Annotated in this window: 55 protein-coding genes and 1 pseudogene (2 of these 56 only partly in view); 19 read left to right on the forward strand and 37 right to left on the reverse strand. The window is 61.6% G+C overall.

What is annotated here, in order from left to right; genetic code table 11:
* The 6 genes from AC1L6K_RS12405 to AC1L6K_RS12430 form a co-directional block, all read right to left on the reverse strand.
* On the reverse strand, positions 1–472 hold the 5' portion of the coding sequence (locus AC1L6K_RS12405) for a sigma-70 family RNA polymerase sigma factor (RefSeq protein WP_480949177.1). Its footprint begins 38 nt before the window's first position; the window shows 472 of its 510 coding nt (coding positions 1–472); it begins with the start codon at positions 470–472; its stop codon lies beyond the left edge, outside the window.
* A 64-nt stretch (positions 473–536) separates the two neighbouring features.
* Positions 537–941 (reverse strand): hypothetical protein, encoded by a 405-nt coding sequence (locus AC1L6K_RS12410; protein ID WP_480949178.1) that lies wholly within the window; start codon positions 939–941, stop codon positions 537–539.
* Positions 942–1,139: 198 nt separating this feature from the next.
* Complete coding sequence (locus AC1L6K_RS12415; RefSeq protein ID WP_480949179.1) at positions 1,140–1,574, reverse strand: protein-tyrosine phosphatase family protein; 435 nt, start codon at positions 1,572–1,574, stop codon at positions 1,140–1,142.
* A 46-nt stretch (positions 1,575–1,620) separates the two neighbouring features.
* A complete protein-coding gene (locus AC1L6K_RS12420) occupies positions 1,621–2,235 on the reverse strand; it encodes an RraA family protein (RefSeq protein WP_480949180.1) in 615 nt (204 codons plus the stop codon).
* A 266-nt stretch (positions 2,236–2,501) separates the two neighbouring features.
* Complete coding sequence (locus tag AC1L6K_RS12425; protein ID WP_480949181.1) at positions 2,502–3,932, reverse strand: DUF6297 family protein; 1,431 nt, start codon at positions 3,930–3,932, stop codon at positions 2,502–2,504.
* Positions 3,929–4,573, reverse strand: a complete 645-nt coding sequence (locus AC1L6K_RS12430; RefSeq protein WP_480952761.1) for an ABC transporter ATP-binding protein — start codon at positions 4,571–4,573, stop codon at positions 3,929–3,931. The genes AC1L6K_RS12425 and AC1L6K_RS12430 overlap by 4 nt, the downstream gene beginning before the upstream one ends.
* A 213-nt stretch (positions 4,574–4,786) precedes the next feature.
* Between AC1L6K_RS12430 and AC1L6K_RS12435 the strand changes: the two genes are divergently transcribed.
* Both AC1L6K_RS12435 and AC1L6K_RS12440 read left to right on the forward strand, forming a co-directional pair.
* Complete coding sequence (locus AC1L6K_RS12435) at positions 4,787–5,296, forward strand: GNAT family N-acetyltransferase (RefSeq protein WP_480949182.1); 510 nt, start codon at positions 4,787–4,789, stop codon at positions 5,294–5,296.
* Positions 5,297–5,519: 223 nt separating this feature from the next.
* Positions 5,520–6,227 carry an ASCH domain-containing protein gene (locus tag AC1L6K_RS12440; RefSeq protein WP_480949183.1) on the forward strand — a complete coding sequence of 236 codons (708 nt, stop codon included), beginning with the start codon at positions 5,520–5,522 and terminating at the stop codon, positions 6,225–6,227.
* Positions 6,228–6,540: 313 nt separating this feature from the next.
* On the opposite strand, the gene AC1L6K_RS12445 is transcribed toward AC1L6K_RS12440, so the two are convergent.
* The 8 genes from AC1L6K_RS12445 to AC1L6K_RS12480 form a co-directional block, all read right to left on the reverse strand.
* On the reverse strand, positions 6,541–7,650 hold the full coding sequence (locus AC1L6K_RS12445; protein ID WP_480949184.1) for a serine hydrolase domain-containing protein: 1,110 nt from the start codon (positions 7,648–7,650) through the stop codon (positions 6,541–6,543).
* An 856-nt stretch (positions 7,651–8,506) separates the two neighbouring features.
* Positions 8,507–8,701 (reverse strand): helix-turn-helix domain-containing protein, encoded by a 195-nt coding sequence (locus tag AC1L6K_RS12450; RefSeq protein ID WP_480952762.1) that lies wholly within the window; start codon positions 8,699–8,701, stop codon positions 8,507–8,509.
* Positions 8,702–9,489: 788 nt separating this feature from the next.
* A complete protein-coding gene (locus tag AC1L6K_RS12455; RefSeq protein WP_480952763.1) occupies positions 9,490–10,116 on the reverse strand; it encodes an aminoglycoside phosphotransferase family protein in 627 nt (208 codons plus the stop codon).
* Positions 10,117–10,501: 385 nt separating this feature from the next.
* The gene (locus AC1L6K_RS12460) at positions 10,502–11,386 is read right to left on the reverse strand and encodes a PhzF family phenazine biosynthesis protein (RefSeq protein WP_480949185.1); all 885 of its coding nucleotides are present in this window, start codon (positions 11,384–11,386) and stop codon (positions 10,502–10,504) included.
* Between the two features lie 183 nt (positions 11,387–11,569).
* Positions 11,570–12,046 (reverse strand): GNAT family N-acetyltransferase, encoded by a 477-nt coding sequence (locus AC1L6K_RS12465; protein ID WP_480949186.1) that lies wholly within the window; start codon positions 12,044–12,046, stop codon positions 11,570–11,572.
* 347 nt (positions 12,047–12,393) lie between these two features.
* Complete coding sequence (locus AC1L6K_RS12470) at positions 12,394–12,903, reverse strand: hypothetical protein (protein ID WP_480949187.1); 510 nt, start codon at positions 12,901–12,903, stop codon at positions 12,394–12,396.
* Positions 12,904–13,122: 219 nt separating this feature from the next.
* The gene (locus tag AC1L6K_RS12475) at positions 13,123–13,359 is read right to left on the reverse strand and encodes a hypothetical protein (protein WP_480949188.1); all 237 of its coding nucleotides are present in this window, start codon (positions 13,357–13,359) and stop codon (positions 13,123–13,125) included.
* 125 nt (positions 13,360–13,484) lie between these two features.
* Positions 13,485–13,649, reverse strand: coding sequence for an ATP-binding protein (locus tag AC1L6K_RS12480; RefSeq protein ID WP_480949189.1), 165 nt, complete (start codon positions 13,647–13,649; stop codon positions 13,485–13,487).
* Positions 13,650–13,943: 294 nt separating this feature from the next.
* Here AC1L6K_RS12480 and AC1L6K_RS12485 point away from each other — a divergent pair, with 294 nt between their 5' ends.
* A complete protein-coding gene (locus AC1L6K_RS12485; protein WP_480949190.1) occupies positions 13,944–14,588 on the forward strand; it encodes a hypothetical protein in 645 nt (214 codons plus the stop codon).
* Between the two features lie 116 nt (positions 14,589–14,704).
* Here the strand turns inward: AC1L6K_RS12485 and AC1L6K_RS12490 are convergent, their stop codons facing one another.
* The 3 genes from AC1L6K_RS12490 to AC1L6K_RS12500 form a co-directional block, all read right to left on the reverse strand.
* Positions 14,705–15,013 carry a hypothetical protein gene (locus AC1L6K_RS12490; protein WP_480949191.1) on the reverse strand — a complete coding sequence of 103 codons (309 nt, stop codon included), beginning with the start codon at positions 15,011–15,013 and terminating at the stop codon, positions 14,705–14,707.
* 772 nt (positions 15,014–15,785) lie between these two features.
* A complete protein-coding gene (locus AC1L6K_RS12495; protein ID WP_480949192.1) occupies positions 15,786–16,100 on the reverse strand; it encodes a PASTA domain-containing protein in 315 nt (104 codons plus the stop codon).
* Between the two features lie 174 nt (positions 16,101–16,274).
* Positions 16,275–16,523, reverse strand: a complete 249-nt coding sequence (locus AC1L6K_RS12500; RefSeq protein WP_480949193.1) for a hypothetical protein — start codon at positions 16,521–16,523, stop codon at positions 16,275–16,277.
* 329 nt (positions 16,524–16,852) lie between these two features.
* On the opposite strand from AC1L6K_RS12500, the gene AC1L6K_RS12505 reads away from it, so the two are divergent.
* Entirely contained in the window at positions 16,853–17,308 is a 456-nt protein-coding gene (locus AC1L6K_RS12505; RefSeq protein ID WP_480949194.1) for a Clp protease N-terminal domain-containing protein, read from the forward strand.
* Positions 17,309–17,416: 108 nt separating this feature from the next.
* Here the strand turns inward: AC1L6K_RS12505 and AC1L6K_RS12510 are convergent, their stop codons facing one another.
* Entirely contained in the window at positions 17,417–18,223 is an 807-nt protein-coding gene (locus AC1L6K_RS12510) for a DUF2785 domain-containing protein (RefSeq protein WP_480949195.1), read from the reverse strand.
* A 312-nt stretch (positions 18,224–18,535) separates the two neighbouring features.
* On the opposite strand from AC1L6K_RS12510, the gene AC1L6K_RS12515 reads away from it, so the two are divergent.
* The 5 genes from AC1L6K_RS12515 (at position 18,536) to AC1L6K_RS12535 (ending at position 24,186) form a co-directional block, all read left to right on the forward strand.
* Entirely contained in the window at positions 18,536–19,036 is a 501-nt protein-coding gene (locus AC1L6K_RS12515) for a Clp protease N-terminal domain-containing protein (protein WP_480949196.1), read from the forward strand.
* 305 nt (positions 19,037–19,341) lie between these two features.
* The gene (locus AC1L6K_RS12520; RefSeq protein ID WP_480949197.1) at positions 19,342–19,956 is read left to right on the forward strand and encodes a hypothetical protein; all 615 of its coding nucleotides are present in this window, start codon (positions 19,342–19,344) and stop codon (positions 19,954–19,956) included.
* A gap of 295 nt (positions 19,957–20,251) precedes the next feature.
* Complete coding sequence (locus AC1L6K_RS12525; protein WP_480949198.1) at positions 20,252–20,518, forward strand: hypothetical protein; 267 nt, start codon at positions 20,252–20,254, stop codon at positions 20,516–20,518.
* 2,394 nt (positions 20,519–22,912) lie between these two features.
* Entirely contained in the window at positions 22,913–23,518 is a 606-nt protein-coding gene (locus AC1L6K_RS12530; RefSeq protein WP_480949199.1) for a DUF1214 domain-containing protein, read from the forward strand.
* Positions 23,515–24,186: a DUF1254 domain-containing protein gene (locus tag AC1L6K_RS12535; RefSeq protein ID WP_480949200.1), complete on the forward strand. Its 672-nt coding sequence runs from the start codon at positions 23,515–23,517 to the stop codon at positions 24,184–24,186. Before AC1L6K_RS12530 ends, AC1L6K_RS12535 begins: the two co-directional genes overlap by 4 nt.
* 325 nt (positions 24,187–24,511) lie before the next feature.
* Here the strand turns inward: AC1L6K_RS12535 and AC1L6K_RS12540 are convergent, their stop codons facing one another.
* From AC1L6K_RS12540 to AC1L6K_RS12550, 3 genes are all read right to left on the reverse strand, one after another.
* A complete protein-coding gene (locus tag AC1L6K_RS12540; protein WP_480952764.1) occupies positions 24,512–25,192 on the reverse strand; it encodes an IS30 family transposase in 681 nt (226 codons plus the stop codon).
* Positions 25,193–25,207: 15 nt separating this feature from the next.
* Positions 25,208–26,272, reverse strand: coding sequence for a transposase (locus tag AC1L6K_RS12545; RefSeq protein WP_480949201.1), 1,065 nt, complete (start codon positions 26,270–26,272; stop codon positions 25,208–25,210).
* A gap of 736 nt (positions 26,273–27,008) precedes the next feature.
* Positions 27,009–28,466 (reverse strand): GntR family transcriptional regulator, encoded by a 1,458-nt coding sequence (locus tag AC1L6K_RS12550; protein ID WP_480949202.1) that lies wholly within the window; start codon positions 28,464–28,466, stop codon positions 27,009–27,011.
* 362 nt (positions 28,467–28,828) lie between these two features.
* Here AC1L6K_RS12550 and AC1L6K_RS12555 point away from each other — a divergent pair, with 362 nt between their 5' ends.
* The 3 genes and pseudogenes from AC1L6K_RS12555 to AC1L6K_RS12565 form a co-directional block, all read left to right on the forward strand.
* Positions 28,829–29,821 carry a Gfo/Idh/MocA family protein gene (locus tag AC1L6K_RS12555; protein WP_480949203.1) on the forward strand — a complete coding sequence of 331 codons (993 nt, stop codon included), beginning with the start codon at positions 28,829–28,831 and terminating at the stop codon, positions 29,819–29,821.
* Positions 29,822–30,101: 280 nt separating this feature from the next.
* Complete coding sequence (locus tag AC1L6K_RS12560; protein ID WP_480949204.1) at positions 30,102–30,734, forward strand: HAD-IA family hydrolase; 633 nt, start codon at positions 30,102–30,104, stop codon at positions 30,732–30,734.
* Positions 30,735–30,810: 76 nt separating this feature from the next.
* Positions 30,811–31,078 (forward strand): annotated as a pseudogene (locus tag AC1L6K_RS12565) (recombinase family protein); the annotation flags it as partial.
* Between the two features lie 93 nt (positions 31,079–31,171).
* On the opposite strand, the gene AC1L6K_RS12570 reads toward AC1L6K_RS12565, so the two are convergent.
* From AC1L6K_RS12570 to acnA, 5 genes are all read right to left on the reverse strand, one after another.
* Positions 31,172–33,562 (reverse strand): ATP-binding cassette domain-containing protein, encoded by a 2,391-nt coding sequence (locus AC1L6K_RS12570; protein ID WP_480952765.1) that lies wholly within the window; start codon positions 33,560–33,562, stop codon positions 31,172–31,174.
* 177 nt (positions 33,563–33,739) lie between these two features.
* Positions 33,740–34,180 carry a GNAT family N-acetyltransferase gene (locus tag AC1L6K_RS12575; RefSeq protein WP_480949205.1) on the reverse strand — a complete coding sequence of 147 codons (441 nt, stop codon included), beginning with the start codon at positions 34,178–34,180 and terminating at the stop codon, positions 33,740–33,742.
* The gene (locus AC1L6K_RS12580; RefSeq protein WP_480949206.1) at positions 34,173–34,922 is read right to left on the reverse strand and encodes a phosphotransferase; all 750 of its coding nucleotides are present in this window, start codon (positions 34,920–34,922) and stop codon (positions 34,173–34,175) included. Before AC1L6K_RS12580 ends, AC1L6K_RS12575 begins: the two co-directional genes overlap by 8 nt.
* Positions 34,923–34,980: 58 nt before the next feature.
* Positions 34,981–35,535: a GNAT family N-acetyltransferase gene (locus AC1L6K_RS12585; protein ID WP_480949207.1), complete on the reverse strand. Its 555-nt coding sequence runs from the start codon at positions 35,533–35,535 to the stop codon at positions 34,981–34,983.
* 165 nt (positions 35,536–35,700) lie between these two features.
* Complete coding sequence (acnA, locus tag AC1L6K_RS12590; RefSeq protein ID WP_480949208.1) at positions 35,701–38,502, reverse strand: aconitate hydratase AcnA; 2,802 nt, start codon at positions 38,500–38,502, stop codon at positions 35,701–35,703.
* Positions 38,503–38,632: 130 nt separating this feature from the next.
* Between acnA and AC1L6K_RS12595 the strand changes: the two genes are divergently transcribed.
* The 3 genes from AC1L6K_RS12595 to AC1L6K_RS12605 all read left to right on the forward strand — a co-directional run bounded on the left by AC1L6K_RS12595 (position 38,633) and on the right by AC1L6K_RS12605 (position 40,654).
* Complete coding sequence (locus tag AC1L6K_RS12595; RefSeq protein WP_480949209.1) at positions 38,633–38,821, forward strand: hypothetical protein; 189 nt, start codon at positions 38,633–38,635, stop codon at positions 38,819–38,821.
* Positions 38,814–39,491: a peptide deformylase gene (locus AC1L6K_RS12600; RefSeq protein WP_480949210.1), complete on the forward strand. Its 678-nt coding sequence runs from the start codon at positions 38,814–38,816 to the stop codon at positions 39,489–39,491. Before AC1L6K_RS12595 ends, AC1L6K_RS12600 begins: the two co-directional genes overlap by 8 nt.
* A gap of 197 nt (positions 39,492–39,688) precedes the next feature.
* A complete protein-coding gene (locus AC1L6K_RS12605) occupies positions 39,689–40,654 on the forward strand; it encodes a putative RNA methyltransferase (protein WP_480949211.1) in 966 nt (321 codons plus the stop codon).
* A gap of 44 nt (positions 40,655–40,698) precedes the next feature.
* On the opposite strand, the gene yczE is transcribed toward AC1L6K_RS12605, so the two are convergent.
* A complete protein-coding gene (gene yczE / locus AC1L6K_RS12610; RefSeq protein ID WP_480949212.1) occupies positions 40,699–41,370 on the reverse strand; it encodes a membrane protein YczE in 672 nt (223 codons plus the stop codon).
* A gap of 59 nt (positions 41,371–41,429) precedes the next feature.
* On the opposite strand from yczE, the gene yczR reads away from it, so the two are divergent.
* From yczR to AC1L6K_RS12630, 4 genes are all read left to right on the forward strand, one after another.
* Complete coding sequence (gene yczR / locus AC1L6K_RS12615; RefSeq protein ID WP_480949213.1) at positions 41,430–42,839, forward strand: MocR-like transcription factor YczR; 1,410 nt, start codon at positions 41,430–41,432, stop codon at positions 42,837–42,839.
* Between the two features lie 65 nt (positions 42,840–42,904).
* The gene (locus AC1L6K_RS12620; RefSeq protein ID WP_480949214.1) at positions 42,905–43,390 is read left to right on the forward strand and encodes an NfeD family protein; all 486 of its coding nucleotides are present in this window, start codon (positions 42,905–42,907) and stop codon (positions 43,388–43,390) included.
* An 83-nt stretch (positions 43,391–43,473) separates the two neighbouring features.
* Complete coding sequence (locus AC1L6K_RS12625; RefSeq protein WP_480949215.1) at positions 43,474–44,409, forward strand: SPFH domain-containing protein; 936 nt, start codon at positions 43,474–43,476, stop codon at positions 44,407–44,409.
* 270 nt (positions 44,410–44,679) lie between these two features.
* Positions 44,680–45,021 (forward strand): RNA polymerase-binding protein RbpA, encoded by a 342-nt coding sequence (locus AC1L6K_RS12630; protein WP_444530114.1) that lies wholly within the window; start codon positions 44,680–44,682, stop codon positions 45,019–45,021.
* A 151-nt stretch (positions 45,022–45,172) separates the two neighbouring features.
* Here AC1L6K_RS12630 and AC1L6K_RS12635 read toward each other — a convergent pair whose 3' ends face one another.
* From AC1L6K_RS12635 to pafA, 10 genes are all read right to left on the reverse strand, one after another.
* Positions 45,173–45,904, reverse strand: coding sequence for a polyprenol monophosphomannose synthase (locus AC1L6K_RS12635; RefSeq protein ID WP_480949216.1), 732 nt, complete (start codon positions 45,902–45,904; stop codon positions 45,173–45,175).
* Positions 45,905–46,348: 444 nt separating this feature from the next.
* Positions 46,349–48,013 carry an amidohydrolase gene (locus AC1L6K_RS12640; RefSeq protein ID WP_480949217.1) on the reverse strand — a complete coding sequence of 555 codons (1,665 nt, stop codon included), beginning with the start codon at positions 48,011–48,013 and terminating at the stop codon, positions 46,349–46,351.
* Between the two features lie 85 nt (positions 48,014–48,098).
* A complete protein-coding gene (locus tag AC1L6K_RS12645; protein ID WP_480949218.1) occupies positions 48,099–51,047 on the reverse strand; it encodes a DEAD/DEAH box helicase in 2,949 nt (982 codons plus the stop codon).
* A gap of 67 nt (positions 51,048–51,114) precedes the next feature.
* Positions 51,115–51,909 carry a twin-arginine translocase subunit TatC gene (gene tatC, locus AC1L6K_RS12650; protein WP_480949219.1) on the reverse strand — a complete coding sequence of 265 codons (795 nt, stop codon included), beginning with the start codon at positions 51,907–51,909 and terminating at the stop codon, positions 51,115–51,117.
* Positions 51,910–51,968: 59 nt separating this feature from the next.
* Positions 51,969–52,289 (reverse strand): Sec-independent protein translocase subunit TatA, encoded by a 321-nt coding sequence (gene tatA / locus AC1L6K_RS12655; RefSeq protein WP_480949220.1) that lies wholly within the window; start codon positions 52,287–52,289, stop codon positions 51,969–51,971.
* 21 nt (positions 52,290–52,310) lie between these two features.
* Positions 52,311–52,682, reverse strand: a complete 372-nt coding sequence (locus AC1L6K_RS12660; protein WP_480949221.1) for a hypothetical protein — start codon at positions 52,680–52,682, stop codon at positions 52,311–52,313.
* A gap of 9 nt (positions 52,683–52,691) precedes the next feature.
* Entirely contained in the window at positions 52,692–54,821 is a 2,130-nt protein-coding gene (locus AC1L6K_RS12665) for a helix-turn-helix transcriptional regulator (RefSeq protein ID WP_480949222.1), read from the reverse strand.
* A gap of 167 nt (positions 54,822–54,988) precedes the next feature.
* On the reverse strand, positions 54,989–55,384 hold the full coding sequence (locus AC1L6K_RS12670; protein ID WP_480949223.1) for an FKBP-type peptidyl-prolyl cis-trans isomerase: 396 nt from the start codon (positions 55,382–55,384) through the stop codon (positions 54,989–54,991).
* Positions 55,385–55,413: 29 nt separating this feature from the next.
* Positions 55,414–56,385 carry an FKBP-type peptidyl-prolyl cis-trans isomerase gene (locus AC1L6K_RS12675; protein WP_480949224.1) on the reverse strand — a complete coding sequence of 324 codons (972 nt, stop codon included), beginning with the start codon at positions 56,383–56,385 and terminating at the stop codon, positions 55,414–55,416.
* Positions 56,386–56,616: 231 nt separating this feature from the next.
* Positions 56,617–56,822 carry the final stretch of a Pup--protein ligase gene (pafA, locus tag AC1L6K_RS12680; protein ID WP_480949225.1) on the reverse strand. 1,168 nt of this gene lie beyond the right edge of the window, so the window shows 206 of its 1,374 coding nt (coding positions 1,169–1,374); its start codon lies off the right edge, out of view; the stop codon is at positions 56,617–56,619.

Raw genomic sequence — 56,822 nt, forward strand, 5'->3', positions numbered from 1 at the left:
GCAGCGCCCGCAGGCCATAATGCAGCCGGGATTTGACCGTTCCCTCCGGGATGTCCAGCTCCGTCGCGATCGACGCCGTGTCCCGGCCCCCGTAATAGGCCTGCCGAATCACCTCGCGGTGCTCCGGGCTGAGTGTCTCCAGGGCATCGCCCACCAGCCAGGCATCAAGGACCCTCTCGGTCTGGTCGTCGCCGGGAACCTCGGGCAGCTGGTCCATGCCGAACTCGTGCCGGTGCCGGGCGCTGCGCCAATCATCGATGACCAAGTTCCGGGCCACCGTGAACAGCCAGGCACGCAGCGCTGACGGTTCCCGAGCCAAAACCTCGGGGTGCTGCCACGCCCGCAGCAGGGTCTCCTGCACCACGTCCTGCGCCTGCGCCCGGTCATGGACCAGCCGCATCACGAACCGCCAGAGCAGCTGGGCATAGTCGCCGTGCAACTCCCGCAATGCCTGCTGCTCGTCCTGACGCATTCCCACCTCCTGACGCTTATACGCAGTATGGGCCCGGTTGGTTCACTCTGGCTAGGGCTTGCTATCAGTGGCGGGGCCTGAAAAGTCCGACGGAGGCCAACACCGCGCCTGCGCCCTCCGCAACTGCACTGAGAGACTTTTGAAAGAACCACACGGGCTCGTACATGGCAGGGAACGGGCCAAACGCGGGAACGTTGATGTAGCGGTAGAGAAGGACTGCCGCGAGCCCGCCGGCGGCAACGATGAAGGCGGCGGCGTAGGCCGGCCGGCTGCCACGGATCAGCACGTACAGGCCGGCAAGGATGGCGGCGCCGGCCTCAATCCGAAAGAGGTTGCCCTGGCCGATGCCGCCCGGGGCCGCGATTTGGTAGTAGGAAGCGAGCTGCAGGTGAACGATTGCATCGATAGCCAGGGCGGCCGCCACCAGGAGGCGCAATGCGACGTCCAAAAAGCCTCGGGGGATGGTCATGCCCGCCCTCACCTGATTCCCTGCTGCGCTGCCCGTCCCGGCGGCCGCGGATGTGACTGCCGAGCCCTTCGTCCGGTAAACGAGGTGGGGCCGCGGTTGGTTCAATGCCTCCGATTGGCATTCACCGTGGCTTGGAGGTCATGCACCCCGGAATGGCCTCCACCCCACTGAAACAATCCGCCAAGTCAATCCGCCAAGTCAATCTGCGGTGAAGCGTTCGACATACCGTCGTTGCCATGGCGTCTCCACCGCGCGGGGATGGTAGTGCTCGCGAACGAGCGTCACTGCCAGGTCAGCCGGCACGCCGTCGAGCACGGCGATGCACGCCAGTGCGGTTCCTGTTCGCCCGAGTCCTCCGCGGCAGGCGACCTCCACCCGCTCCGTCTCCGAGCGCAGCCAGGCTTCACGCAGGGCGTCCCTTGCATCGCCGCGGTCCTCGGGCAGGCGAAAATCGGGCCAGCGCACCCAGCGGGATTCCCCTTCGACCGGGGCAGGTCTGCGTCCCAGAAGGTGGACCGTGAAGGTGGGGACAGCGCCCGGCGGCATCGGTTGGCGGAGGCTGCGGCCGCGCAGCAATCTGCCGGAGGGCAGACGCAGCACACCGACCCCGCCGGACTCCCACGTAGTGTTCACAAGTCAAATATAGTGGCGGCCCTGGATCGTGGACGGTGCCGAATGGTTACGAATCCACTTCGGCCGCCCGAAGAATCGAGTCGATCTTCTGCTCGTGTTCGGCTTCCCAGTCGTCGAGCGATTGGGCCTGCTCCGCCATGGACTTCTTCGCCACTGCCGCCATCACGGCATCGACGTCCTGTGCCGGAACGGCAACGATGCCTTCCTCGTCCGCGACGATGAAGTCACCGGGATTAACCAGCACGCCGCCGCAATGCACAGGCTGCTGGAGGGGGAGGGGAACAGCTTTCAGCCCCGGTTTGGGCACCACGGCACGGGCAAAGACGGGGAAGCCCAGCTCACGTATCTCGGCGACATCGCGGATGGCACCGTCAACCACAAACCCGGCAATTCCGCGCCGGTGCGCTACTGCACAGACGTTTCCGCCGGCGACAGCGTGGGAGGCGTCTCCGCCGTCGACCACGATGACGGACCCGGCTGGTGCCCGGTGGATGGCCGAATGGAGCATCAAGTTGTCGCCGGGGGCACACCGGACAGTGTAGGCGGGCCCGCTGAGTTTGGCCCCGGTCCATAGCGGACGAATGTCGGGGGAGAAGACCTGCGATCGGGCGACTTGGTCGGCGACGTCGGTGGGTGAAGCAAATTCTGGCAACGCGTTCATGGGGCTCCCTTGCTCTATTCTTGAACGTTCCATTCAGATATTACGGGCACTGGGTGGTGAGTTCTGCTGTGCGGTCGTGTGGCGGGGTCGGTCAGGGCCTCCTGGTGCCAAACCAGAGACAAAACACGGAAGTCACAATTTGCAGCACCAGCAGCCACACGGTGAGGGTGCCTGTCAGTAGTGCCAGCAAGGTCGGCAGCATGGCCAGGAAGACGAAGTCAGGCCCTCTCGTGCAGCTTTCAATGGTTCCCTCAACACTTGCCCAATCAGGTGCCGGACGGTATGCCATTCGCATCGCTGCCCCTGCAAGACCGACGCCTGAGAGCATCCCCATCCCCAGAAGTGCAGATGTGCTGAAACCTTCGCTGCCTGCGCCCAAAAGTGCCAACAAGCCAAAGCCGAGAGCACTCCAGGCAATGGTTGCGAGAACGGGCACCACTGCATGCAGGCGAAGCTGAGCCGAGGCACCCATAGGGAAGCAAGCGGTCCAATGCCGGCCGGTCGGCGTATTGCTGGGCAATGGTGGAGGACGTAACGGAAGCTCCCCAGCCGGTTAAGAACAACACTGCGACAACGATGATGGCGCTGCCAAGGCCCTCGATGAGGGTGGCTGCGCCGGGAAGCATACCCAGTCCAACAAGCGTTCCCACGGTCTGGGATTTACGCATGAAGGCCAACACGTCGGCGAAGATGAGGACACCGGCAGCAGATTTAGGCACCGGGGTGGTGATACTGCGTCTCTTTCGCCCGCCGGAGTCGATCCGCAGGGCCTGGCCAAGCTCGCGAAAATCAGCAAAGTACAAGGCACTGCTGGCATGCCCTGTAATCCCGCCGGCAGCCACCAGATCTGCCCGATACAACCTGCCCAGGCCCGCATAGGCCCAGCCGCATCCAAGAACTGCCATTCCGAACGTGGCAAGCAACGGCCAAATGCTCCCGTGGGCGACGAGCAGCGGCCAACTTGAAGGAAGCACCAGCAGGACGGATGAGAGGGCAGCCAAGAACTCATCACTTCGTGGCATCACCGCAGGCAGGAGCAATGTCAGCAAAATGATGCCGGATAGTGCCCGTGCACAGCCCTCGACGATGCGTTGTCTGCCGGAAATTTGTATTGCGACGGCCGAAGCAATGATCAGCGCACCCAAGAAAACGGCTGTAAGGCAGGCCAGGATTACGGATGCAACGCCATGGGCCGGGCTGGACAGCGCAGCCAACGGAGCCACGCAAAGCCCGGCCACAGTGCCGGTCCAAAGCAGCTTTTTGGTGATTGGTCCAAGCGCAAGTTTTCGGCGGTCTGTTGGCAGGCTGAGCCACCAATATCCCTGGGCCCGGCTGGCTGCCACAGGTCCTGTCCGGCAGGCGAGAACTAATCCGTAGGCGGATCCCAAAAGGAGAAGGAGGCTCATGGCCACTGGCGCCGGCAACTGCCAGTGGTGTGCCGAGGCGATGGGGCGGGTCAAGAACCAGCCGGAGTCGACCACCAGATCTTGCTGTATGCCGTAGAGCAGGGAGCCCGCGTACATCAGAATAACTGCGGCGCCAAAAAGACTCCGGTAAACATCGCCAACGGTGCCCCAGCGGCTGGTGGTGCGATGTTTGTTGAAGGCGTTCCTAATGAACACAACAGGATCGAAGGCGTTTTTCCTGCCGGTGAGTGTGGGGGTCGGGGTTGCGGAGGTTGGTGCTGCAGGTGTCAAGCTGAAATTACTGCTGCAGCTTCATCCGGAGACAGGAAGCGCACTTGTTCGTCAACGACAATGCACTGTTCCGCGACATCTGTCAGCAGGGCAGGATCATGGGTGATCAAGAGCAATGTGGTGCCTTGGTCGGTGGCGGTGTTTAGGCGGGTTGTGAGTTCCCGTCGCATGCGGACATCGAGTCTCTGCTCGGGTTCGTCCAGGACCAGCAGGGTGGCTGGTCGGATGAGCGCCGAAGCCAACAAGAACCGTCGGCGCTGCCCCGAAGACAGTTCATCAGGCATGCTCCCGCCATGGTTGCCCAGTTCAAAAAACTCCAGCTCTGCCTCAACCGCCGTCGCGGGCCTGGGCACCTGATGGCCGTGGGCCGTCATCAACAGATGCTCAGCAACTGTGAGGCCGGGGAAAAAGGCGTCTTCATCAAAGATTGTGGCGACATTGCGTCTGTAAGAAGCAGTCCGCTCGTCCACGCGGACACCTTGAAAGAACGACCTTCCTGACAGGGGCATCTGTTGCCCGCACAGGGTTCTTGCAACAGTGGATTTTCCTGCTCCATTGGGGCCGACGATGGCCATCGAGGCACCGGCACTGAGCTGGAATGAAACCGCCGCACATACCGGTGTTCTGCCGAAACCAGCCACCAAGCCGTCGGCCGCAAGCGTGGCCGTCCCGACAGACGCAGCACTATCCAACTTCCCCTATTTTCCCCCAAACAATCCGTGTAACGCTGTGACGAGACTCAGCTCGTACTTCGTAACAGCCTACTTGCATCCGTAATGGCGGTGGTGGTTGGTGCTGGTGGTGAAAACGGCACCTGTCGGTGATGGGCACTGGCATGAAATAGGATTCTGTGGATGATCACCCAGGAGTTTTCGATACGACGTACGACGGCGTCTGACTGGCGCCAGATCCGCGACATCCGTGTGGAGATGATCCGCGATACGCCCACTGCGTATGCAGAAACGCTGGCAACAGCGGTGGGCGTCGATGAGACGGAATGGAGACAGCGAGGCGAGCGCGGCACTACCACCCATGGGATCCAGGTAGCTGCCATATCAGGTTCCGGCGAATGGGTGGGAACCATGGGCGGATACGTGCCCGATCCTCTGACGGGGCCGCTTTTGGTGGGCGTGTTTGTCGCTCCGGAGTGGCGCGGTCGGAACACGGGTCTCACCGATGCACTCTTGGGAACCATCGAGGACTGGGCGAGCACCGAGGGTGGCCGGCTCACCCTCCATGTTCACGACGACAACACCCCCGCACGCAGGTATTACGAACGCCAGGGTTTTGCCGCGACCGGCCACCGCGTCCCATATAACTGGGACACAACGAAGGACGAACTCGAAATGGTCAAGCAACTTTGAGGTTGTGCCGCGCCCGGGGAGGGGTGGTCCGTGCCTCCCGATCGAACTGTCCCGTCGATTCATCTCGCGAGATCCACAGGTTCACCGACGGTGAATCCAGCCCACTAAGAGCCAGATCGGAGATGCCCGCGACCGGAAACCATAGGTGTGGACGGGTGTTGCTACTCAAACGGCCGGCGTGTGGGGGAGCGGTCAACACCGACTGGTGAGGCAGAATACAGCCATGGACCCACTTGAATCAGAGTTGCGAGTTATCCAGGCTGCAGAAGAGCTGGCGGCAACACTCGGTGCCGATGAGAACCATACGGTTGCAGCAGCGGCGATGGATACGAACGGGATCATTCATCGAGCCGTCAACGTCTTCCACTTCACTGGTGGGCCATGTTCAGAGTTCGTGGTCATGGGGCTCGCGGCGACGGCGGGTGCCGGCCCTTTGATGACCATGGCTGCCGCTGGCGACGGCGGGCGGGGCCTCATTCCGCCTTGCGGCAGGTGCCGGCAGGCGATGCTTGACATTCACCCGGACATCATGGTCGCCGTACCGGGAGACAATGGCCCACGGATGCAGCCGATCCGAAAGCTTCTGCCCTACTCGTATTTCCAGCCCGACGCAGATTCCCGGAGAATCCTGAGGTTCAACAAGAGGTACTACGATGCCGTGGCGAATGGCACCAAGGTGTCCACGGTTCGTTTTGACGAGGATGTGGTTCCCGGGGCGCACATCTTCGTTTTTGAGGACGACGCCGGGCACCGCATCTTGGAGGGCATGGTGACGAATGTTCAGCAGTACCGGCTGGACAAGATGACGGCGAAGCAGGCTCGTCTCGCCCGGGGAACGTCCATGGAGGAGTTCCGCGGCGGGTTGCGCAACCACTACCCAGAGTTGTCCGACCAAAATGTAGTCAGCGTGGTGGAGTTCGAACTCGCCTGATGCAGGGGGATGTCGGATGGCTGGACGGTGACGCCGGCACCAAGATCACGGCGGGTGTGGCCGAATAGTTTCACGCTGATGACTCAGTCAAGCGAAAGAGCGAGGGTAACTCGTGGCACGAAGCCTCCCTGGCACTGATGGTGCTCAGGCAGGCAATCTTTTGAATTCTGCACGGATTCTGAGTGTTCTGGAAGATATTGGCCACCGTCTGCATTAGCTCCAAAAGAATCGGGAACTGCATCTACCGGTCATATTGACGGAGGTGGCAGCTCAGGGGAGTGGTGGCGTGTACCTGCCCGGCCGTGCTCCGAGGTCAGGATTCCAGGGGCATGTCGTCAAGGTCCCAGGAGTAAACTTTGGCAATTCGTTTCTGGATCTCCGCCATCACTGATCCACCATTGTCGCCGTTGGTCATGATCACGGCACCGTAGCCTTTGGCGACGTGCGCAATGGCTTGGGCCTTGAAGCCCCAGTTGTCACCGTCGTGTTCGAAGTACCAACCATCGCCCTTTTGCGACACCATGAAACCGACCGCGAACGGGCCCACCCCGATGGGGGTGACCATGTTGCGCATCGTGGTTCTGTCCAGAACAAGCGAGGATCGTCCCGCCAGTGTCTTTTGCACTTCGATGAGGAGCCGGGCCAAGTCACGTGGAGTTGTCCACAAGCCGGCAGCAGCCTGCTCCGGGTGCACATGCCATCGTGCGTCCATCGCCGCGCCCGAGCCGTCGTGTGCCTGGGCGGCCCGGCATTCGAGTTCTGCCGGCAAGGGCTGCTCGAAGGTGCTCATGGTCATGCCGATCGGTTGAAGGACCCAGTCATGCATGATTTGTGCGAAGGGTGCTCCGACTGAGTCGGTGAGTGCGAGCTGCTGTATCTCGATGCCGCCGCCCGAATACTGGTAAGCCGTCATGGGCGGCCGCACCAGCCGCACTGCAGCCAGAGGGGATGGTGGAAGCCCGTCGAGGACCTGCAGCAATGACGGCAGCGGCTCATTCGGTTTATACCCGGGAAAACCAAATCCATCTCCGAGGCCCGCGGTATGGCTCATGAGCATACGGGGTGTTACCGCGCCGCCTCCGTGGAACTGCCCCTGAGGCAGCTGCCAGCTAGTCAAGGTGCTGTTGATGTCCTGGTCGAGATCGAACAGCCCGATCTGTGCAGCCTTCAGCGACGCCATCGCCGCCACCGGTTTACTGATCGAGGCTGTTTGGTACAGCGTTTCGTCGGTTGCCGCTGCTCCGGATTGCGCGTCTGCTGTGCCCCATGATTTCGTCCACGCGATCTGGAAGTTGTTCATGACGGCGATGCTGACACCAGGCACATGGAAGTGGTCCAGCAACTGCGTGACGGGGAGAACGCCGACGGGGTGCAGGTCTGCTGACTGTGGGCACTCGATCTCGGCGGTTCTCGCGCCTTGCATCTCGGAAGGTTCTGGCAGGCAGGCTGGCTGGCATGTTCATGAACCTACCATGTCGTTCGGCGAGCAACTGGCACGTCGCTGAGCCAGTCGGAGGCACCCGCCGCCACATCCGAGGGTGCGTCCTCCCGCTGCCCCGCCGCAACCATGCGTCAATTGGCTGGAAGTGTCCCGTCTCATCTAAGTTGGACCATGAGAAGCGCGGGGGCTAGCGAAATGGTCCGACTGTAGTTAGACAACTTCAGCAAGATCGTCTCACTACAGTCGGACCAAAACCATGAATCAAGCCGCAAAACCCAGCCCGTCCATTTGGTTCGTGTTCAGGGCGTCGGGTGTCCCGTAAGGGGAATCTCCTGCGGGACGGTATCTGGGTAGCCTCCGCGCACGCCGCAGATGAATAGCTGGGAATTCGCAGGGCCTTGAATCTCATCCCTCAAGTGAAATGTGAGAGGTCCCAGCCCCTTCGCTCAAATGGGCAGCCGGCCGTTTTGACAATGGGGAGCGGCTGCACACTCGGGCTGCCGAGTGCAATACTTTCCAATATGGCAACCGAACGGCGGCGCTGGCGCCGAATCACCGACTTCATAGGCATCACAGAATCTGAAGAGGCCACACGCAATCGGCCGCGGCCATGGTCCGGCCGGTGGTGGCTTCGCCTGGTTCCTCTAGCGCTCATTGTCGTTGTGGTCGTAGTGGTTGGTCAGGTGTTGTGCCTATAAAAGGCCGGATGCAACAAGATCTACGAAGATGCGATCAGCGGCAGCAAGTCCAGTACCCGTCTTTCACTGTTCCCGGTATGCGTCCGTTTCTTTTGCCACCGGTAGACCTGCGTTCTTCGGGCAGGGTGGCAAGCTGCGGATCAGTGTCCGGGACTGACGGATTTTAGATATTCCTGCACGGCCGTTTCGCGTACCCGGTAGGAACGGCCGAACCGGATACCGTTCAGCGCACCGGAGTGTACCAGGCGGTAAACTGTCATCTTTGAAACGCGCATCTGGGCGGCTATCTCCGCAACGGTCAGAAGGTTTGTTGTGAGTGGTCGATTTTGTGCCATTGCTACATTTGCTCCTTGAACCTCATTCGTCACTTTGATGTCCCTGTTAACAGTGACGGCTCCCTCGATGCAGTGCACGAGTAGTCACTACCTGTTTTCAGGGCTCTCACAATGAATAATCAACGGGGGCCGAACCATCCCGCAAATCATGTCGCAATTTTTTTGGGCGGGGCTGCGCCGCCCTCGCTTTGGCACAGGCGGAGTTTGGCGACTTACGCCATCCAAGGGCGTCTCTTTGCCTACGTGCTTGCGATGTTGTCCCTACGCGCCAACCTCAACAAAGGAACCCTAAGCGGGAACGTCGTCAGTGGATGGGCTGAACCAGTGTTCGCGTTGAAGTCCCTGTCTTGCTGATCAATTTCCATCGTTCGCGTGTGCAGGTTTTAGCGGTCCGAGTCTCGGTGATTGCGACCTCGTCGAATGAGAAGCAGAGCCAGGGCAATTACCGAAACGGTCAACAGGATCCAGACGGGAATTAGCCGTACCCAAGTGGGAGCCTCAATCAGTATCAGGACTATGTTTGCAGTTCCGAAGGCAAGTAGAAAAAGCCCAAACGGCCACCACTTGATGGGCTTTCGTTGCTGAGAGTCCATAGCTAGTCCTGTCGAGTCCAAGGTCGAAAGTAGAAAATCTGTTGAGGACGGTTCTGGCTCAGACTGTAGCAGCTGCCCTTATTTGATATGTCTTCCACATCCAGCGCATCACTCTTGTGCTGTCACTGTTAGTCGTATTCCACAAGGGAACCTCCTGTGGACGGGGTTCGGCGGCTGAAGTGCAGGCCCTTGGTGCTAGACAAACGTGTTCAAGATGGCGTGGGCCGTCCATGGCTTGCCACCGCTCTTGTCGGTCCACACGGCTGAAAGGGCGCACCAGGCGATGACCCATGATCTCACCGTATCGATGTCGAGCCCTGAGTGCTCGCTGACGATCGCAAGTCGTCGGTGAAAATTCTTCAACGCCACGTCCGTGGACGGGTTGCAGAAAATATTGGCGTAGTCGAACGCCCGGGGGACGAACAAACCTTTGGGGTCAATCGCACGCCAACGCTCTTTGAAGTCGAGAACATTGCCGTGATGGACGTCCCCGTGGAGAACCACCTGTGTTTCTGAGGCCGAAGCCTCCAGTAGCTCTTGTGCCATGGTTGCCGCTCGCTCAATTTTTCCTGCATGGGGCTTTGCCGCATGTGGCGCGATCAGGTCTTGAAACCAAAGTGGCAAGGGCACGAGATCACTGGGAGCAGACGATTTGTCAGGGACGCCGTGCAGGGAGGTGATGGTTTCGCAGAGGATACTAGTAGTCTCATCAAAGCGGCCTGCCTGGCACACCGCTGTCAAGGCCCGTTGGCCAGAGGCCAGGTCCATCAGGACGGCCTGGTCGTTGACTACATGCACCCCGCTGCGGCACAACCGGCCCACCAAGCTAGGACGCGGCCACCGCGTGCCTCTTCGGCAACGCGGGCGACCTTGAGCATGACGTTTCGGTCATGCCAGCGACCTGGAACTAGCCAGCTGGAGGGAGTGATGACCATGTCCCCGCTTTGGCCGATGGCCCACCGGTCCATGTACGCCGGCACCGTTCCCGCAACCCAATCCATGAACAAGATCGTATCCGGTTGACAGGCGGACGGTCTTTCAATCAGTGGTTGCCGGCCTCGCTTATCGCGAACACCTACGTCCGGTATGCCGAACGTTCACCGGGACGGTCGAATCAAGATCCCTGCCATCAAATCTGGGCTCAGCACGCGACATCAATGGCAGGGAATTTGACCGACTACGAGGAAAACCGGCCCGGGGAATTACCTCAGTATGGAAGGAACGCAGTGCCTTCCATGAAGCGGACACATCGCCCCGTCAATATTGTGCGTTCCCCCGCGAACTCGATGTGCACGGTTCCGCCGCGGGCCGATGCCTGACGCGCCAGCATCTCCTGCTTGCCGAGGCGTTCAGCCCAGAGCGGAGCGAGCTGACAGTGGGCGGACCCGGTGACGGGATCCTCAGAAACCCCAGCCTCTGCCCCGAACCAGCGGGAGACGAAATCGTAGTCAGTTCCGGTGCCCGGGGCCGTGACAATGGTCCCGCGCACCGGCAATGAAGCCAGGAATGCGAGATCCGGTGCCAGATCGATGACAGTTTGGGCGTCTTCGACCATGTAGATGTGGTCAGTAGCCTTCAACGCCTCGGCCACCGGGACCCCAAGTGCCCTGGCAATTTCGGGATCGAGGGCAACCGGCACGGGGACTTCGGAGGGGAAGTCCATGGTGTATTGACCCTCGGCCGGACGGGTCACCACGAGCCAGCCGCTGCGGGTGTAGAACTGCAGCTTCTCGGCCTGGGGATGGACGTCGTCAAAAAGGTAGGAAGCTGCGGCCATGGTCGCGTGCCCGCACAGGTCCACTTCGACGGCTGGAGTGAACCAGCGCAGATGGTACGACGGGTGGGCCGAGTTCAGAGCCTGGATTCCTGCGGGCAGGTCCTTGACCAAGAATGCCGTCTCCGAGAGATTGTTCTCCGTCGCCGCCTGCTGCAGCACAGCATCGGGCAGCCACTCGGGCAGGGCCATGACGGCTGCCGGGTTACCTTCGAAGAGTGCATCGGCAAACGCATCGATCTGTACCAGGGGTACCTTCACAACGTTGCGCTGCTGTTCCTCTTTGTCTTTGGATATTGCTGACGATTTGATCTGCATGTTGTTTTCCTTTCGGGCCCGGTTCAGCATACGGTCTGGGCGTGTGGCAGCCGTTGCCCAGTGACAAGGGGCAATGCGGAATAGCCGGATCATAGGGGCTGTATGTGGGATAGGGGTTTGTTGCGCTGCGCTCGTCAGTGGGTGTGATGCCAGTTAGTGGACTGACACCACGGAACCGGACCACTACACCAGGATGTAGTGGTCAAGCCCCTCATGATGGGTGTCCAGCTGGAACCCGCGGCGGGTGAGTAACTTGGTCGAGACCGCGTTGGCGGGGTCCACGCGAGCGAAGAGCTCCCGGGTGACGTAGATGTCGGGAATGCTGGCCAGAGCGGCGTCGAGCATGGCCCCGGCGATACCGCGGCCCCAATGGTCCGGGGTGACCCAATAACCGACTTCAATACCCGCGTCCTTGCGGGACGAGACCACGATGCCGACAGGCTCGTTTGCCTCGCTGGCCAGAAACCAACGCGAGGCACCAACGCTGTCGAGCGGGTCTTCCTGCAGTGCCGCATGAATGCGTTCCTGAATGGTATGTTCGTCCCACGGCTGGCCGTCGCCGATAAAGCTGGTCACCCGTTCGTCAGAGGCCATGCCGGTGAAGAATGCCGTGTCAGCTTCGTGGAATGGGCGCAGGGTTATCGAGGGAGGGTGCGGCATGGGAACCTTTCGGGGTGGCGGAGTTGTCACCAACCTATCAAGGTCACTGCATGGTCCTGAATCCGCTCGCCTACCCTTGGCAATGAGTCGCAATGTACCGCCCGTATGTCGAACCTCTAGCGGGACAACCTTCGCCAGAATTGTTTCGAACCGACTAATGGACCCGAAAACTACTCGTTGTCACAGCCAATCTTTCAAGATCCAGCATCGCTAATTTCGCGCCGATCGGCACAAGTCTCTAACGGATTCGAAAGTCTCGTACTCTTGTGGCCGCGGCGCCTGAGACTGGTGTGTTCCGACATCAGGTTGTGGTCGCGCGATTCGTTCTCTGCGCGAGGGGTTCGACGTCAGTCGGGGGTGTAGGGGCTGATCTCCAGCTGGTCAGCTCCGTGATCGTGCAATGCCTTGACGACACGCTGTGTGGCGATGAAAGCAGAGTTCTGATATGTCTGGCCGTAGAGGTTCTGGATGTCAGACCCCGGGGACGGATCGGTCGCGAAGCCGGTGTATCCCTCGAGAGGCGAGCCTGCGTGGTCTCGAACCTCGACGTCGAAGGTTCGGTAACCGGTGACCTCAGCGGCGCGAAGTGCCTCGATGAAACGAGTGGAGGCAATCTTCAACGCTATCCCACCGGTCCACAGCAGGTCACCGTACTTCTTGCCTCCGTTGTAGGGAGCAAGCCATACGGGGAAGGGAAGTTCTTCAGGACGCCAGTCCTCGATGAACGGGTAGACACTGGTGACACCGTCGGGCATGTACCAGGGATCTCCGGTGATCTTCGGCTTACCTTGTCCGCAGACGGTGAGCCACACGTCGGTGCGTTTTGATCTGGCCTCTATGCGCACCCACTCGGACATACGCTCGCCTTTCATCAACGGTAGTAGTTCGAGTATATGACCTTCATCGACGTGTTGAACTGAAGGATGACGGTTGCTCGCGCGTTCAGTGTGGATCGTAGCGATAAATGGCGGCTTTTTCGCAACGCTGAATGTCCCCCCTGGTGCCCGCAAGCCGAACCTCCTATGGGACCGTGTGCCCGTTTGCGGCCAAGCAATTGTTGGTCCGAAGCGGGTCGGCTATTCCCTTTCAGAATCCTCATTGTTCGCTGTTTGCTCTATCCAGTCGATTGCCTCATCTGAGAGGGAAAATCCGTCGTTCCCATTGCCGCCAACCCAGGAACCGTCAGGCGTGGGTTGGCCTGTCACAGCCGTGATCTGAAACAGAATGGTTAGCGGCACGATGTCACCGTTGTTGTTGATCAAACATTGCTGCGTTGATGAGTCAAGTAGTGGCCACCAGTCCTGTATGTTCATGGCCTCAGTCTGACATCGAAGCGCCCGCAGCCGGAGCCCCCAGTGGGACCGCTAGTGTCAATCGTGTCGGCGCGGGTCGAATATGGAGCCGTTTTGTGGGGTGAAATTACGCCACGTTGATGGGATTATTCTGCCGTCTTCTCTGGTCTTGCTGAGGGTAGCCATTCGATTTGGTGGTCTTTGAGTCGGTATCTGGGTCCGTTGAGTGTGATGACGTCGGTGTGGTGGACGGTTCGGTCGATCATTGCGGCTGCGAAGACGTGATCGCCGAAGACCTCCAAAATATCCACCGGGGCACAGCAGCTCTTCGACAAGGTAACTGAGACGATGGACCCAGAGCAGGTACTCGCGCTGATCTGGATCAGTTAGAACGGCCAGCCGAAACAGTGACGTCGCCGCGGACGGAAGCTTGCAATCACAGCCTTGTGAGCCGCATGAGGGGTTAAGAATTCGGCAATTTTCGGCTTCTGCGCATATAGAATCCATCAAGACGGCCACCGGCCGGTCCTACTCGTGGTGTTCTGGAAGTACGGGCAACGCGTCCACCGTGGACACGGATGGGCCCGGCGGAAGTATCGGCGATTATGGACACGATGGAGCCACCGGCCACGGGCGGGCCCGTCGAGGATGTTGGCAAGGACCGGGATTATGTAGCCATTGACGACAGCGGAGCGTTTACCTACCACGGCTCGTCAGGCAATCTTTTAGCCGCCTTGGAATATGCCGCGGAGGCCACGTGCATCATCGATCGGGCCGGCACCTTCTACAGCCTGATCCTGGATCGCGACCGGGGGATAGTCCTGAGCCGGGCGCTTGGGCAGGTTGAATTGGCCTGGCTCTGGCAGGCGTGGGTGGAGGACCAGCATGTCCACGCGGGCCAGCACAGAATCCGCCGGTTCTATCCGGAAACCCTAGAAACCCTGATTGTCTCCCTATTTGAAGTCCTTGCCCTGGAGCAAGGGGCTGGCCCGGGGTTGAATACGTGGCGAGTGTCTATCGACGCCAGATGGTCGGACGAGCTGCCATGGAAGGACATCGAATCCAAGCTGGCTGGCCTGGACCATCTGGAACACGTCCACGTGCGTGACCCGTACGGACACAGCTACCGTCCCATCAGACGCAGAAACCATACACCTTTACCGTTGAAATCCACACACCTTTGGTACATCGAGGTGCCAGCAACCGCGGAGGCCGCTACGAATCATCCTCCTATCGAAACCACCATGTGAAAGTGCAAGAATGCCACCAAAAGAAGCAAGCCGTCACAGAATCCCGGCAGGTCTCATTGACGGGGCAATGGCTCACTTCCATGGAAGTGACCCAGGTGGGGCCAAGACCGCAAAATCTATGCCGCCTTGTGGTGCTTTCCAAAGACCATAGAGATTATCGTCATGACCCCGGTGACGGTTAATATTGACGGCCCCTCCCCAACCTTCTTGGCTAGGGGGCGGGAAGCGCCGAAGGCCGCGATGTAGGTGCCGGTGAGGGCGACAGCCCTTGCCGAGCCTGCGTCGTTCTTCCAGACCGTGAAGGCGGCCAGGCCGCAAACTGCCAAAATGGCGCCACCTGCTTGCCAGCTGTCTGTATCGCGGGCGACTTTGTAGCTGAGTAAGAGTCCGACTTTGGTCAGGCCGGTAGAAACGATGCGGGACATTCGAGTTCTCCTTCAGCGGATGGGACAAGCAACAACTCAAGGATAGGATCGGAGCCGAAGTACGCGCATGAAAATCGGTGTCAAACAAGCGAAGTTTCCGGCCAGTGTCTGAGGTGCGCTGGTTCGTCAGTGTCAAAGTCGCCATTCCTCACGGGCGGGAGTGATCCACATCTTCGGAATGGAATTTGCTGCCAACAGCGACTCTGATTGGGGTGGGATGTCTCGAGAGATGACGGGGGTCGGTGAGAACAACAGTCCCTTTCCGACTACCAAGTCCTGGGCGGCCCGGTCGAGAAAACCTAGTTCTCCGCCCGTCGCGGCACACGAAACCGCCAAATTCAACTGTGAATAGACCGCCATATTCAACCAACAGTCGCACCCGGCAAGTTTCTGCCATATTCAGAAGTCGTCTGCACAAATATCAGTACTCGTCTGCGCAGCCCGGGTGCGTCCGTAGGCGGAACGTTCAACGGACGTTGCGAGGAAGATTGCTGGTTATCTCGTCGCGGTCGGCGCTGCCTCACGTATCGAATGCGGCCTAACCGCCGGCGGTAGTGTCGGAGGAGTTCCGTGGGGCACTTCCTCTGCGGTGGCAATCCTTAATAATGGCCAAGCGTGCTTCTCACAAGGACCCACATTCACCTTTGGGTAAATAGGCCAGTCAGTGGGGCTGATTCGATGGAGTCAGCCCCACTAACTGACGCTCAGGGCCTCTTGCTGGAGGAAAGGACCATCTCACACGGCTAGACGAAGAAGGTCTCTCGAACCGCTCTCAGTCGTCCTTCTCCGGATCTGCATGCACCTCAAGTGTGGGTGTCGGCCCGCTCTTGGGCGCCGGCACGTCACTTCGGGCTTGACCGTCCTGGACGAAAGTAATCCGGATGTCGCTCCACCGATCAAGGACCGACCCCGGGGAAGGATCCTGGGTGGTCACCCAGAACAGCCCCGGCCACGTACGCGAATGGAGCCCCTGCCCGTCAGGGTCCCCGGTTGCGAGAACAAGCCCGATGTTCGCCGCCATTTCTTCTGCAATATCCACAGGCTGCCCGACAAGATCGGGAACAGTCACCATTTGACGCTCAACCATCTCTGCATCTCCTTTGAGCCGGAACAGCTAGAACGGTGAAACTAAGCCTTCTTCCCACCAGAATACCGCCGGTGGTTCAGCCGGGCTCTCACCGGACCCCGTTTAACATGGGTCCCAATGACACTGCGATTTACCGCCAAACTGGGCTCAAATCAGATTGACATTCTCAGAGCCCTATAGTTCGGGATGCTTGGGGTCCTTGCCTCGTTCGCGCCAATAATCATCCCGCTGCTTTCGCACGAACAACACGAGGTTGACCACCAGCGCCACCGTAAGGAGGACTTGGATGGTGACGATGATCCACTGCCATCGGTCGCGAAAGTCTGTTGAAAGCCATGTAGGAATCAGGAAGAACGTCACGGCTAAGGCCAAAATAAGCAGTCCTGGGAAAAGAGCGAGCTTCCGTTGTTCCGGAGAATTCATGGCTCAACCTGTCGATTTCAATGTAGAAAGACGATCGCCTCTTGATGATGGTTCTGGTTCAGACTGTAACACCGGCCCCGATCCAAATCGCCACAGGTTGCTTTCGATGCCCATAGGACACCATCCCGTAGTCGGTCAGATTTCGGGCCGCACGGCCGTGGGACCTAGACGAGGAATGTCAGTAGCTCCATGTCTCACAGTCGAACGTCTACCGGGACGTGCACTCTTCCGTGCATCGGCAGGCGCGAGCGTGGTGCTGGTGCGCCGCGAAGACTACTCTTAAAGGCATGGGCCGTTCGACGAAGTTTGGGAACTAAACCGAAAGGGCTGTGCGGGCGGTGATCCTGGCTCAAGAAGAGTCAAGGTCTATCCATGACCGGTACATCGGTCCCGAGCATCTGCTGTTGGGGATTTTGCACGCTGATCCGGACGCGGTGCAGACGGCGCTGGGGGTCTGGCCTCAGGAAGTGCGTGATGCGATAGTAGGTTTCGTTCCCCCTTGGCCGCCAGACACCTCAGAAACAATGCCGTTCACCCCCGAGTCTCTGGACGCCCTCAAGGCGGCGCAACGCACCGCGCAGGCGCTGCATTTCGATCACGTCGGGATCAAGCACCTATTGTTCGGGGTGCTGAGTGTCCATGGCGACCGACTGGATCGGGCACTGGTAGATGCGGGTGTGGATCGAGACAGTGCGCAAACGCGGATAATGGCGGCGCTTACGCAGGGGCGATCGGCTGGTCGGAGCGGAGCAACAGGCAGTGATCGCCCGCCCACGCCCGGCTGACCTGATGTTGAATCAGGAAGCAGGACCAGTCCGTCGCTTGGGGAAGGGCTTACGGGAAAATTCTTGTGTGTTGATTTAGGCGTTACCTAGGTTGCGTGTCGTTATTGGTCATTCGGGTCTTGGAGCCGACATCTGAGTCGTTCCGGTTCGGGAACCGAGATTCCACATCCACGGAGACACAGAATGTAGAACCTCCCTGAGGCCTCGTTCTACGGCAGCAGAATGTTGAATCCTAATATTGTGTGCCTCGTATTTCATCGTGACACTCGTGAGTAGGCAAACGACGCGTAAAGTGCGGATCGAATTTGATACCAATGCGGGCACAGGTCCGGGCTCACCTTGAGCAAATGCTTGCATCAGTGGTTCCATCCACGCCGTTGCGTCGCGCTGAGTCAGATGCGGATTGGAAAGCGTGACGGCGATAGCAAAACCGAGCCTGTCGTCCTCCTGATCGCGCCAGACAGTGAGAGAGGGGCTCAGCATTCTATTTGCAGCGAGATTAAGGGCGGGCCGTGGCGACTCTGGCCATGTCCAGCCGAAGGCTCCCAGTGCGTCGGCGCCATGCGCGATTGCGTGTAGCCATCCGCGTTTGGAGCTGTATCCGGTCACCTCCTCCTCTGTTGCATACCAGGAGGCGAATTGTGGAAACAAGTCGGGTTCAGAGGCTCCGCGAAGGACAAGCCGGGAAAGCACCAAAGCCGCAAAACTTCGTGCTTCCACGCGAGGATGCGTCAGCCGACCCATCAACTGCGGCCCCAGCGAGCTCACCTGGGCTTTTGAGAGCGCACCCGAATCAACCAATTCACAAAGTGTGCCCAGCGACTCACCATCCCTAACGGTTGGGTCAGGCGAAGCTAGGTCATCGAAAAGCTTGGCTAGCTCAGAGTCTGAAATTTTTGCCGGTGGCTGTGACATTGTTTGAAGCTAGCACGAGGCACTCTCGAGTGCGCGTAGGCCACCGTTTCGAACTCGATTTGAAGAATCAATTATCAATTTGCGGAAACCCAGGCGGGGTCACTTGATGCCATCAAATAGGTCTAGGGCCGGTTTTCTGCGCAACCATCCCGTATGCCGGTCCGGCTCCGGGCCATTGAATCACCTAAATCAACAGTGGCAGCGAGATCGATGGTGCTGTCCGCAGGGGAACCTCCTGCGGGACGTGCGCTTTTCCGCGCATCGGGAGGCACGCCCGTGGTGCTGGCCCGCCGCGATGACTACCCTAGGGGCATGGGACGTTCGACGGAGTTTGGCAACTACACCGACAGGGCTGTGCGGGTGGTGGTCCTGGCACAGGAAGAGGCAAGGGGGATGATGCATGACGCGTACATCGGTCCCGAGCATTTTCTGTTGGGGCTTTTGCACGCTGAACCGGACGCGGCGCAGACGGCACTGGGCGTCTGGCCCGATGACGTGCGTGAGGCGATAATGCGTTTCGCCTCCCCTGGTCCGCTGGACACCTCAGCATCATTCCCGTTCACCCCCGAGGCTTTGGACGCCCTCAAGGCCGCGCAGCGCGCCTCGCGGGAGTTTCATTCGGATCACGTCGGGATCAAGCACCTGTTGTTCGGGGTGCTGAGTGTCCATGGCGACCGCCTGGATCGGGCACTGGAGGATGCGGGTGTGGACCGGGACAGTGCGCATGCACGGGTAATGGCGGCGCTTGCGCAGGGGCGGTCGACTGGCCGGGGCGGGGCAACAGGCAGCGATCGCCCGCCCACCTCCGGCTGACGAGTTGTTGAATCAGGAAGCAGGGCTAGTCCGTCGCTGGGGGAACCTTTACCGGACGTGTGCGACATGAGTAGTCAGAATCTTAGACAATTGCCGAGCTCTGGCCGGGAAGAGTCCTCCTCGCATTGCTAGTGAGTTTGGAAATTGGTGCTGGTTAGTATGTTTTTCGTCTCGCATCAGTCATAGACTCGGCCGTGACATGTCCGCTGTCGAATTCATGGTGCTTTCTTCCAAGAACAGGCAATCGCTAACAACATCCTGCTTTGCACGTTGTCAGTGGACTGCGGGAAGGTAGGGGAGTTCGGATGGCTTTGGATACCGATGCGGGCGCGAAAGAGCGGTGGGAGGCAGCCGCCAAGCTGGCGGAAGGCGCCCGAGACGAACATTACCGGCACCGGCGCACCTGGACCTGGCTGTTCCTGATTGCGTTGTTGATTGTCGTTGGTGCGGGGGGTGTATTGATTGGAGCGTTGTTCCCGACTCCTCGCCGGACCGACCCGTCTCCGGGACGAGAGTGGGTTGCTGCAGGGCTTAGTTTGATCTCGTTTTTATGGATCGGGGCCGTCTTCATCCAGGGTCTCCGGTCCAAGACATTCATTACGCGTTGGCGGGCTGTCCTGTCGCCTCTGAACCGTGCCGAACGCCGCCGAGTAGTGAAGCAGTGGCGTGGTTCTGTCCCAGTAGCTGTGGAAGAGTTTCCTGTCGTCAAGGCAGCCGCTATCCAAACGATGGTTCAAATCGACTTTCAATTCCGCCTAGCGTGCGGAATGGTGGTGCTGGTCGCTGGACTGGTTCTGAATTCGGATTTAAGGTTCATCCAATTCATTGCCGTCGTAGGATTCACGGTGTACGCATTTGGAGTTCTATTGATGTTCAGGGATCGGCGCCGCATTACCGCATTTCTTCAGCAAAACGAATAGGTACTGCCGCTGCGACCCACAAGCCGAACGACATTCGGGACAGTGAGTAATCTTCGAAAAGCGCGAGGAAACTGGCTTCTGGTTTTTGCAGCTCCGACGTTTGGCTGTGCACCCTCGTGGGGCAGACCCCGTTCGACGTGATCATAGGGTCGCCTAGAACGCTTGTGCTGGTCGCCAGCCGAAGTGAAGACAGCAGCATAAAGCCTGTCGCTCGGCCAATTGCCGTGGCTATACTTTCAGCAACCGGCACGGGGTCCGCAGTTGGGCGCCACCAGCAAACAGGAGGGGGTTCGCCTTGGCTGAACGCACTCGAGCAAGAGTATCGGTGGCATTACTTCAATGGGGAGTTCTTGCCGTTGCCGTTTGGTTCTATCTGACCTTGTCGGTTCGTCTGAATCAGCCGAACGCCTGGGCCATTTTCGCTCTGCTGGTGGTAGCTAGCGCATTCCTGGCTCTGGCGGTTGGTCGGTACTCCCTCAAAGGGCTGCGCAAGCCAAAATGGGTTCTTCTGGCGAGCCTTGTGGCCTTTGTTTTGGCGGACGGCTTGGGCACGCTCGGATAAACGAAGCATCTTCGCTTCTCATAGGCGAACTGTCTCCGCACAGGATCTTGTCAGTTTTCGCAATCAACCCATGCCGCTCCGCTATCTACCCGCCGCTTGCGTTGATGAGCCAGATCGACAGTACCCCTGTCCGCGGGGTGCGGCCAGGGGTACAAAGGTGGCGCCCATTTCACAGCCCGGAGTGAGGGCTCAGATAGGCCCGCAAGCGGAACCTCTTCCGGGACGGGCCGGTGATATTTCGGTGGTTTGGGCGTTGCAGTTGATGTTCATGGGACGACTGCGAAGTGCATTGCGAACTTGACCCCGGTGAATTGTCACCTAGCACCGGCGGTGGTTTGATTGCTTTCCTGCGGACCGCGCAGGTCGTTGTGCCGGAGTGGGTGCATCGCCGTGGTCGCTGTGTTCTTCCAAAGCCAAGAGTCAGTATTACCGCTGGGTTATGCTGTGCATGCACAGGAGATGTGGAAGGTGCATGTTGGGACTTATGCCGATACTTGGGGGGTATATATGGAACCGGCTTGGGTCGACAAGTCACAGAAGTCCGGACGACAGGCGATTCCTGTTGTACTGGCTGTGATTGTTGGATTCTGCGGCATAGGTTTACCACTCACGGATGCAATGTACCTACCCGCCTTCATCGCAGCAATAGTTTTCGCCGCGGCGACTCCATTGGCGTTGCTGGCGGGGGCCCCAAAAGAGCTGATGCAGAGGAGTCGGCCTTTTCGTTGGCTGTCCATTGCATCCATATTTTCGGCGGCATGTGTTGTTGTGGCAAGTGGATTTTTGATGTCATACGGGAGCCCTGCGGGGGCAACTGCTGACATTGGTGGCTTTGGGTCGTGGTTGCTGTCGACGATAACCCTGGTGACAGTCACCAGCTGCGCAATCCGGGCGTGGCGTGTGGAGTACGCAGCTCCGCCGACAACGTTGCGTGGCATTCAGCGACAGGAACGGCGGGCAAAAAGCAGGTAGATCCGAAAATCAAGAATCTCACGTCAACGGTGCAATTTTCAACGCTAACTGACACATTTTTTTGGAGGGGTAAATGTCGTAACCCCAAACGCAATGACTCTCGGTTCACTCTGTTTCGCAGGGGACGCCCTACGGGACGGTCCAGCATCAATCGAGATCTCCGCATTCCGGACGATCCGGCTGCTAGTTGAGTTTCCCAAAATGTCCGGCAGCATCGGACGGAATTCGCTCGCGCCTCATGGACATAGAAATAGCCAGAAATACTATTCCAACGACCAGAACAATAATTGAAACACCAAGTAGGCCTATGTAACCTGAGGTCGCCTCGCAACCCATAGAATTGCCCACGTCAGGACAAGTCCGCCACGGCCCAAGGTACACCAGAAAAACGCCAACTAATGATGCAATAACCAGCAGAATCCCCACTGCCGCACACACAGTCTTTCTGTAAGCTCTCATAGTTCATCCAAACACAGCAACGCTATTCTCTTCATCCTCCCGTAGGTTGAACGTCCTGTGGGACGCTTTTGGGCTTGGCGATTATTTCTTGACTTGACTTGAGAACCATGGGCATTTAAGAGCCCACAACTGACGATCAACTGTATAGTTGCCGGCTTGCCAACCAACTGATGGGTGAGAAGTGGGTATCTAGCCCCAGGCCCGGCCTGATCATGCCCATTCGCCGTTGTCCGTCTTTGTGTCCGTCGTGTTCAGAATGGAGGGTCGTCGTCAACTACTCCATCAGACTTGTCGAGTTCAACCTGAAGATGCCTTTCACGCACTTTCAGGAGGCCGAGTGTGAGAAAGCAGAAACCAACGAGGATTCCTAAGATGGCCAGAGTAGGGTTCGGGCGAACAAAAAGGCCTATTACTCCGGCGATAGTTACGACGGATCCGATGATGAGGGCAAACAGCATCATGAATTTTTGGTTTGTGTATCTTCGTTTTGTCGCTGACAAGAAGATCACCTCGGGTGGGAGTCGGTACTTGGTCGTAAGTCTAGGACGATTGCGGAGCGCCCGGCTGCCCTTGGGGCCGCGTGTCTCACCTTGGGCAGGGTGTCCGACAGTGGAACGCTGAGCGGGCACGGTGCAAGAGGAGCCTCCGTTGTCTATACCAGCCGGAATCGCGACTCAGTACTATGGGACTGTTCGCAGGGAAGGCTTCTGATACGCGGCGTGACGTACTCGATGCGAATCGCAGCATGAAGAACAGGAAAACGCATGCCGATGGATCAGCAAGAATCCCCGATCGCACGTCCGCCTCGAAAGAAGGTGAAGCGGTGGTTCCGGCCAAACCAGTCCGGCCCGGGCTGGCACCCCAGTTCTTGGCAAGGCTGGCTGGTGCTCGGGGGCATCGTCGCCGCTATCGTTGCCATTGTCGTGCTTTTCAGGACCGGGTTGCTGTGATGCGGACGTCGTCGTGAGCGGATTCCTCACCTGGATCGCGGGTTCCGGTGTCGTGCAAGGTGTGATCATCGGCTTTACCTTCGCGTACCTGACCACGATTCTGATCTTGAATGCCGTCGCGAAGGCCGAGACGAAGACTGTCAACGGCTGGAGCGCGATCCCCAAAGCCGGTCATCCCGGCAACGGACTACTGGTACGTGCCGCATTACAAAAGGCATTGCCGGTCGTCAACGTGTTCGAAGAGGCAGCCTACTGGACTTCGAGCAGCGATGCTGAAGGGGCGCCTCTTAGTGGAGAGCATGCCTATAGTCTGCATCTCCCGCCGGATCGGGTTCCACCGAATGATGCCTTCTGGTCGCTCACAGCGACGGACACCGTCGGTTACATGGTCAGTACCCCACAGGGGCGCTCGAGCGTAAACAGCCACTCTGGCCTGGTGAAGAACGCCGATGGCTCGATCGATGTTCGGCTGCAGCCACACCAGCCATCCGGTGCGGCTCAGAACTGGCTGGCCACGCCTTCCGGTCGGTTCAAGCTCATGCTGCGCGCTTATCTTCCGGCATCCGCCATCGTGGACGGCGACTACGAGGTTCCGCCGGTCGTCGAGGTGCGGTCATGAATCGCCTGATCCTGAAACATGGCACCGCGGTCACGATCGTCATCCTGGCTGTTTTCGCGTGGGTCATCTACAGACGGGTTGCCGATGGCGGTGTGGACGCGATCATTCTGCTGGCCACGACGGCTGTGGCCGTGTGGGTGCTGGGTGCGTTCGCCTTTATTTACTTTTGGCCGCGGATCACCGTCGGCGGCTTCAAACGAATAATCGTAGGGCGCGGATTGGGCGGCGGCCCGATCCCGGTAAACACGCTCTACGCCGTGCCCGAGAGCCCATCCCAGTCGGCATCGTCCGGCAGCGTCATCGCGACGGGCACCGATGATGTTCTGTACTTCGGCGGTTGGTTGAACGTGAAATCCGGACCGCAAGTGCTGCACGTTCCCGAGATGGACAAGCGATACTACAGCGTGCAGTTCACCGATCCGACCAGCGGCGCGAATTTCGCCTACGTAGGCAAGCGCACCACTGGAACCGCAATCGGCAACTTCCTCCTCTGCGAGCGTCAGTGGGCCGGAGCTACGCCAGAGGGCATGGTCCGGATTGATGTGCCGCGTCGCGCCGCCCTGCTCATAGGCCGGGTTTTCGTCGCCGACGAAGATGACCGCGGCACGGCTTATGCACTCGCGAGGCAAATCCAGCTCACCCCACTACAACACAAGCGTGAACGTTAGCCCGGCCGACCAACGTGACGAGCTTCATCGCCCATTGACCGTCTAGGAAAACGAACGCTACTGATTGACTGCAGGAAGCCTTAAATCCCTGAGTAAATGACGGCCATCATTCGATTTCAAACGGCGACGTCGACAGTCCCGCAAGACGGTCCTTAAACGGTACGCACCCTGCCCTGACCTGCGCATTTAGAAGTTTCGAGATTCACAGGAAAGTCGACCGTCCCGTTAGAACTGTCCGGTGACTTGTCCGGTGAGCGGACGGCGGATTCTATTGGTCGACGCAACAGTTGAATGAAATTGGGGAGTGTTTCCCGGTATTTTGAGACTATCCTAAAGTGCTTAAAGTTGCGTCGCGTTCGGCTTTGAATCGTGCTGCTGGGGTGTCGTAGTCCATGGTCTTTCTTGGTCTGGTGTTGAGTTCTCGCATCACGTCGGTGACGTGCTTGGCACTGTGTGGTGCGAGGTTGGTGCCTTTGGGGAAGTACTGGCGCAGAAGTCCGTTGAAGTTCTCGTTTGCACCCCGTTGCCAAGGACTGGAGCGCTCGGCGAAATACACTGGGACCCCGGTTTCATTCGTGAGTTCCTGATGTCTTGCCATTTCGATTCCTTGGTCCCACGTCAGTGTGCGTTTCAACGCGGGCGGTAGTTTATTGAATGCGCCGATGATGGCCGCGTTGGTGCTTGCAGCGGTGTGGTCACGGGGCAGATTAATGACGATTCCATACTGGGCTTTCCGCTCCCGCAGGGTCACCATCGCCGAAACGGAACCGACCCCGATCACGAGATCCCCTTCCCAATGGCCTACTTCCAACCGGGTTTCAACTTCTGCCGGGCGTTGGTCAATCATGGTCATGTTAAGGATCCGGGAACCCTGTCCTGTGCGAACGCGCCAGCGGGTCTTGCGGATTCTTCTTCCGGTGCGCAGCTTAGTGGCGTAACGCTTATGTAGTCCTTGGTTCTCGCGCAACAGCAGGGCCCGGTAGATCGTTTCGGGGCAGAGCCTCAGGCTCTGGTCCTCAGGCTAAGTTTTCTTCATCCATCCACAGATTTCATCCGGAGACCAGCATCGATTGAGCTTGCGTTGCACGATCCCTCGCAGGCGGGGGTTGGTGATGAGTTTGTAGGCCTTGGGGCGGGCTCGCTGCAGACGGGCGTCGTGAGCGGCTGTGCGGGGCAAATAGCGGCCCTCAACGTCTCGATGGCGATCCAGTTCTCGTTTGATCGTGGAGGGTTGACGGCCCAATTCGCGGGCAACCGCCCGCAGGGAATGTCCCAAATTCAGTAAGTCTGCGATCTGTAGCCGTTCCCGGGGCTGGAGGTATCGACCCGTCGCAGGCGGGGCCGGCGTGAGAGAGGGGATCCGGAAGTGGTTGGCTTGCCGCAGTACCGTGCCTGTTCGTCTGTGCATACCCAGAAGTCTGCATGCTTCAGCGTTGCTTTTGCCCTCTCGCATCAGCTGCCAGTACTTCGTGTTCCGCTCCATACGTCGCTGTTTCGCCTCGGAAACCGTGGAGGAGGCTAGCTGATCTGCGTAGTGGCCCGAGGATAAGAGCGCGGCATGCTGGGCGGCCGATGCCTCCCTCTGATGCTTGGCCAGCAAGGCGATGCGTTCGCTTTCGAAACTACTGCAACGCTTTTCGCTGAGCCGTAGGAGCGACTGGCATCGCCTCAACGTGATCTTCTGAGCCCGGAGGCTATCGAAGCGAGCTTGGAGCCACCGATACGCCGTGGAACGGCCCACCTTCGCCACCACAGCTGCCTGGGTAGTGCTTTGGCCGCGATCAAAGGCCTCCCAAAACACAGATTCAACGTCAACGTTGACTTGCAGATGGTGGCGGCCCGTAGCACCACTGACCGCCGCTTCCCAGGCGGGGAGCCTAGCAGTAGTGAATCCAAGGGACGACATCGCCTGAGCGGGACTGGGTCCTTCTTGGCCTTGGCGCAGCTGCAGATATCTTTCACGCAACCAGCGGTAGCCGACTTCCTTATGAATACCGCAGGCTCGGGCGGAGGAATTGAGACTATTCCCTTCCTTGATCAAGGCAAGAAAGCGGACGCCTGCTGGCGATGAAGAACGAAGATACATATCGAATCACCTTTGAAAGAGGTGTTGCTTCGATCGATAGAATCCCGCCACGTTCAAACGGGATCATCCAGCAGTCAGCCAGTTGGGATGTCGTTGGGGGCTGTTGAATTGCTCCCTGAACAACAGGGTGCCTGCTGGAGCGTAGTGCCCGGCGAGAGCGTCGGACGCCACGATTGAGCGTCCCATAGCGCAAATATTAGTCCTGGCTATGGTTCAGGTACGTCAACTAACTTGGGACACGCCGGACCGATGCCTTAACTGAAGTGAGACGAAGCTGGTCAATGCCTCATCTGTAATGAGACAAATGACCCTGATGCCTTAACTGAAGTGAGATTGCCTCATCTGTAATGAGACAGGACAACAAGGGACAAACAGCAGCAGGGTTGGGGGCCCCCGGGGAGTGCCAGATTTACATTACTTGACATAATGTAGATTATCGGCGCACTTGGCAGGTATTCGAAAGGGGCCGTTTCCTACCTTTCGCTGAGGGATCTGTCAGGCAGCGGGAATGCTAGCGGGTCTACATCGTTGTTGTAGATGATTTCGAAGCGGTCGGTAACCCTGGTGTTGTCCGCAATCGTGATATTGGAGAACTCCGGCCAACAGTCACACATGGAGTCTCATGGCACCCATAACCGCCCGAGTGTGTCCTGCCATGGTTCAGTCGAAGAAAGCCCCTCTGCTGGAGACGGATATACGACGAAAACTTCGACGGCTGGTTGTCCACAATGCGAAGCTATGTGTGTGGTGCGATTGTTTGAGGCACCCGGTCGGAGTTAGGAATGTCCATGAGGAGTCGCCAGGACATGGCGTGGAGGTCGATCTGTTTCCCGGCGAAGTGTCCAGGTGGGTAGGTTCCACCTATAAAGCGGCCCGTGTTGGTTGCGATGACCGCATCCTGCTGGTCAATGAGGCACGTATTCGGGGGTAAGGCCCGCAAGTAGAGTTCGAGGTGGCTCTGGATTCCCCGGACCAGGACATCTGCAGCGACGATCCCGATCATTTTTTCTTCCACGAAAACGGCTTTGCTGAAGGTGACGATGTTTTCGTTGCTCCCGTTGGCATCCAAGTATGCGTGGCTGATGTGGATTGCCCGGTCGCTGTAGTCCTCGGGGCGCCACGTTGCGGTATCGCCCTCATAGAGATCCCAGTCGATGACGAGCCGCTGGAGCGACTGGGGTCCTGTCGGGGCATAGCACCACGCTGCACCTGCGGGGTCGAATGAGGTGTCAGGCAGGAAACCTGCACCGTACAACAACGGGACGGCCCCATCGAGAGCCCGTCGCGACGCGTCATAGATGGCGTCCTGGTCAAGGGTGTCCCCAAGACGCTTATTGCCGAATTGTGCGTGCACGGCGTCTTCAATCGAACTGATCGAAGATGTGGCCGTTTCTGCCAGCAGCTCGGTGAAGGATTCGATCAACGCTACCTCGTGTTCTTCCTTGGCGGGGTCAGGAAAAGACTTTACGCGTGATGCATCGACGCTCATGCGTAAGTCGAGCACCCGGTTCATATCTGAACGGATATGATCTTCGGCCAGATCCCTTGCGCGTGCCCCATCACCGGACCGGACCGCCTCCACGATAGCGACATGCTCTGCCGCTGCTTTCCCGCACCCGACGGGGGCTGCCCAGATCAGTGGCTCCACCTCGGCCTGCATCGCCATTTCCTCGCGGGTGAGCCGCATGGAACCAGAGCTTGCGGCAAGCTCGATGTGAAACCTGCTGTCGTCTCGGATGGCCTGCGCAGAATCCTCAGCCGACTCAATCTTCCCAGCCATCGATGCCAGGCGTCCAAGGGAAAGCCGCCTGCTCCGCTCCGCTGCGGCGGCGGCTGCCGAGCCCGCCAGAAAGGCCCAGTAGTCGCGGATGTCGCGCAGTTCGTCGAGCGAATGGGCCATGAGAGATTCATGCTCTGCTTTGATGATGTTGCCGGTACCGGCCTTGACGAAGCTTCCCCCGCTCTTGCCGCGCCGCGTCTCCAGCAAGCCGCGCCGGCGCAGGTCGGCCAACGCCGCGCGAAGAGTCAGTGTCGAGACACCCATCTTGGCTGCAAGCTCGTTCTCGCTGGGCAGTTGCGTCCCGTCTTCAAGCACTCCGAGCTCGATGGCGTATCTGAGCCGCCTCCCCACCTCTTCCCCTCGCTCAAAGGTGGCCAAGGGGGCGAAGGCCAGCTGCTCTCTCCACGTGGTCATGGACGTGTCGCTCCTTCGTCAGGCGTGCCCGGTGGACGCCGTCCCATTCTCTAACCTTTAATATCAATTGTCTATTGACATGTAACGTTAAAGGTCTAAAGCTTGTAGCAGAACAGGGCAGATACTGACGTTGCCGCAACCGGGTCTTGAAAGGGCCACCCGGCATGATCCTGCCCGGTATGCATTCGAACGCAGCGACACGCTTCCGCTGGCGAGACGTGGGAGCAGACAGCCCGGTGACCGTCGTTGCGGCCTCGCTTCCGGACTGGCGCCCAAGGCGGGAACCGGCTGGCACGTTTATCTGCGGAAGCTGGTTCCAACATTGCTGTTCTCAGTCAGGTAGTTGTAGAAATGGAGAGTTCATGAGCGAGAAATTGCGTTGGGGCGTCTTGGGCACCGCACGCGTCGTCCGAAAGACAATTCCGGCATTGCAGGCAACGAAAAACGGTGAGGTCGTAGGTATCGCGTCCCGCGCGGAGGAAAGGGCCAGAGAGTACGCCGATAAGCACAGCATTCCACAGGCGTTTGGCTCTTATGAGGCACTGCTCGCTTCACCGGACATCGACGCTGTCTACATTGCCCTGCCGAACGCGCTGCACCTCGAATGGATTATTAAAGCCCTGGACGCAGGCAAGCACGTGCTCTGTGAAAAGCCTTTGGCGATGAGCGCCGCAGAGTGCGAGGAGATTGCGCGCAAGGCCGACGAGACGGGGCTCAAAGTCCTGGAAGGCTTTATGTACCGTTTTCACCCACGTTTCGAAAAGCTCCAGGAGCTGCTGTCAGCCAGCGTGGTGGGCACGACGACCTTTGTCCACGTGGCACACTCCTTCGATACTGCCGGGGACGACAACATCCGCTGGTATGCCGGGCTCGGCGGCGGCGCACTTTTCGATGCGGGTTGCTATTGCGTCAACATGAGCCGAATGGTCACGGGGCAAGAGCCGGCGCATGTCGCCGCTTTTGGCAACTACCGTGACGCCAACGACGGCGGTCGGATCGACACCAGCATTGCGGGCATCCTGCGCTTTCCCGGCGGCGCAACCGCGCTATTTGATACGGGGCTGAACCTCGAGCGCCGCAACTTTTTGGAAGTCACAGGCACCGGGGGGCGGCTCTACCTGGACAATCCGTTTGGGCTCCTGGAGGAGGATTCGGTGCTGGAGGAGCACCACTTCGGGCAGGACACCGTCTATCACAGGGTTAAGGGCGAAAACCATTTCGTACGCATGGGCGAACACTTCGCCGATAGCGTTCTCAACGGAACGCCGCTCCGCTACGGTCTCACTGACGCGCTAAGCAACACCCGGGCGTTGGAAGCTCTCGACGAGGCAGCGAGGAAGCAGGAAGAGGCGTAACCAGGGCTCGTAGGCACTCACTGCTACTGGGATCGATCACATTGTTGGCGTCAGCGCGGACGCCATGGCCCAAGTCTCCCATCTGCGCAAAAGCCTGCTCCTCCTCCCCTTGCTCGTGACCAGAGCAGCAAGCGCACCACGGACGCGACTCCCGCGACCTACCCGGAAACACAGTTGGCAAAGGACTCACCATGGCTTCTCATGACCACCTCGCCCGGCTTAACCGGCCCTTTATTGAGCGCACGTCGGGGCTGCGCAGCACAACGGGCGGACCCACACCGTGACTGTCCTGCGCTGCACTGCCGTACTGTTCGACTGCGACGGGGTGCTCGTCGATTCGGATACCGCCGTCGTGCGTTCCTGGACCCGATGGGCGGATGAGATGAACCTGGACCCAGAAGAAGTCCTCCCTACCGTTTATGGACGACGATCGGTCGATACCGTCGCACAATTCATCGCACCATCGAAGCGCTCGGCCGCCGTGGCGCTGATCGACGCGATGGAAATCGAAGACGCAGCTACCACCACCGAGATCTCCGGCGCCGCCGAGCTCCTGGCAGCAATACCCTCTGACCGGTGGGCTACAGTGACCTCCGCGTCACGCGACTTGGCCCACGCCCGCCTGTCGGCCGCCGGTCTCAGCGCTCCGGAGGTGCTGGTAACGGCCGGCGACGTCAGATACGGCAAACCGCACCCCGAAGGCTATCTGGCCGCAGCCCAACGACTTGGTGTGCCGGAAGATCAGTGCGTCGTGGTGGAAGACGCCCCCGCCGGCATTCGTGCAGCGCGCGCCGCTCAGGTGGGATACGTCCTTGGCGTCGGCAGCCGTGATTTCGGCGAACAACAGCCGGACGCCGTAGTCCTTGATCTACGGTCCGTGCTTTGGACCGGTGCCGGCCTCGAAATTCAGTAAACCAATAAAGATTGGGTACTCATCACCTGACGTAACGAGCCGGATGTCTTGACTTTCCGGTCCGCTCCTCGACCTGCGTGCTCACGTCCAGGTGGAGCTCGTCAAAGAGAGTCTGGTCTTAATCGGAGAGGACTCCCCCATGGCCAGCTTCATGCTCTCCGTCACGGGGCCGTCGCCGAATTCGAACGTGCCCTCATCAGGGAACGTCAACGGGAGGGCACTGCCCTGGCCAAACGGTACGGCGCCTACACGGGGCGGGAAAAGACCCTCACCCCGGCACGGCCGGCAGAGCTGGTCCAGCGCGCCGCAACTGTGTTCCGAATACCGTTCTTGCCCGTCGATAAGCAGCTGGTGATCCTCTTGGGCCTCGTCTTGTCGGCGCCAAGACAAGTACAACAGCTCAACGGGCCCGCGAACTATCGAACATCGCTCGAACATCAGGCGCCGATGTACGCAGCCAGGTGCTGGCCCGTCAGCGTCGCTTTGCCAGCCACGAGCTCGGCCGGCGTTCCCTCGAACACGATGGTGCCGCCGGCGTGCCCGGCACCGGGGCCAATGTCAATGATCCAGTCCGCATGCGCCATGACCGCCTGGTGGTGCTCGATCGCAATGACCGACTTCCCGGACTCGACCAGCCGGTCCAGCAGCCCCAGTAGCTTCTCGACGTCGGCCAGGTGCAGGCCCGTGGTGGGCTCGTCCAGGACGTAGATGCCGCCCTTCTCCCCCAGGTGCGTGGCCAGCTTGATGCGCTGGCGCTCACCGCCGGACAGGGTTGTCAGCGGCTGGCCCAGCGTCAGGTAACCAAGCCCGACGTCGGACATGCGGCTCACGATCTTGTGTGCGGCGGGCAGCTTGGCCTCGCCTTCGGCAAAGTACTCCACCGACTGGTCCACCGACATGGACAAGACCTCGCTGATGTTCTTCCCGCCCAGGTGGTATTCCAGGACCGCGGCCTGGAAGCGGCGGCCCTCGCATTCCTCGCAGACGGTGGACACGCCAGCCATCATGCCGAGGTCGGTGTAGATGACACCGGCGCCGTTGCAGGTGGGGCAGGCACCTTCCGAGTTGGCGCTGAACAAGGCAGGCTTGACGCCGTTGGCCTTGGCGAACGCCTTGCGGATCGGGTCCAGCAGGCCCGTATAGGTGGCGGGATTGCTGCGCCGGGAGCCGCGGATGGCGCCCTGGTCCACCGTGACCACACCTTCTAGCCCCGACACGGAACCGTGGATGAGCGAGCTCTTGCCGGACCCGGCCACGCCCGTCACGACGGTGAGCATGCCCAGGGGAATGTCAACGTCGACGTCCTTGAGGTTGTTCTCGTTGGCGCCGCGCACCTCTAGTTGGCGGGTGGGCTTGCGGAAGGCGTCCTTGAGCGTCATGCGGTCGTCGAGGTGCTGGCCGGTGAGTGTGCCGCTGGCGCGCAGGCCCTCGAGGCTGCCCTCATAGACCACCTCGCCGCCGGCGGATCCCGCCAAGGGGCCAAGATCGATCACATGGTCTGCGATGGCTATGGCCTCGGGCTTGTGCTCCACGACAAGGACGGTGTTTCCCTTGTCCCGCAGCTGCAGCAGCAGCTGGTTCATGCGGGCGATGTCGTGGGGGTGCAGGCCGATCGTCGGTTCGTCGAAGACGTAGGTGATGTCTGTCAGCGAGGAACCCAGGTGGCGGATCATTTTCGTGCGCTGCGCCTCGCCGCCGGACAACGTGCCGGAGGGCCGGTCGAGCGACAGGTAGCCGAGGCCGATGTCCACGAAGGAGTCCAGGGTCTCCCCCAGTGCACCGAGCAGCGGCGCCACGGAGGGCTCGCTGATGCTGCGAACCCAGGCGGCCAGGTCGTTGATCTGCATGGCGCACGCATCGGCGATGCTCACGCCGTCGATCCTGGAATTTCGGGCATGCTCGGCCAGGCGGGTGCCGTTGCAATCGGGACAGGTGGTGAAGACGACGGCGCGCTCCACGAACGCCCGGATGTGCGGCTGCATGGCGTCCACATCCTTGGCCAGCATGGACTTTTGCATCTTGGGAATGATTCCCTCGTACGTCAGGTTGATGCCCTCGACCTTGATCTTGACGGGCTCCTTGTGGAGCAGGTCGTGCAGTTCCTTCTTGGTGAACTTACCCAGCTTCTTGTCCATGTCGAAGTAGCCGGAGCCGGCGAAGATGCGCCCGTACCAGCCGTCCATGCTGTAACCGGGGACGGTGATGGCGCCTTCGGACAGCGACTTGCCGGTGTCGAACAACGCGTCGAGGTTGAAGTCGTTGACCTTGCCCATGCCGTCGCACCGCGGGCACATGCCTCCGGTGATGGAGAAGCTGCGGCGCTCCTTGATCTTCTCCCCCGCCTTCTCAATGGTGACGGCGCCGGCGCCCGAGATCGAGGCGACATTGAAGGAGTAAGCCTGGGGCGAGCCAATATGCGGCTGGGCCATCCGGCTGAACACGATGCGCAGCATGGCGTTTGCATCGGTCACCGTGCCGACTGTTGACCGCGGGTTGGCGCCCATCCGTTCCTGGTCGACCAGGATCGCCGTCGTCAGCCCTTCCAGGACGTCGACGTCGGGCCGTGCCAGGGTGGGCATGAAGCCCTGCACAAATGCACTGTAGGTTTCGTTGATCATGCGCTGGGACTCGGCGGCAATGGTGCCAAACACTAGCGAGCTCTTGCCCGATCCCGAGACGCCGGTAAACACAGTGAGCCGCCGCTTGGGGATCTCGACGCTGATGTCCTTGAGGTTGTTGACGCGGGCACCCTGCACCCGGATCAGGTCGTGGGTGTCGGCCGCGTGCATCCGGCCGCCCGGTGTCGCCGTCGTCAGGTCCTGGCTCATCATGTCTCTTCTCTCCGCAGCGGGCCGCCTTCGCGGTCGTTGTCCACCTTATCCGCAAGGCGCCGCCGGAACGGGACAGGCACTTCTTCGCTCCTGCTCATCTTCCGCCAGAACCCACACTACAAGTGCGGCAGGGGTTTCGGGGCGGGCCCGCGGCGGGATCCACAGGGGATGCGGCTAATCGAACCGCACAAAGGCGCGGGTTGCCCCGCCGCGGAATTCAGTTGTCTGCTGAAAGCCGAGCGCCTCATAGAACGCCTTCTGGCCTGGTTCGTCGTCGGCCAGCAGCACCTTCTGCCGCACCTTCTGCCGCACGCCGGTGGAGTGTTCAAGCGCCCGCCGGACCAGTTCGCGGCCAATTCCGCGCCGCTGAAACCCGGGGCGGACCAGGAGGTCCTGCAGGTACCAAACGCTGGCACCGTCCGAAACGACCCGGGCCAGGCCCACCAGCTGCTCCCCCGTTCTGGCCGCGACAACCGTGTGCGAACCCGCGACGGCCGCTGCCAGTTTGTCGGGAGTGTCGGTGTAGCTGGTCCAGCCCACGGAGTTGTACAGGTCCAAAAGTTCCGGCAGTTCCAGGCCGGTGCCGGAGTGCCGGATGTAGTCAATGTCAGCCACGATGTCCGCCGTCGTCCGAAGCTGTGAAGGCAGCCAGATATTCCGCGTCCCGGACGTACATGTCGGCGTCGTCGTTGAGGTCGGGCTTCCCCAATTCCACTGCCTTGACCCGGGACATGTCCGCCAGGTCCCACAGCCGGATGATGGCCACACGGAGTACGTCCTCCCAGGTGGAGTCCGATCCATAGGCGTCCAGGATCAGCTGCACCCGTGCTCGTGCCAGGGCCATGCCAGGAGCGTTGGCGGGCGTGTCCTTGGACAGCGGCACTGCCCGGGTCGCAAAGTAGGCCAGATCCCACAGCCGTGGGCCCGGCGAACTCATGTCGAAGTCGATGGCACCCACCACCAGGCCGTCCTCAAAAGCGAGGTTGTGCGGGGCAAAGTCGTTGTGGCAAATGACCTCGGCAGGCACCTTGGTCGGCGACTGCCACTTGGCCCCGTCCAGCCCGAAACCAACGCTGGCATCATGGAGCCGGCGCAGGCGCCGGGCCCCGTCCACCAGCACGATGTCCTGCCACACCCAGTCAGGCAGCGGGTACAGCGGAACCTCTCCCCCAATGAACGTCAGCCGCTCCCGGCCGCCGGCAACGGCCAGCGGCTGCGGGACCCAGTCGATGCCGGCCCGGCCCAGGTATGCAAGATAGCGGTGGACTGTGGGCGTCCAGGGACCGGCATTGCGCAGCACCGTGTCTCCGTCGCGCTCCACGGCGTTCATGTTGCCACCGGGCAGCGGTTCAGGCATGCTGTGTCCTTTTTGCGGGCAGAAGGAGGTGCGCGGGCGGACGCCGGAGCGGCGAACGCTAGACGGCGGGTTCTGTGGTGGCCGGTTTCTTGACCAGGAAAAGTTCGCAGGCAGCGTTGTAGTACTTTTTGGACAGGCCCTGGTGCTCCATGCCGAGGCGGCGGCACACACTTTGGGATGCCTCGTTGGCAGGGTTGGTCACTGCCACCACCTGCTCCAGTCCGGACGCGAAGGCGTGCTCCAGGACCGCAGTGGCTGCTTCGGAGGCGAAGCCGTTGCCCCAGTGGTCGGGATGGAAATGCCAGCCGATCTCGACGTCGTTCGAAGGCTGCAGGGGTTCTTCACCCGAGGCGGGAATCGGCTTGAGCAGCATTGTCCCCACAGGCAGGCCGTCCTCCTTGCGGGTTACGGCCCAGATGCCGTGGACGGGGTGGTCCATTGCCTGGAACCGGACAAGGCGCTCAACAGCTTCCGAGCGGCTTGTCATGACGGCAGGCTCGGTGCCGATGAAGCGCTGCACAACCCAGCGGGAGTACAGGTCATAGATGAAATCGACGTCGGAATCTTTCCAGGGACGCAGGGCAAGGCGTTCAGTGTTAATTGCTTCTGTCATTGAATCATTATGCACGTTCGATGCGGCGCCGGCCCCAGACCGCGGATTTCCGGGCGTGCTCCGCCGTAACACAAGGTCCGCACGCAGCCCATGGCGGACAGCCCCGCCGAACCGGCAAGTGCCGGACGCGCATCACTCCGTCGCTAATCCCGCCGTCGTGCAGAGCTAGGAATCGAGCAGCTGGCGCAGCACGTACTGCAGGATGCCGCCGTGGACGTAGTAGGCCTCCTCGGCGGGCGTGTCGATGCGCAGGGTTGTCGCAATCTCGCGGGTGCTGCCGTCCGATTCAATCCGCACAGTGACTTCCCTGGGCAGTGGGTTGGCGCCGGCGAGGCCGACGACGGAGTACGTCTCCATGCCGGTCAGGCCCAGCGATTCCGCGGTTTCGCCGTCCTTGAACTGCAGGGGGAGCACGCCCATGCCGATCAGGTTGGAGCGGTGGATGCGCTCAAATGATGCGGCGATGACAGCCTTCACACCCAGCAGCATGGTGCCCTTGGCTGCCCAGTCGCGGGAGGATCCCGAGCCGTAGTCGGTGCCGGCGATGACCACCAGCGGGGTGCGTGCTGCAAGGTAGGCGGTGGAGGCGTCGAAGATGGTTTCCACCGGGCCGTCGGCTGAGCGTTTCGTGAATCCGCCTTCCACCCCCGGCACCAGGAGGTTGCGGAGCCGGATGTTGGCGAAGGTGCCGCGAATCATCACGTTGTGGTTGCCGCGGCGGGAGCCGTAGGAGTTGAAGTCAACCTGGGCGACGCCGTGCTCCAGCAGGTACTGCCCTGCAGGCGTGGACTGCTTGATGTTGCCGGCCGGGGAGATGTGGTCGGTGGTGACCGAGTCGCCCAGCAGTGCCAGCACCCGGGCCCCGACAATGTCGGTGACGGGGGCCGGCTCGCGCTGCATGCCGTCAAAGTAGGGTGGCTTGCGCACGTACGTCGAGTCCTCGGACCAGGCGAACATGTCGCCCTCGGGGACCTCCATGCCACGCCAGTTCTCATCGCCGTGGTACACGTCCGCGTAGCCGTCGGTGAACATTTGCGCCTCGAGGCTGGCGTCGACCACTTCCTTGATTTCCGCCGTCGTGGGCCAAATGTCCTTCAAATAGACCGGGCGCCCGTCGGTGGAGGTGCCCAGCGGGTCCTTGAGCAGGTCCACGTGCATCGATCCGGCCAGGGCGTAGGCGATGACAAGCGGCGGGGAGGCCAGGAAGTTCATCTTGACCTCGGGGTGGATGCGGCCCTCAAAGTTCCGGTTTCCGGACAGGACGGCAGCCACCGTGAGGTCGTTGCCGTTCACGCCCTCGCTGACGGCCGGGATCAGGGGTCCGGAGTTGCCGATGCAGGTGGTGCAGCCATAGCCCACCAGGCTGAAGCCGAGCTTGTCCAAATAAGGGGTGAGCCCGGCACGGTTGTAATAGTCCGTGACGACGCGGGAGCCGGGAGCCAGGGTTGTCTTCACCCACGGCTTGCGGTCAAGGCCCAGCTCGACGGCCTTTTTGGCCAGCAGCCCGGCGCCGATCATGACCGACGGGTTGGAGGTGTTCGTGCAGGAGGTGATCGCGGCAATGACGATGTCGCCGTGGTCAAGGGTGAGCTGTTGCCCGTCAAGGACGATCTGGGCCGGGTCGCTGGGCCATTCCAGGTTGTCCGGCGAACCGTCATCGGCATAAACGTGCGGGGGCTCGTCGCGGGGAATGCGCGAGCTGATGGCCACCGGGTCGCTGGCCGGGAATGATTCATCACCGGCGTCGTCAAGCCCGCCGGCCAACACGGCGACCTCCTGCGACTCCCCGGCCAGCAGCCCGCGGACGGCCCGGGTTGCGCTGCGCAGCGGGATCCTGTCCTGGGGGCGCTTGGGCCCGGCGATGGAGCTTTCCACTGTCGACAGGTCAAGTTCAACGATCTGGCTGTAGTCGGGGGTGTGGTTGGGATCGTGCCAGATGCCCTGCTCCTTGGCATAGGCCTCGACAAGGTTGATCTGGTGTTCGGTGCGGCCCGTGAGGCGCATGTAGCTGAGCGTTTCCCCGTCAATGGGGAAGATGGCGCACGTTGAACCGTACTCGGGGCTCATATTGCCCAGCGTTGCCCTGTTGGCCAGCGGCACATTGGCCACGCCCGGGCCGAAGAAGTCGACAAACTTGCCCACGACCCGGGTCTTGCGCAGCAGCTCCGCCACTGTCAGCACCAAGTCTGTGGCGGTGGTGCCCTCGGGCAGCTCGCCGGTGAGCTTGAAGCCGACCACTTGGGGCACAAGCATGCTCATGGGCTGGCCGAGCATGGCGGCCTCCGCCTCGATGCCGCCGACGCCCCAGCCAAGCACGCCCAAGCCGTTCACCATGGGCGTGTGTGAGTCAGTGCCGACGAGAGTGTCGGGATAGGCCTGCGTCACGCCGTCGTGCTTCCTGGTGAACACCACCCGGGACAGGTACTCCAGGTTCACTTGGTGGCAGATGCCGGTGTCCGGCGGCACCACCAGGAAATCGGCGAACGACTGCTGTGCCCAGCGCAGGAGCTGGTAGCGCTCCTGGTTGCGCTTGAACTCAAATTCGGAGTTCTTCGTGATGGCGTCCGGGCGGTTGAAGACGTCGGCGATGACCGAGTGGTCGATGACGAGTTCGCCGGGGATCAGCGGGTTGATTTTGGTGGGGTCCCCGCCCAGGTCCGACATGGCGTCGCGCATGGCCACCAGGTCAACCACGCAGGGGACGCCGGTGAAGTCCTGCATCAGCACCCGCGCGGGCGTGTACTGGATCTCCTTGCTGGCCTCGGCGCCGGGGTCCCAGTCCCCCACGGCGCGCACCTGCCCTGCCGTGACAAGATGGCCGTCCTCGTTGCGGAGCAGGTTTTCCAGCAGCACCTTCAGGCTGTAGGGCAGCCTGTCCGAGCCCGGAACCTTGTCCAATCGGTAAATTTCATATGGTTCTCCATCAACGACGAGTTCACTGCGTGCATCGAAACTGTTGGAAGACATGTCAATCCCTTTTCTCAGCTAGCCCTTTAAGCCACCATAGCCCCCGGTGGCGGCTTGGCAAGGGCTGCAGGCGGACACGGCCGATGCTTGGCACAATGGAGGCACCATCAACGCCTGGGAGGGCACGATCATGAAGTTTGTCTTGGAAGTGGATTTGGCCGCCGTCAAGGAGGAACCCGGGCAGGAATTGGCCCGCATCCTGCGCTACTGGGCCGGCAACCTCGGCCACTACGCCCTTGAACCGGGAACCGCCGAGACTGTCATGGACAGCGCCTACTCCCCTGTTGGCACCTGGCGGATCGAGGCTGAAAATGCATGATCGCGCACTGCCGGTGTTCGACGACGCCGACCTCAAGCAGGCCAGCCCCGACCAGGCCTACCTGAAGCAGTCCGTCGCAGCCGTTCTCGACGGGGACGGACTGCCGCCGATTGTGCAGGCCGGCCACCCAGTCCTGCGCGCCCGGGCACTCCCCTATACCGGGCAGTTCACCGGTCCGGAGCTGTTGCGGCTCATCGAGATCATGACCGAGACCATGCGGGCCGCGCCGGGCGTTGGCCTGGCCGCCCCGCAGATCGGCATCCCGCTGCAGCTTGCCGTGCTCGAGGACCAGTATGACGTCACGCCCGAGAACGCCGCCGCCCGGCTCCGCGAGCCGTTGGAGCTCTTCACCATCCTCAACCCCCGTTACACGCCCGTCGGCAGCGCACTGGCCTCCCATTACGAGGGCTGCCTGTCGGTGTCCGGCTGGCAGGCAGTGGTGGACCGGCCCGCAACTGTTGACCTGGCGTACGACGACGAACTTGGCTCCGCGCGCACCCGCCGGTTCACTGGGTGGCAGGCAAGAATCGTCCAGCACGAGACCGACCACCTCGCCGGCACCCTGTACATCGACAAGGCACACACGCGCTCGCTGGCGAGCAACGCCCAATACAGTGAGCACTGGGCCAACCCGGACGTTGTGGCCGCCCGGGCCGGACTGGGCTTTTAGCCGTTCGCCCCTAGCCGTTCTGTGGCCGTTCTTGCTCGACGGTCTCCCCCTTCAGGCCGGGTGTGCAGTTGTTGGAGATGGAAAACGTATTCCGGATGTTTTTGGTCCAACAACTGGAAGCTCGAATGCATGCTGCCGTCCCTGGCTGCTGGCCGCCGGTGCGTTGGCTGATTGCCGCCAGCCGCTAGGCTTGTGGGATGGACTCCGCCGCGCTCAACACCCTGCTCTGCCCGATCTGCGGCCTCGAATTCTCCGACAGCCGGCCCCGCTCGCTTTCCTGCGCCAACGGCCACAGCTTTGACATCGCCCGCCAGGGGTACCTGAACCTCCTGACCGGGCACGGCACCAAATTCGTCCCCGACACCGCCGACATGGTCGGCGCCCGCGACGCATTCCTTGACGCCGGCCACTACCTGCCGCTCGGCGTTGCGCTGGCAGAGGTGGTGCAGGCGCAGCTCGCCGGCAGCGGAAGCGATCCGGCCTTGATTGTTGATGCCGGCACCGGCACCGGCTGGTACCTGCACCAGATCCTGGCGGCATTGGCACCCGAAGCTGGTGGTGTCGAACCCGCCGGGCCGGAGTCCGACGGCGGACCTGGTGCGGACAGCAGGGCCCGCAGCGTGGCGGCGGTGGGCCTGGACATCTCCAAGTACGCGTTGCGCAGGGCAGCCAGGCGCAATCCGCACGCCGTGAACATTGTCTGGGACCTGTGGCGGGACCTGCCGCTGGGAGCCAACACGGCCGACGTCGTACTTGTCATCTTTGCCCCGCGCAACGCCACAGAGTTTGCGCGCATCCTCAAACCGGGCGGCGTGCTGGTGGTGGTCACTCCCCTGCCGCAGCACCTCGCCGAAATCGCGCAGGACACGGGAATGCTGGGGATTCAGGAGGACAAGGAGACCGCCCTTGCGCACTCGATGGCGGGGAATTTCTCGCTGCGTGCCAGCCAGGAGCTGGTCGTGCCACTGCGGCTGGCCCCGGCCGACGTCGGCAACGTGGCCCTCATGGGACCGGCCGGGCACCACCTTGACCCGGTGGAATTGGGTGCACGGCTGGCGAAACTGCCCCCGCTGACGGCGGCGACGGCTGCATTCCGGATCTCCGTCTTCACAGCAGTGCCTGATCCAGCAGCGCAGGATCCAGCGGTGCCGGAACTGTCTTGAAGGCGCACGCCCCGGCCATCCCGCCGTAGCCCGTCCTGCTGCAGCTAGTCCTGCTTGAGCGGCCGCAGCGGCTCGGGGCCGCAAAGGTCGACCATGGCTGCAGGACGCTTGGTGTGCAGGTCGACGTGGAGCCAGCGCAAGGTCAGCTGCGTCAGGGGTCCCACACCCAAAGCGAACGCCGCAGTTCCTGCGCCGACAACACCGCCAAGGAAAAAGCCCACCACCACGACGCTGAGTTCGATCGCCGTCCGGATGAGCCACACCGGCCTGCCCGTGACCCGGACCAGGCCCGTCATCAGCCCGTCCCGCGGGCCGGGACCCATGCCGGCGCCAATGTAGAGGGCGGTGGCGAAGGCCAGCAGGAACAAGCCGCCAGCAAAGGAACCCACCTGCAGGCCAAAATGTTCGGCCTGCGGGATGACGGCCAAGCCAACATCCGCGAAGAGGCCGACCAAGACCGCGTTGGCGATTGTGCCGATGCCAGGCCACTGCTTGAGCGGGATCCAAAACAACAGGACCACCCCGCTGATGATGATGGTGCACAGGCCGAAGGAAATGCCGGTGGTCCGGGACAGGCCCTGGCCAAAGACATCCCAGGGCGAGGCACCAATGTTTCCACGGATCATCAAGGCGATGGCAATCCCGTAGAGGGCCAGGCCAAGAATGAGCCGCACAATACGGACCGGGAGGTTTTGGGTTGAGAAGAACAACTGCATGAGCCCAGTCTAGCCAAACTGGCCTTACGCAAAAGGTCCAATTCAACTAATGTGGCACCATGAACTCTTTTGTCACCGGCCGCCGTCTGGTGCGCGAGCTGGGCGAATGGCGCAGCAGCGCCCCCGCCTACAAGGCCCTCGCCGAGCGGATCCGCGTGTTGCTGATGGACGGCCGGCTCTCCAGCGGGGCAAAGCTGCCGGCCGAACGGGAATTGAGCCAGGCCCTGGAGTTGAGCCGGACCACAGTCGCCGCCGCATATTCCAAACTTCGTGACGACGGCTTCCTCGACAGTGTGCGGGGTTCGGGGAGCACCTTGCAGCTCCCCGGCCGGGAACGTGGCGAGCATGCCTTGCACCACGGACTCGCCCTTGACTTCACCAAGGCCACGGCGCCGGCCTATCCGGGGATTCAGGGTGCCTATGCGTCCGCGCTCGAGCAGCTGCCGGCGTACTTGTGCCACGACGGCTTCGACCTGGTCGGCCTGCCGGACCTGCGCGAAGCCATTGCGCAGAGCTACAGGGACAGGGGCGTGCCCACCTCGGCCGATCAAGTCATGGTCACTGTCGGGGCCCAGCATGCGCTCAATCTTGTCACCCGGACTTTGTACTCTCCCGGGGAACGGATCCTGGTGGAACAACCCACCTATCCGCACGCCCTCGACACCTTTGCCTCCGTGGGGGCGCGGGTGCTGGCCTTTCCGGTCCGCCAGGACAGTGGCTGGGATTTGCAGGAGGCGCTCCTGCAAATCCGTCGGGCGGCACCCAGCCTGGCCTTTCTCATGCCTGACTTCCACAATCCCACCGGCATGAGCATGTCCATCCATGAACGGGAATACCTTGCTGCTGCGGCAGAACGGGAAGGGACAGTCCTTGTCGTGGATGAAACAACCGCGCTGCTGGACATCGACCGGGGTCCGTTGCCGCCCATGGCTGCCTTCTCCCCCAATATTCTGACGCTGGGTTCGCTGGGCAAACTTGCCTGGGGCGGGTTGCGGGTGGGTTGGATCCGCGGCCCGCGCGACATCATGGCCCGGCTCCTGCGCAACCGTCCCGCCGGGGACCTTGGCACCCCGCTGGTGGAGCAGCTGGTGGCCACCACCCTCCTGCACGAACTGCCGTCGATGGCGGCAAGCCGCAGCCTTGACCTCCGTCGAGGGCGGGACACGGCGGTGCAACTTTTGCGTGCACAGCTGCCGCAATGGCAGGTGCAGGTCCCCGACGGCGGACTCAACCTTTGGATCAACACCGAAACGGTGTCCAGCTCCGCCCTGGCGCTGGCCGCCCGGGCTGAAGGACTCGGGCTGGTTCCCGGCCCGCGGTTTGGGGTTGACGGCGCTTTTGAACGCTATCTGCGCCTGCCTTTCGGCTACAGCGACGGACAGTTGGGCGAGGGGATCGGGATCTTGAGCCGCCTTGCCGGCCATGTTGGCTCGGACCCGTTGAGAATGCCACTTCAGGCCGTCATTTAGCCGGATTTTCCCAGCGACGCGTAGTAGGCTCATAGATACGGAAATAAGTCTCTAAGGGGGACTCAATGCTCGAATGGATTAATGACTTTGGCTGGATCATCTGGCTGACAGTTTTCCTGCTGTTGGCCGTCGCTGAGATGCTGACGTTGAACCTGTACTTCATTTTGATGTCTGTTGGAGCATTGGCCGCCCTCGTGGCCTTCTTGTTCCACGCTGAACTTTGGCTGCAGATCGTGATCTTCTGCGTTGTAGCACTGGCCACCACCGTCCTGATCAGACCACTGGCGCTGGCGCATCTGCACCGCGGCCCTGCCGACCAGCTCTCCAATATTGACCGGCTCATTGGCCACAAGGCTGTCGTCCTGGAAACCGTGGGTCTGGCCGGAGGATTGGTGAAGATCGGCGGAGACATCTGGACGGCCAGGATCACAGGAGGCAGTGAGCTTCCCGTTGGCACGGCCGTTGAGGTCGACGCCATCGACGGTGCCACCGCGATCGTCAGCCACCCCCTCGCGCACAAGTCGCCAGGGCCAGCAACCACCACAGCTTAAGCGCCACTGCCGGGCCGCGGGCTCATGCCCGCGCGCCATGTGGCGGTGATGCACAAATTCTTACACAGAAAAGAGGGGATTTCATGGGAGACGGAGCCGGCGCAATCGTGTGGCTGTTTGTTGTATTAGTCCTACTGATATTCGTAGTGATTGTCCTTGTTCGATCGGTCCGCATCATTCCACAGGCACGTGCCGGTGTGGTGGAGCGTCTTGGCAAGTACCAGCGCACCCTGAATCCAGGGCTGACGGTGCTGATTCCCTTCGTGGACCGGCTGCTGCCGCTGCTGGATCTGCGCGAGCAGGTTGTCTCGTTCCCCCCGCAGCCGGTGATCACCGAAGACAACCTGGTGGTCTCCATCGACACGGTTGTTTACTTTCAGGTCACTGACCCGAGGGCAGCAACCTACGAGATCGCGAACTACATTCAGGCTGTTGAACAGCTGACCACCACCACGCTGCGTAACGTTGTGGGTGGCTTGAACCTTGAAGAGGCGCTGACCTCGCGTGACCAGATCAACGGCCAGCTGCGCGGCGTCCTCGACGAGGCCACCGGCCGCTGGGGCATCCGCGTCAGCCGTGTTGAGCTCAAGGCCATTGACCCGCCCCTGTCGATCCAGGACTCCATGGAAAAGCAGATGCGTGCAGAGCGTGACCGCCGTGCGGCCATCCTGACGGCTGAAGGCACCAAGCAGTCGGCGATTCTGACAGCTGAAGGTGAGCGCCAGTCCTCCATCCTGAAGGCTGAAGGTGACGCCAAGGCCGCAATCCTGCGGGCCGACGGTGAATCCCAAGCCATCCAGAAGGTCTTCAGTGCCATCCACAAGGGCAATCCCACGCAGAAGCTGCTGGCGTACCAGTACCTGCAGACACTGCCCAAGATCGCTTCGGGCACGTCGAACAAGCTGTGGATCATCCCCAGTGAAGTTGGCGAGGCGCTCAAGGGCATCGGCAATGTTTTGGGGACCACCACCCCTGACACCGACGACGCCGTCGACCTTACCAAGGCTCCCGGCGCGTAAGCAGCGTCACGGGCGCAGCACCGGCAACACCGGGATTTCACCAGAAACACGGTGAACGCGGCCAAGCACGTATAATGAGTGCTTGGCCGCGTGGCGTTTTGCCCGGCCACATTTTTCGCATCCCGGCCGTGCAGGAACAATTGCATGCGGTGATGCGTTGAAACTAATGTCGTCAAAGCCTTGGACGACGGTGGAATCCGCCGAAATCCGGGGTCTTACACTCGTGCTTCATGAACGCATTGAAGCAGGGAACAACTTGAGGGAGAAGTCATGAGCGATCGCAGCCTGCGTGGCATGCGCCTGGGCGCACAGAGCATGGAGACGGAATCCGGTGTGGAGCCGGCTCCCCGCCAGCGCGTGGAATACCGTTGCCCCGATGGCGAGCAGGTGTTTGTCACGTTCTCGTCCGAGGCCGACATCCCGGCAACCTGGATGTCCAAGACCGGCAAGGAAGCCCTCCTTGTGAACGGCGAAGCCCCGGACACGTCCAACGACAAGCCGGTGCGCACCCACTGGGACATGCTCCTTGAACGGCGCAGCCTGCCCGAGCTGGAGACCATTCTGGCCGACCGCCTGACCATCCTGCGCGAAAAGCGCGGCGAAAAGGTCTAGGCACCAGCGCGAAACCAAAAAGGTGGGCTGCCCAATCGGGCGGCCCACCTTTTTGCATGCCCGCCACATTGTCCCCTCCCCCGTCAATGTTGACGGGGCGGGGCCCCTCGTTCGCTGCCGCTGGCGTTGCCGTGTCCGGGCGGGGAAAAATCTACTTGTTGCGGCCGGTCAGCTTGTTCCAGCGTGCTGTCAGGCCCCATTTGGTGACGTTGAGCATGGCCTCCTGGACAATGTTGCCGCTCATCTTGGATGCGCCAAACTCGCGCTCCACAAAGGTGATGGGCACCTCGACCACTTTCAGGCCCTGCTGGCACACTCGCCAGAGCATGTCGACCTGGAAGCCGTAGCCAACTGATTCCACGGAGTTGAAGTCGAGTGCTTCCAGGGTGCTGCGCCGGAAGGCACGGTAGCCGCCAGTCACGTCGCGGATGGGGATGCCCAGCAGGAGCCGCGAGTACAGGCTGCCGCAGGTGGAAATCAGTTTTCGGTGCAGCGGCCAGTTGACGACCTTGCCGCCCGGAACCCAGCGTGAGCCCAGCACGAGATCTGCTCCCTGGTCGATGGCATCGAGCAGCAGGGGCAGCTGTTCGGGCTGGTGCGAGCCGTCGGCATCCATCTCCACCAGTACGTCATAGCCGGCCTCCAGGCCCCAGGTGAACCCGGCAAGGTACGCAGCGCCCAGGCCTTCCTTGCCGGCGCGGTGCAGGACATGGACTTGGGGATCATTGGCCGCGAACTCTCTGGCCCACTGGCCGGTGCCGTCGGGGCTGTTGTCGTCAGCGATGAGCACGTCCGAGTCCGGCACGGCTGCGCGCAGCCGTGTGAGCGTCTTGGGCAGCGACTCAATCTCGTTGTACGTGGGAATGATTGTCAGGACACGCAACAATTGGTGCCTTTCACTGGAGAAAATTGGTGGCAGGCCTTGCGCTGCTTCCGCCGGAGCCGGAATGTGGCTCTTACTCACAGCGGACGGGGCAGACAATGCCGAACGTCCAGTATATGCGAGGGCAAAGGAGAAAAGATAAGTTCACGCGCCTTCGGACCAAAGAGGACCCGTGCGCAGGCACACAACATGCCAACACGGGGCCAAACTGTTTTCTAGTGGCGCGCGAACTTATCCCCCAAATGTCGGTATGACGGTTTCCCGCACCGACCGGGTCCCTCCCCCAAAGGAGGTTCTCCGCTCCCCTAAAACTAATTGGCCGTGGTCCCAGTGTCAACACGGTGCTGACCTGCAACGATGCGCATCGTTGCAGGTCAGGGCAGGTATCGGCAGGGGCCACTACCTGCCGGGAGCGCCCGGTTTTGGGTGGGAAAGGAACCGGATTCAGGCCTTCCGGACACCGGCCTGGAAGTCGCTGCTGGCATACAACTCGCGGCCCAGGTGCATCGTCTGCAGGCAGCGGGGATCATTTTCACTGTCCAATGCCGGCAGCAGCGGCGTCCGCGCCCGCGGGTCGGTCGACCAGGACTGGACCCTTTCATCGGCGACCTGCACCATCAGTTCCTCCACGTCCCAGATGGCAAAGCTGGCTGGTGCTCCCGGACCCAACTGTCCGTGGAAGGGGTTTTCGGATTTGGCGGCCCGCCAGCCGGCGCGCGTGTGGCCGATGAAGGCCGCCCGGGCTGAGATCCGTGAGCTGGGTTCGTGGTGGTTTAACGCTGCGCGCACACTGGCCCAGGGGTTGAGCGGGGTGACGGGGGCATCCGAGCCAAAGAACAGTGGCACCCCTGCCGAGTAGAAACGTGCCAAGGGGTTCAGCTGGAGGGCCCGTTCTGCGCCGAGCCGTTGGGCGTACATGCCGTCGCTGCCGCCCCAGAGCGCGTCAAAGGCTGGCTGCACCGATACGCCGACGGCGTGCTTGGCAAGGGCAGCCATGGCTGCCTCGTCGACCATTTCGGCGTGCTCAAGGCGGTGGCCGGCGGCACGGATTTTATCGATGCCCACTTGGCGGGCCGCTTGCTCCAGGCCGGCAACGGCGATCTCCATGGCGCCGTCGCCAATGACGTGGAATCCGCCGGTCAGGCCCAGCTCGGACGTGGCGGCGAAGTGGTTGGCCACCTGTTCAACCGTGAGCTGGGCGCTGCCGCTGGTGTCTGCGTCGCTGTAGGGCTGGCGCAGCAGGGCAGAGTGGGAGCCCAGCGAGCCGTCAATGTTGATGTCCCCGGCCAGGCCCAGCAGGTTGACGCCCAGCCCCGACAGCCGGGCCAGCACGTTCCGTGCCTCGTCGACACTTGAGACCAGCTGGCCCCAGTACGGCAGAATTTCCGGAAGGCCCCCTCCGCCAGCACCGTTGGCTCCGTCTGCCGCCGTCAAGGCCATCAAGGCTGCCAAATCCTCGTCGGAGCCCACATGGGGCGCGCTCATCTCTGCGAGGGCAACATAGCCGTTGGCGGCTGCGTGGCGCAGGGCCCGCTGCTGGGCCTGGAGGCGCCGTGCAGGCGTCAGGGAACGTGCCGCGTCCCTTGCCGTGGCGTGGGCGGCCCCGCTGACAAGACCTTCTCCTTCCCAGCCGGGCAGGTCGGCCAGGCCACACCGTTGCGCCAGTGCCGGTGACACCAGTCCCGAATGCACATCGACGCGGGCCAGGTAGGCCTCACGTCCGCCGGCTGCCCGCTCCAGCTCGGCGGCCCCGGGAAGTGCCGGGTTGGCCCAGCGGGAATTGTCCCAGCCATGGCCCAGCACCAGGCCGGTGGATGCGGCGGCCCCGGCGGCGACCAGGTTCAAAAGCTCCACGGCGGAGCGTGCCCCGGCCAGGTCCACCGATTCAAGCGCCAGGCCCGTCTCGGTGACGTGGACATGGGAGTCGACGAATCCGGGGGCGACCAGTGCACCTTGCAGGTCAACCTCACGCATCCGTGAATCCAGCAGCGACGCGGCGGCGTGTTCGGAACCAACCCAGGCCACCACATCCCCGTCAACCAGCATGGCTGTGGCAAAGGGGTCGGCGGCGCTGTACACGGAGCCGTTACGATACAAGGTCAATGACATGGGAAAGCTGTCCTTTCAACAAAATGTGCAACAACAAGTCGATCACCGGCTGGGGCGCTGCCGGCAAATGGTGTGGCGGGGGTGTTCAGTCCACCACAGCTGTGTAGGCGACAACGCCCCGGCGCAACAGGTCCATGGCGGACCTGCAGACGGGGGCAAAGTCGCCAGGCAGCGAGGGCACCTGCGCCAGCTGCCCCAGGAGGTCAATGACCTGCTTGGTCCAGCGCACAAAGTCACCGGCGGCAAGGTCGGTGCCGTGCAGGGATTCCTGCAGGCTTCGGCCCTTGGCCCACTTGTACATGGGCCAGACGAGGCCAAGCTCAGGTTCACTTGTCAACGGCAGCCTGTGCGACTCCTCGGCATCCTGCAGGCGGGACCACAGCACGATGACGTCCTCGACGGCCTGTTCCAGGCTGACACTGGGCATCCGCGGCCTGGCCCCTTCGGCGTCGCGCTTGGACTGGTACACCAGGGTCGTGACAAAGGCGGCCAGCTCGGCAGCGTCCAGGTCGCCAAAGGACCCTTGCCGCAGCGCCAGGGCGATCAACAGGTCCTTCTCGCCATAGACGCGCCGCAGCCGCTGGCCGTCGTCGCTGGGACGCAGGTTCCCGGCGTCGTCCGCGAGCACAAAACCGTAGCCGGCCAGCAGGTCGATCACCCGGTCGAAGGTCCGTGCAATCGTGTTCGTGCGCGCCTGAATGGCCCTGACGATGCCATCGGTCTCCTTGCGCAACTTCCACCAGCGCTCGGACCACCTCGCATGGTCCTCCCTGTCGCTGCAGCCATGGCAGGGGTGGGCGCGCAGATTCCTGCGCAGCGTGGCGAGCGCCTCATCCTCGGAGGGAAGCAGGCCCTCGTCGCGGTGCTTGAACGCCGCCGAACGGTGCGGGCGCTGCCCGGGATCGTCGGCAAGCCGGGCCTCGACCGACGCCAGCAGGTTCCGCTTGTCCTTGGGCACCTTCGGATTGAATCCCTTGGCCACGCGCACCTGGGCCAGGGCCTCCACCGGACCTGTCAGGTCATGCAGGCTCAACCGGCGGTACTCCTTGTCCATCCCGAGGACTCCGGGGCGGGGGCTGCGGGCGTTGGCATCTGCATCAAGTACGACGGCGTAACCGGCGTTGCGCCCGCCCGGCACCATGATCACGTCGCCGGCACGCAGATTCGCGACCGAGGCCACGACAGCGTCGCGGCGCTGCTTTGCCTTGGATTTTGAGGCACCCGACTCGTGGTCGGAGATTTCGCGGCGCAGCTTTGCGTATTCGTTGAAGTCGCCGAGGTGGCAGCTCATGGACTTTTCGTAGCCGGCCAGGGATTCTTCCCGGGAGCGGACCTGCCGGGCCAGGTCAACCACTGAACGGTCGGCCTGGAACTGGGCAAAGGAGGATTCCAGGATGTCGCGGGTGCGGGCACGGCCGAACTGGGCCACTAGGTTGATGCTCATGTTGTAGGTGGGGCGGAAACTTGAGTTCAGCGGATAGGTGCGCTTGGAGGCCAGCCCGCCGACGGCGGCGGGGTCGGTGCCCGGCTGCCACAGGACGACTGCGTGGCCCTCGACGTCGATGCCGCGCCGGCCTGCACGGCCTGTCAGCTGGGTATATTCCCCCGCTGTGATGCCAACATGGGCTTCGCCGTTGTATTTCTCCAGCTTTTCCAGGACCACTGTGCGGGCAGGCATGTTGATGCCCAGGGCCAGCGTCTCCGTGGCGAAGACGGCACGGACGAGCCCGTTGACGAACAGGTCCTCGACAACTTCCTTGAAGCTTGGCAGCATGCCGGCATGGTGGGCGGCCAGTCCGCGCAGCAGGCCGTCGCGCCAGCCCCAAAAGCCAAGGATGTCCTTGTCGGCGTCGGGCAGCTCGGCGCAGGCGGTGTCCACTCGGCGGGCAATTTCAGCCTGTTCCTCCGGCGTTGTCAGCCACAGTCCCGCGGCAGCGCACTGCTGCACGGCGGCGTCGCACGCTGCGCGGGAAAAGATGAACGTGATCGCCGGCAGCAGGTCCTGGCTTTCAAGGGCGCGGATCACCTGGGGGCGGGAGGCCGCCTTGGCCCAGCCCGCACTGCCGCCCTGTCCTCCGCTTTGGAAGCCGCCCCCCTGATAGCCGCTGCGCTGGGCTCCGCGCTCCTGGTAGGGATTGTTCTGGTGGCCGCGTCCGCGGGAACCACCGGATCCGCGGCGGCCGTGGCTGTTGCCGCGGCCGGTGCTGACGGATTCGCTGCGCGCCAGCTTCAACAGCTCGGGGTTGATCTTGGGTGTTTTGGAACCTGCCGCGCCGCCATTGTTGGAAGCCGCCTTGGCGCCGTCGAGTGACGGCGCTGGGATCTCGTCAAACGGGACGTTTTCGGCAAACAAGTCAACCAGGTCGCGCCGGACCATGACGTGCTGCCACAGCGGTACTGGACGGTGTTCGGAAACGACGACGGCCGTATCCCCCCTGACAGTGCCCAGCCAGGCGCCAAACTCCTCGGCGTTGGATACTGTGGCGCTGAGGGAGATGACGGAAACCTCGCTGGGCAGGTGGATGATTACCTCTTCCCAGACTGCGCCGCGGAAGCGGTCGGCCAGGTAGTGGACCTCATCCATGACCACATACGACAGGCCGGTGAGTGTGTCCGAGTCGGCGTACAGCATGTTGCGCAGCACCTCGGTGGTCATGACAACGACCGGGGCCTCGGAGTTAAAGCTAGTGTCACCTGTCAGCAGGCCGACATTGGCCGCCCCGTACTTGGCGGCCAATTCCTGGAACTTTTGGTTGCTCAGGGCCTTGATGGGCGTCGTGTAAAACGCCTTGTGACCCCGGGCCAGTGCCAGATGAACGGCAAATTCGCCAACGATTGTCTTGCCGGCACCGGTGGGGGCGGCAACCAAAACACCGCGGCCGGCCAGTACGGCCCTGCACGCGGTGTCTTGAAAATCATCCAACTCGAAATTCAGGCCGGCCTTGAAGTCACCAAAATCGGTTCCCTGATCCTCGGACCGCTGTTTGGCTGCCAGGTAGCGTTCGGAAGGACTTGGCATATCGGAGTTCGGCATGGTTCAAGCCTACGTCAGCCGGAGCCTGTCTCAGCCCAAGCCGGCACCAGCCCGGATGCCGGAAAGATCAAAGGATCTCCAGATCCTTCGACGGTGTTGCCACATCCGCTGTGACGTCCGATTCCTTGGCCTTTTTTGCATCGCGGCGGTCACGGCGTTTGTCGTTGACAATGCACAATCCAATGGCGCCGAAGTACAACACCAGCAGCGGTGCGGCCAGGAAGAACATGCTCATGACGTCAGATCCCGGGGCAGCCATGGCCGAGACGATGGTGACACCAAGAATCGTAAAGCGCCAAGCCTTCAAATATGTCTTGCCCCGCACCATGCCGATGGCGTTCAGCGCAAAAAGCACCACCGGCACCAGGAAGGCAACACCCATGAACAACATCAACTGCAAGGCAAACTGCAGGTAGTCGATGGCCTTCATGATGTTGCTGCCGCCCTCGGGCGTGAAGGACGTCAGGGCACGGACAATGTTCGGCCAGATGATCCAGCCGGCAAAGATGCCGGCAAGGAACAACGGTACAGACGCAAACATGTAGGAGAGCGTGTACCGGCGTTCCTTCTTGGTCAGCCCTGGTGTGATGAACGCCCACAGCTGGTAGATCCACACCGGTGAGGCAATGATCAGGCCAAGGATCAGCGAGATCTGGATCTTCAGGTCGAAGGACGTTGTGACGCCCTCAAAGTTCAGCTGCGCATCAATGCCTCGAATTGCACTGATGTCACGCAGGGGCTGGGTTATCGCGTACATCATTGGCTCGTAGAGGATCCAACCAAGGATCACGCCCGGAATCATCGCCAGCGCACTCTTGAACAGCCGGTTCCGGGCCTCAATCAGGTGTGCCTTGAGCGGCATCCGTCCTTCTGGGTTGGCTTTACGGCCTTTTGTGGCGCCCACCGGTTTCGTCTCGGTTTCTATGACTGAGCGCCGGTACCGGTTCCGGTACCCTCGCCCGAAGCGTTGCCCTGTGTTGGGTTGTTGACGATCTTGCCCTCGAACGGCGCTTCAGGGGCGGCCGGTGTCGTCGGCGCTGCCGGTGTCGTCGGTGTTGCCGGCGGGGCGGAAGGGGTTTCGTCCTTGCCGTCGTTCTTCATTTCCTTGACCTCGGACTTGATGATCCGCATGGACTGGCCAAGGCTTCGGGCCATGCCCGGGAGTTTCGGTGCTGCAAAGAGCAAGAGAACAACAATGATGATGATGGTGATAGCCCAAGGGCTCTCAAAAAGTCTTCCCACGGTAACGCCTTTCCTTTTGGTTCATCCTACGTCGTGTAATGCTTCGATGTCGCGCAAGGATTGGAGCTGTCCGCGTTCTTTCCTGCGGGCGACGCGCCGTTGAAGTCGGGCGAAACGCCGTTCATCTTTGGCAGCTAGGTAATCATCCTTCATTTTTTCAGGGGTTGCAAAAACGGCGCTGCCGGGAACAACTGAGCGTGGTTTTGTGACGTGCTCCACAGTGGCCTTTTCAAGTCTGGCGTCCCAGTAGGCGGCCCGTTCGGCGGAGACGTCGCTGAAGGTTCGTGCGGTTGCCGTGGCGCCCCGCCAGAGTTTGAAACCCAAAAAGGCAACGAAGAGCAGGGCCAGGGCAACGAGCGCCAGCCAAATCAAAATCCAGGACCACCAAGGCATTTTTTAAGTCTATCCGTCCAGACTGGGAGGGGCCGGGGTGTTTTCGCCCACAGCGTCATTGTCCACAGCGGCATTGCCTGCCGCGTCAGGGCTTGGAGCGTCGTAGCTTGCGGCGGCGTCTGCCAGCCAGCCAGCCGCAGCCACGCGAACCTCCTCCGGGGCGGCCACCCTGGCGTGCCCGCCGAGCCGGGCCATGAGCGGGGCCAACGTTGCCGTCTCCCCCACAAGAAGCCGCAGCCCGACGGCGCCACCGGCAGCGCCAGTGCCAGTAGGGTCAGTGCCGGCAAGGTCAAAGAGCCCGGCGTTGTAGGCGGGCCCCAAACGCTGCGCGGTGGTTGTGTCGGCGACCAGCTGGACAGCGACGTCGTCACTGCCTGGATCATAAATCCCTGTGCCTGGCTCCCACGACACGGCAGTCGCAGTTGTGTGTTCCTGCACGCCCGCGTCGGCAAGATCCTTGATGTGGTCGACCCGGAAGCTCCGCAGCTCCCCCGCCCGGCGGCACCAGGCCCGCAGGTACCAGGCGGAATCCATTGAGAACAGGCGGCGGGGCTCGACAACCCGTTCACTGAGCTCGTCCCGGGAACGGACCAGGTAGGTGATGCCGCAGGCCCTGCCGTTGTCGATGGCCTCCTGCAGCGCAGCAATGGTCTCCATCTCCTGGCCGGAGATCAGGTGAAGTCCGACGGCGTCTCCCAGCCAGGCGTCCTCCCCCGCCACGGCGGCGACAGACTCGATGGCCCGGCTCAGGTTTTGGGCCTGCTCGGTGCCCGGGATCGCCGTGAGGGCCTGCAGGCCGACAAGGACCGAGCAGGCTTCCTCCTGGGTCAGGCGCAGTGGTCCGGACAGTGTTTCGGCATCCCTGATGAACACCTGGCCGGCCTCTGTCGTGACGTCCATGAGGTCGCCGTGGAAGTAGCCGGGCAGGCCTGAGACGTTGAGCGTGTCCAAGTCCTTGGCCCACTCCTTCGCGCCGATGCCGAATTCGGCCAGGACCTCGGCCTCCTCCACGCCCGGATTGGCCACCAGGTACGGCACCATCGACAAGAGCCGGATCAACCTGTCCCGGGAGTCCTTTTTCCTGGCCGGGGGCGGTGCCAGGGTGGTGGACCAATCCAGAGGTCCGGGAGCGGTTGCGGCAGCCTCCGCGGCGCGGCGCAACCGCCCGGCAACGGCTTCGCGAAGCCCGGGAGGATCCAAAACCTGTCCCATGGCACCCAGGGAGGCAACGTCGTCGGCCATCAACTCGGGCTCCCGGTAGGTGACGTTCAAGACGTCCCAACCATCCCTGTGCCAGGCGGAATTTGTGACTGGGGTTGTACCGCTGCGGCTGCGCAGCCAGTTGGCGGCCCCCGCCGGCACGGCGATGGTGGCCGTGTGCGGGGTGCCGGAGCCCAGGCGGGCGAGCACGGTGGAGATGGTGAAATCCGTGGGTCGTTCGAACGTTTCCTGCGAGTGGACCTGGACGTCGGAGGTGATGCGGGAGAGCCGAAAGTTCCGTTCCTGGGCCTTGTCCACATCGAAGGCTGCGAGGTACCACTGACCGTACTTGTTGCCCAGGCCCCACGGTTGGACGGTGCGCACGGTGCTCTCCGTCGAGCCGGCCCGGCGGTAGTTGAAGCTGACCGGATGGTGGCTGCGCAGGGCTGTCCACAGCGGCTCAAAGGACGGCTCGGCGGTGCGGATGCGCGACTGGGCCGTCGTGTCGTCCTCATACCAGCCGGTGCCGGCACGCGTGGCGATCTTGCGCAGCGCCGACTGTGCTGCTGCGCCCAGGGTGGCCTCGGCCCACAGCCCGGCGGCAATGGAGACCAGCGTCATCGCCGATTCATCAAGGCGGATGGCGGGGACACGGTACTCGTCGGGATTGATGCGGTACAGCACCTGGTCGTACGCTTCGGTCCCCTGCTCCTCCGACTGCCGGATCGGGATGCCAAGGTCAAGCAAGGTCTTCTTGTCCCGCTCAAACATGCGTTCAAAGGATGCGTTGATCCGGGCTGCCTCGGCGGCGGTGGCTGCGGCTCCCAGATAGCCGTTGACGTGGTCCCGGAGATAGTGCCTGCTGTGGCCCCGACGGGTTCCAAGCAAGGCAATCACAAGGTTCAACAAGCGTTCAGTGGCATCAATTTTTGTGGACACATGGCTCACAGTACTAGGCGGTAGGGCAACTGGCCGCCACGGGTGCGCGACTGTGACGGGGAATTGAGATGAACTCCGCCAAACTGCCTCAGGGGCAACTTAAAAAGCTCCGGCCGCCAAGGTGTGCCTGGCGGCCGGAACAAGGTGGTGCAGGGTACGTGCGGTGCTTAGCGCACGCCCACGAGGTCAACAACAAAGATCAAGGCCTCGTTGGGGGCAATGGCGCCGGCGGCGCCGCGTGAACCGTAGGCCAGTTCGGAGGGGATTTCCAACCGGCGGCGGCCGCCGACCTTCATGCCGATCAGGCCCTGGTCCCAGCCCTGGATGACCTGGCCGATGCCGGCCTTGAATTCCAGCGGCGTGCCGCGGCCCCAGGAGGAGTCAAACTCTTCCCCGGTGGAGAACGCGACGCCCACATAGTGGGTTGACACGGTGTTGCCGGCAACGACCTCGGTGCCGTCGCCCACGATCAAGTCTTCAATAACGAGTTCGGTGGGAACTGCGTGCTCCTGGAAATCGATTTCGGGCTTGCTGCGGTCAAAGTTGCGGGTTCCAAAAGACATGGTTCTCCTTGTGGTTGAAAGGTTTTTGTTTACTGGACACCAAGGATATCAACAACGAAGACAAGATCGCCCTTGGCCTCGCCCTGTCCGCCGTCACCGTAAGCCAGGTCCTTGGGGATGACAAGCAGCACCCTGGAGCCCACGGTCTTGCCTGCCAGGCCCTGTGTCCAGCCCTTGATGACCTGTCCCAGGCCAAAGGTTGCCGGGGTGCCGCGCTCGAAGCTGGAGTCGAAGACTTTGCCGCCCTCAAAGTTCACGCCGACATAGTTGGCAACAATGGTGTCGGTGGCCTTCACGGCGGTGCCCTTGCCGGTGATCAAATCCTGCGTAACCAGTTCGGTGGGTGCCTTGGCATCACCTATGGTGATCGCAGGGGTGCCCTTGTCGTCTTCCTTCACGGTGGGCAGGCCTGCCGCCGGCGCCACCGTCTCGCCCTCAGGCTTGGCGAGCGGCTTGGGAACGTCCACTGCGGATTCGACCTTGTAGATCTCAATGGTGGCCGGCACTGCTTTCTGGGCGGGGGCTGTGTCGGTTGCGGCTACAGCGGGGGTCGCAGGCACACCGTAGGCAATGACAGCTCCGATCTTAGCCCCGACAAAGGCGTTGTAGACCAAGGGGTTGTTGGTCTTGAGTTCGTCATTGAAAACCACCATTTCGCCGGCTTCGGCCGAGAAGTTCTCCACGTCCTGGGCTCCGGAGGTGGCATCCACCCGGGCGATCCTGATGGTGGCCTTCTGGCCTGCAGCCAGTTCTGCGCCTGTGCCCTCGGCGACCCGGCGAATGGCTACGTCCTTCAGCGCCAGCGGCTTGTCGAAGGTGACCTTGGGGGCCTTGCCCTTGCCCTGGTCATCGACCTTGACGGAGGCCAGGGCCTCGGCGTTGGCCGGCGGAGCGGAGACGGACGCGCCGGGGGCGTCCGACGCGGCAGGATCTGAGGATCCCGGTGAGCAGGCTGTCACAAGGAGCAGCAGGGGAAGAAGCAGGGCAAGAAGTCGGCGCACAGAGGCTCTTTTCGATGGCGGGAACAATGGGGCGGGGCTGGACGGGCTGTGGTCGCAGCCCCGCAGCGGTGGAACGGAAATTTTCAAGAATGCGGAGCCCAGTCATGGCTTGTCAGCTTTGGGCCGCATTCAGCCTAACTGCTGAAGCTGGGCAAAAGCTGCTTGCGGGGTTGCGATCCGCTATGAAAAGAGTGAAGTGATGCCCCAGCTTTCCCGGGGCCGGGCAACTGGTTAATATTCGCTGCGCAGGGAGGCAATCAGCGCGTCAACACGGTCGTCGTCGTTCTTAAACGGGTCCTTGCACAGGATGGTCTGGTGTGAGCGGTCATTGAGTTTCAGGTGCACCCAGTCAACGGTGTAGTCGCGGCCGGAGTCCCGGGCCGCTATGACGAACCGCCCGCGCAGATGCGCGCGGGTCGAGGCCGGTGCCGTCTCCG

This window comes from Specibacter sp. BI4, assembly GCF_056680095.1.

Bases quoted from the DNA above. Each gene is read 5' to 3' on its own strand.
- AC1L6K_RS12410 (WP_480949178.1), bottom strand. From the start codon at position 941: ATGACCATCCCCCGAGGCTTTTTGGACGTCGCATTGCGCCTCCTGGTG.
- AC1L6K_RS12420 (WP_480949180.1), bottom strand. From the start codon at position 2,235: ATGAACGCGTTGCCAGAATTTGCTTCACCCACCGACGTCGCCGACCAA.
- AC1L6K_RS12435 (WP_480949182.1), top strand. From the start codon at position 4,787: ATGATCACCCAGGAGTTTTCGATACGACGTACGACGGCGTCTGACTGG.
- AC1L6K_RS12440 (WP_480949183.1), top strand. From the start codon at position 5,520: ATGGACCCACTTGAATCAGAGTTGCGAGTTATCCAGGCTGCAGAAGAG.
- AC1L6K_RS12445 (WP_480949184.1), bottom strand. From the start codon at position 7,650: ATGCAAGGCGCGAGAACCGCCGAGATCGAGTGCCCACAGTCAGCAGAC.
- AC1L6K_RS12450 (WP_480952762.1), bottom strand. From the start codon at position 8,701: ATGGCACAAAATCGACCACTCACAACAAACCTTCTGACCGTTGCGGAG.
- AC1L6K_RS12460 (WP_480949185.1), bottom strand. From the start codon at position 11,386: ATGCAGATCAAATCGTCAGCAATATCCAAAGACAAAGAGGAACAGCAG.
- AC1L6K_RS12465 (WP_480949186.1), bottom strand. From the start codon at position 12,046: ATGCCGCACCCTCCCTCGATAACCCTGCGCCCATTCCACGAAGCTGAC.
- AC1L6K_RS12470 (WP_480949187.1), bottom strand. From the start codon at position 12,903: ATGTCCGAGTGGGTGCGCATAGAGGCCAGATCAAAACGCACCGACGTG.
- AC1L6K_RS12475 (WP_480949188.1), bottom strand. From the start codon at position 13,359: ATGAACATACAGGACTGGTGGCCACTACTTGACTCATCAACGCAGCAA.
- AC1L6K_RS12485 (WP_480949190.1), top strand. From the start codon at position 13,944: ATGGACACGATGGAGCCACCGGCCACGGGCGGGCCCGTCGAGGATGTT.
- AC1L6K_RS12490 (WP_480949191.1), bottom strand. From the start codon at position 15,013: ATGTCCCGCATCGTTTCTACCGGCCTGACCAAAGTCGGACTCTTACTC.
- AC1L6K_RS12495 (WP_480949192.1), bottom strand. From the start codon at position 16,100: ATGGTTGAGCGTCAAATGGTGACTGTTCCCGATCTTGTCGGGCAGCCT.
- AC1L6K_RS12500 (WP_480949193.1), bottom strand. From the start codon at position 16,523: ATGAATTCTCCGGAACAACGGAAGCTCGCTCTTTTCCCAGGACTGCTT.
- AC1L6K_RS12510 (WP_480949195.1), bottom strand. From the start codon at position 18,223: ATGTCACAGCCACCGGCAAAAATTTCAGACTCTGAGCTAGCCAAGCTT.
- AC1L6K_RS12515 (WP_480949196.1), top strand. From the start codon at position 18,536: ATGGGACGTTCGACGGAGTTTGGCAACTACACCGACAGGGCTGTGCGG.
- AC1L6K_RS12520 (WP_480949197.1), top strand. From the start codon at position 19,342: ATGGCTTTGGATACCGATGCGGGCGCGAAAGAGCGGTGGGAGGCAGCC.
- AC1L6K_RS12535 (WP_480949200.1), top strand. From the start codon at position 23,515: ATGAATCGCCTGATCCTGAAACATGGCACCGCGGTCACGATCGTCATC.
- AC1L6K_RS12545 (WP_480949201.1), bottom strand. From the start codon at position 26,272: ATGTATCTTCGTTCTTCATCGCCAGCAGGCGTCCGCTTTCTTGCCTTG.
- AC1L6K_RS12550 (WP_480949202.1), bottom strand. From the start codon at position 28,466: ATGACCACGTGGAGAGAGCAGCTGGCCTTCGCCCCCTTGGCCACCTTT.
- AC1L6K_RS12555 (WP_480949203.1), top strand. From the start codon at position 28,829: ATGAGCGAGAAATTGCGTTGGGGCGTCTTGGGCACCGCACGCGTCGTC.
- AC1L6K_RS12570 (WP_480952765.1), bottom strand. From the start codon at position 33,562: ATGAGCCAGGACCTGACGACGGCGACACCGGGCGGCCGGATGCACGCG.
- AC1L6K_RS12580 (WP_480949206.1), bottom strand. From the start codon at position 34,922: ATGCCTGAACCGCTGCCCGGTGGCAACATGAACGCCGTGGAGCGCGAC.
- AC1L6K_RS12585 (WP_480949207.1), bottom strand. From the start codon at position 35,535: ATGACAGAAGCAATTAACACTGAACGCCTTGCCCTGCGTCCCTGGAAA.
- acnA (WP_480949208.1), bottom strand. From the start codon at position 38,502: ATGTCTTCCAACAGTTTCGATGCACGCAGTGAACTCGTCGTTGATGGA.
- AC1L6K_RS12595 (WP_480949209.1), top strand. From the start codon at position 38,633: ATGAAGTTTGTCTTGGAAGTGGATTTGGCCGCCGTCAAGGAGGAACCC.
- AC1L6K_RS12600 (WP_480949210.1), top strand. From the start codon at position 38,814: ATGCATGATCGCGCACTGCCGGTGTTCGACGACGCCGACCTCAAGCAG.
- AC1L6K_RS12605 (WP_480949211.1), top strand. From the start codon at position 39,689: ATGGACTCCGCCGCGCTCAACACCCTGCTCTGCCCGATCTGCGGCCTC.
- yczE (WP_480949212.1), bottom strand. From the start codon at position 41,370: ATGCAGTTGTTCTTCTCAACCCAAAACCTCCCGGTCCGTATTGTGCGG.
- yczR (WP_480949213.1), top strand. From the start codon at position 41,430: ATGAACTCTTTTGTCACCGGCCGCCGTCTGGTGCGCGAGCTGGGCGAA.
- AC1L6K_RS12620 (WP_480949214.1), top strand. From the start codon at position 42,905: ATGCTCGAATGGATTAATGACTTTGGCTGGATCATCTGGCTGACAGTT.
- AC1L6K_RS12625 (WP_480949215.1), top strand. From the start codon at position 43,474: ATGGGAGACGGAGCCGGCGCAATCGTGTGGCTGTTTGTTGTATTAGTC.
- AC1L6K_RS12630 (WP_444530114.1), top strand. From the start codon at position 44,680: ATGAGCGATCGCAGCCTGCGTGGCATGCGCCTGGGCGCACAGAGCATG.
- AC1L6K_RS12640 (WP_480949217.1), bottom strand. From the start codon at position 48,013: ATGTCATTGACCTTGTATCGTAACGGCTCCGTGTACAGCGCCGCCGAC.
- AC1L6K_RS12645 (WP_480949218.1), bottom strand. From the start codon at position 51,047: ATGCCGAACTCCGATATGCCAAGTCCTTCCGAACGCTACCTGGCAGCC.
- tatC (WP_480949219.1), bottom strand. From the start codon at position 51,909: ATGCCGCTCAAGGCACACCTGATTGAGGCCCGGAACCGGCTGTTCAAG.
- AC1L6K_RS12660 (WP_480949221.1), bottom strand. From the start codon at position 52,682: ATGCCTTGGTGGTCCTGGATTTTGATTTGGCTGGCGCTCGTTGCCCTG.
- AC1L6K_RS12670 (WP_480949223.1), bottom strand. From the start codon at position 55,384: ATGTCTTTTGGAACCCGCAACTTTGACCGCAGCAAGCCCGAAATCGAT.